Consider the following 57671-nt stretch of genomic DNA (forward strand, 5'->3'; position numbering starts at 1 on the left):
GGCCTGTTGATGTTTGTGGATGATCGAGATTTATTTGATTGATGTCACCGAGGCGATTAGGTTGATTGCAAGTTGGTTGTACGGGGTAGGAGCGGGGAGCGCTTCACGGGGACCACAAAAATGAACGACGACACGGAGATTAATAATGCGAGCTATTCTGTGCCACGAATACGGCCCTGCCGATAAACTCCAGATTGGGGAATTGGACGCACCGGAAGCCAAGGGCAGTGGGGTGAAGGTCCGGGTGAAGGCGGCGGGTCTGAACTTTCCGGATACTCTGATCATTGAGGGCCAGTACCAGCTCAAACCGCAGATGCCGTTTGCACCGGGTGGCGAGATGGCCGGTGAGGTGCTTGAGGTGGGTGAGAAGGTGAGCCGCTTCAAGCCCGGCGACCGGGTTATGGGTCTGACCGGCTACGGCGCTTTTGCCGAGGAGATTGTGGCACCGGAAGGCCAACTTATTCCGATTCCTGATGGCATGAGCGATGAGCAAGCGGCTTCCTTCTCGATGGTTTACGGCACGTCCTATCATGCGCTCAAGCAGCGCGCGACTATCCAGGAGGGTGAGAAGCTGCTGGTGCTTGGTGCCAGTGGTGGCGTGGGCCTGGCAACGGTAGAGTTGGGCAAGGCCATGGGCGCTCATGTGATTGCCGCCGCCAGCAGCCAGGCCAAGCTGGATGTGGCGAAGGAAGCCGGTGCTGACGAGCTGATCAACTACACCGAAGAGAATCTTAAGGACGCGGTGAAGAGCCGGGCGAGTGATGGTGTGGATGTGGTCTATGATCCCGTGGGCGGTGACTTCACGGAACAGGCCCTGCGTTGCATGGCCTGGAATGGCCGCCACCTGATCGTGGGCTTCGCCGCCGGCGACATCCCGCAGATTCCTGCCAACCTGGCGCTGCTCAAGGGCTGTTCCGTGGTCGGCGTGTTCTGGGGCAACTTCACCATGAAAGAGCCCAAGACCAATATGCAGAACATCATGGAGCTGCTTAAGCTCTACGGTGAGGGCAAGATCCGGCCGCGCGTGAGCGAAGTGCACCCGTTTGAGGATTACGTGGAGGCCCTGAACGGCCTCAGCGAGCGCCGGGCGACCGGGAAGATCGTGCTGAAGGTGGCGGATTAATCCGCCATCTCGAGCTCATACCCCAACTCCAGCAACAACCGCTCCTGTCCGTGGCCGGCGGCCAGATGGATGCCGATGGGCAGGCCGGCTTCGGTCCAGCCCATGGGCATGGACAGAGCCGGCCCGCCGGCGGTGTTGCAGAAGGGCGTGACGCTCACGTACGCGGAGAGACGCTCCATCAGGGTTTCGTAGGGCACGTCCGGGTGCAGCCACCCAAGCGTCGGCGTGGTGTGGCCGAGCACCGGTGAGAGCAGGATGTCGTAGTTCTGGAAGAAACGCGCGTACTGCTTCCGTGTGCGTTTGAGCCGCGTGATGATGGCTGGCAGGCGGTGCATGTTGCGCCGGAAGCGCTGGTAAAGCCCGCGGCTGAGACCATCCACCTGATCCGGATCAAAGCCCTTGCCAAAGGCGAAGCGTCCACCACTGGTCGCGAGGAATGAGAGCATGCCCCAGTAGTGCTTGAAATCCTCGGGAAACGATGGATCCACCGGCGGAGCCACAGGCTCAACGCGGTGGCCGTTGCGCTCCAGCTGACGGGCGCAAGCCTCCACCGCTTGCCGGGTGGCCTCGTCCGTGGGGGTCTCGTTGATGGAATCCGTCATCAGGCCCACCCGGCAGTGCCGGTTGCCAGGGCCCTGCACATGCCCGATGGGCGACAGTTTACGGTTGCGGTGGACGCGCTCCATCTCCGCATGGAAAAGCGCGGTGTCGCGAACGGTTCGAGTCACCACGCCTTCGCTCATGACGTTGATCGGCAGGGGGCGCGCGCTTTCCGCCACCGCATGGCGCCCGCGCGTGGGTTTGAGCCCGACCAGGCCGCAGCAGGCGGCGGGAATGCGGATGGAGCCGCCGCCGTCGTTGGCGTGGGCCATGGGCACGGCACCGGCCGCTACCATGGCCGCGGAGCCACCGGATGAGCCGCCGGTTGAGTACGCTGGGTTCCAGGGGTTGCGGGAAGGCCCGTCATGAGCTGGTTCGGTGGTAGCGTTGAAACCGAATTCCGGCAGGGCGGTCTTGCCGAGCAGGGTCAGGCCGGTGGTCATGAATTCACGTGCATAGGCGCCGTCATGCTTCGCCGGATGGGGCTGTATGGCAGCGGAGCCATGGCGGCTGGGGAGCCCCTTCAGGTCGGTGTTGTCCTTAAGCAGGGACGGAATGCCGGCCAGGCCCCGGTTGTTGCCCCGTGCATCCCCGCGGGGCTCATTGAAACACTCCACCACCAGGGCGTTGAGCTGGGGCGAAAGCTGGCGTAACCGTTCGATAGCGGCCCCTTGAAGGTCCTGTTCCGACACCTCCCCCCGATGGAGTCGTTCCCGGAGCGCGACGGCGTCGTCGTTGCCCAGAGCGTCGTCCTGGAAGGCATGGATCTGTGGCTTGTCGTCTGCCATGAGAAAGGGCTCCTTAGAATGAAATCTCCCCACGGTCGATGGCGGCCGCGGTGGCTTCGTCCAGCTCCTGGTAGCCGTCCCCGCGAGGGAACAGCGCGAAGACCCGGTCACTGCTTTCGCCGGGGTGCCAGGCCTGGTTCTGCAGGTCGGTCTTTTTGTACTTGAAAGTGCCGGTGGTTTCGATGGCCTCGGTCAGCCGCAGGAAAATCGGTACCGCGTAGGGCGGCAGGTTGTCTTTCAGGTAGCGGAGGAAAACGGTCAGGTCCGGATTCTGCTCGCGCGGCACCAGGGTCGCCATGCCGGCCTTGCCGTCGTGACCCGGGATGGCCACGCCATAGACGACGATGTCCTCAACGCCCCCGAAGCCGTCGATGATGTTCTCCACCTCGTTGGTCGAGACGTTCTCGCCCTTCCAGCGGAAACTGTCGCCCATGCGGTCGACGAACTGCAGATGGCGGCAGCCGATGTCGCGCATCATGTCGCCGGTATTGAACCAGGCATCGCCCTTTTTGAAAGCGTTCCGGACGATGGATTTCTCGGTATCCTCCTTGCGGGTATAACCCTCGAAGTGCCACTTTTGGTTGATCTCGCCGATCAGCAGGCCAGGCTCGCCTTTTGCGACCTCCTGCAGCTTGCCCTGGTTGTCCCGGATGGGTTCCTTGGTGCCTTCCTTCACCCTCACGAGCTTGTAGGGCGCCGTGGACATGCCCACTGTGCAGTCGAGGTTGAAGACATTGGTGAATCCGATGTTGCCTTCGCTGGAGGCGTAGAACTCGGCGACCTGCTCAATGCCGAAACGCTCCTTGAAGTCATTCCAGATGGAAGGCCTCAGGCCATTGCCGATCATCTTGCGCAATGGATGGTTGCGGTCCTGATTGGAGGCCGGCTGGTTGAGCAGGTAACGGCAGAGCTCACCGACATAACCGAAAGTGGTGGCCTCGTAATAGCGAATGTCCTCCCAGAAACGGCTGGCGCTGAAGCGGCGTTTTATGACCAGTGATGAGCCACCGGCGAGTACTGAGCCCCAGCACACCAGCAGCGCTGTGCCGTGGTAGAACGGCAGACTGCAGTAGAGCACATCGTCCGGCGTCATGTTCAGTGCCATGAACCCGAAACTGCCACTGGCCTTGAAAAACTTGCGGTGGCTGCTGGGGGCGGCCTTGGGCAGACCAGTGGTGCCGGAGGTATAGATGTAGACGGCGGTGTCCCCGAGCCGGGGTGGGTCCTTGGGCGTGGGGTCCAGTGGGTCGACGCTGCTGATTGCTGTTGCAAGATTGGTATAGCCTTGGGGCGCATCACCGGTGTCGCTTCGGGTATCCCGGTCCGCCAGGTATAGCAGCGTGTTGTCGCCCTCGGGGGTGACGCGCTCGCGCACCGCCTCGAAGGTGTCCAGAAGTTCCTCGCCCACCACAATCTTCTTCGGCTCGACCAGACCAATGCTGTGTACGAGGACGTCACCTTTCTGCGAGGTATTGAGCATGGCGCAGGCAATGCCCATCTTCCCGGCGCCGGTGACGATGGCCAGCAACTCGGGGCGGTTCTCCAACAGCACTGCGACGGTGTCGCCCCGCTTCAGGCCCTGGCTGCGGAACCAGTGGGCGTACTGGTTGGCCCATTGGTTGAACTGGTGCCAGGTGAGGGTGCGCTCGCCGTAGTGGATGGCAGCGTTTTCGCTGTGGCGGCGTGCGTTGCGTTCGACGAAGGTGCCGATGCTCTGGGCCTTTTCGTCGTCGCTCATTGAATAGTAGTAGAGGCCCCGGGCCATGTAGGGAGCCTTGCGGATGAGGCCGGGGACTTTGCGGATGACGTCAGTTGCTTTGATCTGATCCGTGGTCATGGTGATCCTATATCGAGGCGTTTGGAGGAGGGGGAGTGGGGAGTCCTTCACGGGAAGCTCTGGAGCCATGGATGGCGGAAGAGCAGCGTACAGGGATGTATTTACAGCGTTTCCCGTGAAGGACTCCCCGCTCCCCCTCTTAGTACGAAGTCTCAATCGTCGAGGAAAAAGTCCTTCATCAGCTCCGGCCCGTTCGGGTCATAGCGGTAGTGCTCCAGATCGCTCACACCCTCTTCCGCCAGCACATCGTCATCGATCAGGCACTGCCCCGTCGTGCGCGAGGGCGGACGCTGGAGGATGGCCGCTGCCGCATCGCCCATGATCTCGGGCTTACGGCCTTTCGCCATCAGGTCCGGCCCGCCCACCTCGAACTCGATCGCCGCGGTGGCGATCAGCGTCCGTGGCCAGAGCGCGTTCACTGCCACGGGCAGCTTCCCGAACTCTTCCGCCATGCCGATGGTGAGCATGGACATGCCGTACTTGCTCAGCGTGTAGGGCGCATTGTTCGCGAACCACTTCGGGTTCAGGCTGATGGGGGGCGACAGGTTCAGGATGTGGCCGTGGTCGGATTCGCGCAGCCAGGGCAGCGCGGCCTGGCTGCAGACGAAGACCGCGCGGGCGTTGATCGACTGCATCAGGTCGTAGCGCTTGACCGGCAGGTCTGCCACGCCCTGCAGGCGGATGGCGCCGGCGTTGTTGACCAGGCAGTCGATGCCGCCGAAGTGGTCCGCCGCTTTCTGCATGACCTCGGCGACCTGGTTCTCGTCCTGCACGTCCAGTTTCAGTGCCAGCGCGCGGCTGCCTTCGGCTTCAACTTCCTCGGCCACTGTGTGGATGGTGCCGGGCAGCTTCGGGTGCGGCTCGTCGGACTTCGCGGCCACCACGATGTTGGCGCCCTGCCGGGCGCAGGCGAGGGCAATGGCGCGGCCGATGCCGCGGCTGCCACCGGTGATGAAGACGGTTTTTCCGTAAAGCGTGCTCGTCATTGTAATTCTTCTCCTGGATTGGGCGACCCCTGGGCAGAGACAGACTTGAGAGCCTGTCGGTTACGGACAGTGTCTCCTTCAGCCTCGGTGACTTCAATGCCGAGATCGTCCATTCTGGAGCCGGTGTCTGAAGCTGTTCGCTCACAACATAAGTCTGATAAGCCAAGCTGATATTGGCCCCAGTGACACAACCCGGTGAGGGTGATGACCAATTCCCTCCCGTGCCGATCCCAGGTCCAGGCATATCGCAGAATTCGAGGGGATTCTGTCAGGTGACCTGGAACGGAGCCTCGCTGGAGGCGTTATCGCTTGGCTTCAATGGCAGCGTTACAATCACACGACACCCTGCGGTGTCTGCGTTGGGGGAGTTCAGAGAGAGCGTTCCCTGATGCAGTTCAGCGATCCGCTTGGCAATGGCAAGACCCAGCCCGGCGCCGGTTCCCTGTCGCTGATCCAGTCGCGTGAATCGGCTGACGGCTCTCTCGCGCTCCCCGGGAGGAATGCCCGGTCCCTGGTCGGTCACCATAACGGTCGCTTTATCAGTGCTGGCCTCAAGGGTCAGGATGACCTCGGTATTGGCTGGACTGTACTGGATGGCGTTGGCAAGCAGCGAGCGGAGCATCGTCGTGATCAGTGAGGGGTGGCAGTCGATGTTCAGGGACTCAGTGCTGGTTTCGAAGCTGAGGTCGATGGCATTGTCCAGGGCGATTGGCATGATCTCGGCGACTGTGTTGCGAATGAGAGAGGGAAGCTCAGTGGACTCCATGGTGCTGTGGCTTGTGGCGTCCGCATCAAGCCGACTCAGCAGCAGTATCTGGTCCACGAGATGACTCATCCGGTCGACGGACGACATCAGCCCGGCGCCTTCCCCGGGGTGACGGGATTCCAGCCGTTCAAGGTTCAGCCTCAGTGCGGCGAGCGGTGTCCGGAGTTCATGGGCGACATCGGAGGAGAACTGCCGCTCCCGCTCGAATGCCTTGTCGAGACGATTAAGAAGTGTGTTCACCGCCTCCACGAGCCCCTGCACTTCCCTGGGCGCATGGCTCTCATCCAGCACATGCAGGTGTTCAGGGGCCATATGGCGTATTGGACGCTCGATGTTGCGCAGTGGCCGGAAGCTCAGGTGGATGACGACGACCGATGTCAGGAGCAATAACGGCAGCGCCGCGATGATGGGGACAACGTTACCCCAGGCCAGTTCGCCGCTCAGTTCGGATCGCACATCCGCCCTCTGGGCCGTTCTGATCCAGTGGCCCGTTGCGGGGTCTTTCAGTGTGAAGGTTCGCCACTGGTAACCCCCGGAATCGACCCAGTCATAGCCGGCTTCCAGCTCCTCCTGGCGCTCGGCGTGCAGTGTGTCGAGCATGGGGTCGCCTTTGGCGTTCCAGACCTCGAAAGCAATCTTTTTCTCGTACTTGTGACCGAGTCCCCCCGGGAGTATCTCGTCATAATCCCCCTCCATTTCGATTCCCAGCATTGTTGAGGTGGGAAGTTGAAGGGTCTGTTCCAGGGTGTGAGAGAGCTGTTCGGGCGATTGGGTTTCAGAAAGATGACGCAGAAGGCCCTGGACGATGCGGGTGCTCTGGGCGAGTTCGGCGTCGAAGATCTCATTGAGCTCGTGGTTGCTTTCCAGGTAGGCCCAGAGCGTTGCGCTGGTGGCAAGCAACAGCACAACGGCGGAAATGGCCATTGTCAGCGTTCGGGTCAGTGACATCAGGAAGGGAGCTCCAGAGCCTCTGGATTGAGCAGGTAGCCAACGCCGCGAACTGTCTTTATTGCCTCTTTACCGATCCGCCGTCTCAGGTGGTAGATGTGAACCTCCAGTGTGTTGCTCTCCACCCCCTGGTCCCATCCGTACAGTTGTTCCTCCAGCCGCTGACGGGATGCGACGCGTCCGGGGTTCTTCATGAGATACAGCAGGATCTGGTATTCACTGCGAGGCAGACGGCTCTGGTGCGAGTCGGTACTCAGCGTGGCGTCCTCCGTATCCAGCACCAGGGCGCCTACCTGGAGGTTCCTGGAGGGCGCCGCACCCGAACCGCGCCGCTGAATGGCCCTGATACGGGCCTTCAGCTCAGCCATGGCGAAGGGTTTCGTCAGGTAGTCGTCGGCCCCGGTATCCAACCCCTGAAGCTTGTCATCCAGCTGGCTCCGGGCCGTCAGAATGATGATCGGGGTGTTGATACCACTGGAACGGACCTTCTGAACGATATCCAGCCCATCCATGCGCGGTAGCGTCAGGTCCAGTATTGTCAGGTCAAAATGCTCATCGAGCAGTGCCTGGCAGGCTTGGCGTCCATCGTCGAGCCAGTCAACGGTGTGCTGGTCTTCGCGCAGCATGTCGACCATCGTGGTGGCCAGTGGATGATCGTCTTCAACCAGAAGAATTCGCATAGGCGTCCTATAGGATCACAGGTCTGCGGGAATTGTTTTTGATTCTACCAAGCGCTTGGATCATGAACAGCTTGATTCTGACCATGACCTGCATCCCATGGGGTCGCCAGCCTGCCGGGTTTCGCCGCTGGCCCTACCCACCGGGAATACAATGTACTCTTTTGACTGTGTAACGGGTTCTGCCATTGATTCCAGCTTTTTGATCAATGCCTCGTCATCACGCTCAACAGAGACCAATTGGGGGGTGGGCTGCGCGACTGAATCCAGCCTGGAAAGAAGCGTGGAACGCGGCATACTGTGAACCCTGGCGCTGCTGTAAAACCGCGCAGAGAAAGGGATCTCGCCTGTATACACCAGATCCTCTAGTTCCCATTGGGGATGGTTTCGTATCTCGCGGACAAGCGTCTTTTCGGTTTCCAGATGCTCAGGGTTGGCTGTGGACCAGAGACCAAGACCGATGCCGAGCAATGGCACCATCAACGCGGGAGCGAGGCTTGCCCTTCTGTGATCAGATATCCGATTCAGTGGAATCAGTGCGGACAGTATGATGCCAAGAAAGGGGAGCCCCGGCAGCACATAGGTCCACAGAATGTTCCCGGAAAGGGAGAAGAATACGGCCGGCGTCAAAGAACTCATAAGTACCAGTCCGGTGATGCCCTTCTGTGTACCCTGCCAGTCGTGCAGCAACCGCGAACCGCAGCGATAACGGCGGATGCAGGCCACGGCCCCGATCAATCCCCACGGAAAGCTCGCCAGTATCAGGTGGATCCAGATGGTGCCGCGGGGGAACTCGTGAGCATTGCCGTAGAGGTCCCCATTCCAGTCACTGATCAGGAACCGCTTGAAGTGCTCGCCGACGATGAAATAATCAAGGAAACCGGGCGTCTTGATCTCGGCAAGCACGTACCAGGGAACCGCGAGCGCCAGCATCAGGCCGGTTCCGCGGATCCAGGGAAAATTCTGGCGCAGTGCCCGCCACTGTTGATGGACGATCACCCACGCGGCGACGGGCAGGCCGGTTAGCACCAGCGTCAGCGGACCTTTGGCAAGCAGCCCGATGGCGAGCCCCACAAAGAGGAGCCATCCCCAGGTCGCATTTCCACCCTGCAGCCGGATGAGCACACTGCTGAGAGCCAGTGTCGTGCCCAGCGCCAGAAATGAGTCTGTCATGACGGTGCCGGCACTGAGAAACCCAAGCAGCATGGTTGAGTAAATGAGGGCTGCCCACACCGTCTCGTGTGAAAACAGCGCAGATCCCGAGTCCGGCAGGAAGGCGGCGCGGGTTCTCATGACAAGAATCACAATGGCAAGATTTGCAAGCCAGGAGGGAAGCCGGCCGGCGAATTCACTGACACCCAGCCAGCGAAAGGACAGTGCCTGAGCCCAGAAGGAGAGCGGAGGCTTGCCCCAGAAAGGAACCCCTTCCCGAAACCAGGGTGTGATCCAATCCCCGGAAACGGCCATCAGGCGAGCGATTTCCGCATACCGTGGTTCCGTTGTATCCATGAATGGGACCAAGGCGGACAGGCCGAGCCGTGACAACAGAACCAGTCCGAGCAGCGACAGCAGGAACTTAAGATGAAACTGCATGATTAACTGTTCTCCTCGGCTGGCTTTCGGGCCGCGCACTGATGGCTTGGCCCTGGTCGGCTGAGTCATCGGCAACCAGGTACACAGGACGCTGTTTGGTTTCGATGTAGATTCGCCCTACATATTCGCCGAGCAGGCCAACGCATAGTAATTGGATGCCGGACAGGAAAGTGATGACAGTGATAATTGAGGCGTACCCCGGCGTGGCGACGCCGAACAGCAGGGCCTTCAGGACGACCCAGGCTCCGAAGGCGCCGCCCGTGGCGGCCGCCAACAAGCCGAGTATCAGCGCCAGTCGCAGCGGTTTTACAGAAAATGAAGTGATGCCTTCCATGGCGAGTTGCGCCAGCTTCAGGTAATTCCATTTGGTGTTACCAGCGGCGCGGGCCTCCCGGTTAAACGTCAGAGTGATGGTCGGCATCCCGACCCAGGCAATCATTCCCTTCAGGTAACGGTTGCGCTCGGGCAGGTCATTGAACGCATTGACCACCCGTCGGCTCATCAGTCGGAAATCGCCGGTATCGACGGGCAGTTCCGCATCACTGATGCGATTCAGTAACCGGTAGAAGCAGGAGGCGGACAGGCGTTTCAGCCAGCTTTCGCCGGCGCGCGAATCACGTTTCATCAGGACCATGTCATAACCGGCATGCCACTGCTCCACCATTCGAGGGATCAGCTCTGGCGGGTCCTGCAGATCGGCATCCATAAGGATGACCGCCTCGCCGAGTGCCCGGGCCAAACCCGCGGACGCAGCGGCTTCCTTCCCGAAATTTCGGGAGAGCTCGATCACACGGATCATTGGATAGGTTATGCGGGCGCTTCTTAACATGGATGACGAGTCGTCCTGGCTACCATCATCGATGAAGAGCCACTCCACGGGGTCCCCCAGTTTTCGGCAGGTCTCGGCCAGCCGTCCGAGCAGCTCCGGAATAACCTCGGATTCGTTATGGACTGGAATCACGATGCTCAACACGGGTCTGGTGATGTGCTTATATCGGTCCTGCATTGAAAACCATTCCCCTCGCAATGATGAAGTTAATAATGGTGGCAGCCGATGTCGCCATGAGCTGCGCGGCCGCCACCTGCCCCACCAGCTCGGCTGCGGCCATGAAGACCGTCAGGTTGACGATCCATCCAAGCACGGCGCTGGCCAGGTAGCGTGGGAAGGCAGTGCCATGACGAACGGTTGAACGGAACGCGAACCGGTGCTGGCCGATATAATTGATATGGAGGCCAATGGCTGCCCCCACCGCCGTCGACACTGTCGGGTTTCCCCCCTGGCTGACCATGACTGCCATAACCAGCCAGTGAGTTGCTGTCGCAATCGCTCCGACTGCGAGGAAGCGGGACAGATCTGTACTGAGCTTCCGTTTTGGACCGGCCTGACCCACTCAACTCTCCTTAACCGTTGATCAATGCTCTGCATGCTCCCATTGACGGATTAAGGGAGACTTAAGAGGCCTTTTGAGAAATCTTAAGTGGGTCTTAAGGTTTCCCTGTCCCCGCCTTAAGTTTCCTTTAAGCCCCGCCGCCTAATGTGGCAATCGTCCCAGCAGAGCGATGAGCCCATTAGCGGTAGGGGAGTGACCATGAAACGTCCTTTGATAATGCCTGTCAGCCTGAGCACTGAGCGGTCCAGCCTGACCTCGGTCGTGGCTGGTAATGGCTGGACACTGTGCAGTGTGGCCGCGGGGTCGGAGGCTGCGACCCGGACCATCGATTTCATCCGCCAGCGTTTCTGGCTGGCCTATCAGGCACAGCCGAAGTTGCGGGTTCCCGACCTGTTGGCACTGGTTTCAGGCCGGGGTGAGCTGATTGCCGCTGTGGGTATCCGGTGCGCAGAGGGCGAGCGACTCTTCCTTGAGGATTACCTGGACCAGCCGGTTGAACAGCTGATTCCCGGAACCCGGCCGGATCGTCGCCACCTGACGGAGATTGCCCATCTGGCGGGCGCCGAAGCCGGTGCCGGCCGCTATCTCTTTCCGGCACTGTCGAAATACCTGCTCGGCGTCGGCAGCGAATGGGTGGTCTGTACGGGCACGCCCCACCTGCGTAACGGCTTTGAGCGGTTGGGTATTGACGTGCACCCCATGGGAGCGGCCGAACCGTCGCGCCTGGCGGATGAGGGCCGGTGCTGGGGGCAGTACTACGATCACAATCCCGAGGTTATGGCCCTGAGCGTGGAGCAGGGCCATCAGGCCATGGAACGTGTTGGCCTGATGAGAACCATCAGGGATCCGGAAAGCGGCAATGGCGGAGGTCACTATGGCGTTATTGCCTGAGCTTCTGAGACAGCAGGCGGTGCGTCACCCCGAGCGGCTGGCACTGGTTGGGCCGGGAGAACGCTGGCGGTACGGCGAACTGCTCGAGGCCGCGACCGGACTTGCCGAGGAGTTGCTCGGCCTCGGCGTGCACCGGGTGGGGCTGTGCGGGGATAACACCGTTGCCTGGGTCCTTGGTGACCTGGCGTGTCTTCTGGCCGGTATCGCCTGCGTGCCCGTGCCCCCGTTCTTCTCCGAAAGCCAGACGGAACATCTGATGGCGCAGTCGGGTCTGGACGGACTTCTGGGTCAGGCGGGAACGCCCATCGGTCCTGGTGTCTTGTTCAAGTCACTGCTGCCCAGCGCCGAAGCCCACCCGATGCCGGAAGGCACAAGCAAGATCACCTACACCTCCGGTAGCACGGGCACTCCGAAGGGGGTCTGCCTGTCGCTGGAACAGATGACGGCGACGGCCGTTGCCCTTCGGGATCGTCTCGAGGGTGTTGGCCTTGAGCATCACCTCTGCGTGTTGCCGCTGGCAACATTGCTGGAGAACATCGCTGGCGTCTATGTGCCCCTGCTCCTGGGCGGCTGTGTCGAGGTCAGGCCGCTCACGGACCTGGGGCTGTCGGGCAGCAGCGGTCTGGATCTATCGACGCTGGTTGCGGCATTGCAGCAGAGCCGTCCCCATTCGCTGATCCTCGTTCCGGAGCTGGCCCAGGCCCTGGTGTCGGCGGTGGAAAGCGGGGATCTCCCGGCATCGTCATTCCGGTTCCTGGCGGTGGGTGGTGCGCGCGTGGCGCCGGATCTGCTCACGCGTGCGCATCGCGTCGGGCTCCCTCTTTACGAGGGCTACGGGCTTTCCGAGTGCAGCTCCGTCGTGGCCTTGAATTCCCCCGGACAGAACCGCGCGGGAAGCGTGGGGCTACCGCTGTCCCATGTGGCCGTGCGGATCGACGGCGATGGTCATATCCGGGTGCGGGGTAACGGGTTTCTCGGTTATCTCGGCAGCACGGAACCGCTCGATGAGTGGCTCGACACCGGTGATATTGGCGCACTGGATGCTGAGGGCTTTCTCCATGTCAGTGGCCGGGCCCGCAATCGTCTGATCACCAGCTTTGGCCGCAACGTCAGCCCGGAATGGATCGAGAGCGAGCTGATCCAGGGCGCCGGCATGGGCCAGGCGTTTGTCTTCGGTGACGGCGAGGCGCACCTCAGTGCCCTGTTGGTCGCGCCTGCGGACAGGACGGATGAACAGGTCCGATGCGCGGTCGCGAACCTGAACAGCACGCTGCCGGATTACGCGCGGATTGCCCGGGCTCATCGGCTGCCCCGGCCCCTGTCCGCCTCCGAGGGGTATCTCACAGCAAACGGGCGGCTGGTCCGTGACCGCATTGGGTCCGATCTGGCCCATCTGCTAGGAACGGCCCGTTCGTTCGAAATCGACATCGTTCACAACCCAAGCGAAACAGCAGGAGACAACACCATGGCATTTTTCGACCAACTCCAATCAGAGACAGAAGCGGCTCGCTCCCATGTACATCAGGCACCGGCACTGCAGGCAATCCGGGAGGGTCGTCTCGACCTGTCCGGCTACACCTGGTTCCTGACCCAGGCCTACCATCACGTCAAGCACACCGTGCCGCTGATGATGGCCTGTGGCGCGCGTCTGCCGGAGCGGCTCGAATTCGTCCGCGAAGCGCTCGTGGAATATATCGAGGAGGAATACGGTCACCAGGAGTGGATCCTCAACGACCTGGGCGCCTGTGGCGTGGACAAGGAAAAGGTGCGTAACGGCCACCCGGATACGCCGATTGAGCTGATGGTCGCCTACCTTTATGACCGGATTCAGCGTGGCAATCCCATGGCGTTCTTCGGCATGGTCCAGGTGCTGGAGGGCACGTCCATTGAACTGGCAACACCCATGGGTAAAGCCATCCAGCAACAACTGGACCTGCCGGACGAGGCATTCAGTTACCTGTATTCCCACGGCGATCTCGATCAGGATCACTTCGAGTTCTACCGCAACCTGATGGACCGGATCACCGACGAGGCCGACCAGCAGGCGATCATCGAATCCGCCCGGATGGTCTACCGGCTCTACGGCGATATGCTTCACAGCATCCCGGTGGTGTCCGGTCGCTCACAGGGAGGCTCCGGCCATGAAGCTGCATGATCGTGTCTTCCTGCTGCTTGGTGGCTCCGGGGGGATAGGTCGGGCACTGATCGAGCCCCTGAGGGCGGCCGGCGCGCAGGTCATTGTTGCCTCCCGTCGGCCGGGGCAGCTGTCATTGCCTGAAGGCGTGAAAACGGCCCAGCTGGATCTTGCAGCCGATGATCTCGACGCCCAGCTCGAGTCACTGAGCGAGGGCTGGCCGGATATTGATGGTGTGATCCATTGTGCGGGACAGAATCAGTTCGGCGCATTGGCTTCGCTGTCCGTCGAGGATCTGGATGCCCAGATCGCTGTCAATCTGCGGTCCGCGATGCTCGTGGGGCGCCATTTTGCTCAACGTTTCGCCTCGGCGGGCAAGGGGGATCTGGTTTTTGTCGGTTCCACCTTCGGCAGTATCGGATATCCCGGCTATACCGCCTACTGTGCCACCAAGTTCGGTCTGCGTGGCTTCACCGAGGCCCTGCGTCGGGAGCTGGCGGACACGCCGGTACAGGTCCTTCATGTGGCACCACGCGCGACGGCTACCTCAATGAACCCGGAAGCGGTCAATGAGATGAACCGGGCGTTGGGCAACACGATGGATGACCCCGCCGCCGTTGCCGGACAGATCCTCGCAGCCATGCGTCAGGATAGGCCCAGACGCCTGCTTGGCTGGCCGGAAAAACTGTTCGCGGTTATCAATGGCGTGTTGCCGAAAGTGGTGGACCGGGCGCTGAAAAAGCAGCTGCCGGTTATCCGGAAGTTTATGTAAACGGGGGTATCCCAATGAGAATCTGTTTGGCTGTTCTGATGGCACTTCTGGCCCTGCCGGCTTCAGCGGCATCCATGTCTGAGAGGCTGCTCGACATTCAGCATCGTTGGGCAGAGATTCAGTATCGTCTCGATGAAGACAAGCGTCTGGAGGCATTTGAAGAACTGGCGGCTGAGACCAAGACCTTTGTCGCTGACTATCCTGACCGCGCCGAGCCGCTGATCTGGCGCGGCATCGTGCTGAGTACCCGGGCGGGTGCCGAGGGTGGATTCAGCGCACTGAGCCTGGTGGGCACGGCAAGAGAGGCTCTGGAGAAAGCGCTGGAGATCGATCCTGAAGCCCTGGCCGGTTCCGCCCACACATCATTGGGGAGCCTCTACTATCAGGTGCCGTCCTGGCCACTCAGCTTCGGGGATGACGAGCAGGCCCGCAAGCACCTTCGCAAGGCACTGGCGATCAACCCGGATGGCATCGACCCCAACTATTTCTTTGGCGATTTCCTGGTCGAGCAGGGCGAGGAAAAGCGCGCCAGAACCTACCTGGAGCGCGCCCTGAATGCGCCGGAGCGGCCTGATCGCCCCGTGGCCGATAAAGGGCGTCGTCAGGAGATCAGGGCACTCCTGGAGACGCTTTGAACCGGAGCTGGTACGACTCTCACTCTGCGTTTTCTTTTGAATGGGGCGACTCCGCGACAAAGACGGTCATCAGCACCTGTCGGTTACGGACCTGGTCCCCAGCGCTGACGCGGATGTCTGAAATGGTCCCGTCGCGGTCCGCCTTCAGGGGGTGTTCCATCTTCATGGCTTCGAGCACCGCCAGGGTCTGGCCCGCCTGGACTGCATCCCCCTCGGCTACCCCGACCTCAATGACCGCGCCATCCATGGTGGCGCGGACTTCGCCGCTGCCCTGTTCGTCCGCTCGCCGGGCCGGTGCGTGAGTGGCGTCCTGCAGTGCCAGCGTGCGCCCCGATAGATGGCAGTACAGGGAGTGATCCACGAGCTGATACTGGCAGGCCCGGCGCACGCCATCCGCACTGAGGCTCAACACGCCATCCCGGTGATCTTCGGCGACCAGGCGGTGCTCCTGATCGCCCACCGTAATGCATGCTTCCGATCCATGGTCCCTGAGCCGGACCCAGGTTCCGGTGTGACCGTCATTAAGCAGCATCGGGCAGGCACTCGGCAGGCTGTTACTCCAGCCGCCCCGGTCCGCGTAGTCTGCTTTGATCTCATTCCGGTAAAGCACCAGCGCGGCAACGGCCAGCTCCGTGGCGGTTGCCTGTATCGGCTTCAGGCTGGGGTCGTCCCTGAACTCCGTATCCAGGAAGGCCGTGGTTGCCTCGCCGGCGGCGAAGGTTTCGTGGGCCAGAACCCGGGACAGGAACCAGGCGTTATGGGTGACCCCCAGAAGCACGGTGTCCTCCAGCGCCCGGATCAGCCTCCGCCGTGCCATGCCACGATCCGGACCACTGGCCACCACCTTGGCGATCATCGGGTCGTAATGGGGCGTCACCCGCATACCGGCCGAAATACCATGATCCACCCGAATGCCGTCGCCTTCGGGCGGAATCCAGCTGTGAACCGGTCCCGTCTGCGGCATGTAACTCTGCGCAGGGTCCTCAGCGTAAAGCCGCACCTCAATCGCATGCCCGCAAATCCGGACCTCGTCCTGAACCAGCGGCAACGGCTCCCCGGCCGCGATGCGAAGCTGCAGCGCCACCAGGTCCAACCCCGTCACCATCTCGGTCACCGGATGCTCCACCTGCAGGCGGGTGTTCATCTCCAGGAAGTAGAAGTTCCGCGCCTCGTCCACGATGAACTCCACCGTGCCGGCGCCCACATAACCACAGGCCTGGGCGGCCTTCACCGCCGCATCACCCATGGCCTGACGCATGGATTCATCGACGAACGGCGAGGGCGCTTCCTCGACCACTTTCTGGTGCCGGCGCTGGACGGAGCAGTCCCGTTCCCCCAGGTGGATGGCATGACCCTGCTGATCCGCGAAGACCTGAATCTCGATATGTCGCGGCCGGACGATCGCCTTCTCCAGTATCAGCTCCCCGTCGCCGAAGGCCGACTCCGCTTCCGAGCGCGCCCTGGCCAGCTCATCCGCCAGTTTGTCGGGCTCATGCACCAACCGCATGCCCCGTCCGCCACCACCGGCGGATGCCTTGATCATCACCGGGTACCCGATCCCATCGGCAGCCTTCTGCCAGGGCGACGGATCCGTCTCCGCGCTCTGGAAGCCCGGCACCGTTGGTACGCCCGCCTCGGCCATCGCCTCCTTGGATCGCCGTTTGCTGCCCATCAACTCCATGGCATGCGCTGGCGGCCCGATGAAGGTGATCCCGTGTTCCGCGCAGGCCGAAACGAACGCCGCGTTCTCCGAGAGAAATCCATACCCCGGGTGCACCGCATCCGCCCCGGTCAGGCGTGCCGCCTCCAGGATGGCTTCAATGTTCAGGTACGATTCCCCCGCCGGTGCCGGCCCCACGCGAACCGCTTCATCCGCCATCCGCACATGCGGCGCGTCCCGGTCCGCATCACTGAACACCGCGACCGTCCGATACCCCAGCGCCTGGGCCGTCCGGTTCACCCGCACCGCGATCTCGCTGCGGTTTGCTATCAATAATTTGTTGAACATCCGACCTGCACCCATAAAGGTGATCTAATTGTTGTTCTGTAGGAGCGAGCTTGCTCGCGATAGTCATCGGATCGCGAGCAAGCTCGCTCCTACAGTATTTCTCGTAGCGTTTTCCAATGGTTTTCGGGGTGTCGGTGCGGGGGAGGTCTTTCAGGGAGGCTCGATGACAGGATGTCATCGCGCCAGCGCCCATGGATGGGTTCACAGCGGTCCCTGAAAGACCTCCCCCGTGCCGACACCTGCAACCAACTCAACCATCTGGAGACGACGCTATTCCTCAGCCCACGAAGGCTTCCGCTTCTGCATAAACGCCATGGTCCCTTCCTGCCCCTCGTCCCCACGAACAGCCGCCGCAAAATCCTTCGCCGCCTTATCCAGAAGCCCATCAAGCGGCTCACTCTCCACCGACAGCAACAGCTCTTTCGTCATCCGCGAAGCCCCGGGCGCACAATGCCGGATCCGCTCCAGCACCTGCCCCAGCTTCTGATCCAGCTCCTCACCGGATTTGGCAAAGTCATGTACAACGCCAAGCCAGAACGCCTCGCTCCCATCAAACCGATGCCCCGTCAATGCCAGCCGCCGCGCCTGGGTCAGCCCGATCCGCCGCACCACAAAGGGCGCAATCTGCGCCGGCGTGATCCCCAGTGTTGTCTCCGGTAGCCCGAATTTCGCGCTCTCCAGGCACAGGGCGACATCCGACACACAGGCCAGCCCGAAACCGCCGCCCATGACGGCGCCCTCCAGTACCGCGACCGTCGTCTGCGGCGCCGACTCCGTTTCGCTTAACAGATGCCCAAAGGCCCGGTTCAGCTCAAAGATCGGATCACTGCCATCCTCCGCCTTCTGCCCACGCGCCGAGGCCATGTCCTTCACATCACCCCCGGCACAGAAGTGCCCGCCGGTGCCGCGCAGGACCACGGCCCGCACCCCTGTGTCGTCGCGAATGGCGGCAAACACCGAGCGCAGCTCGTGGACCATGGCCAGGCTCATGGCATTGCGGCTGTCCGGCCGGTTGAGGGTGAGATGCAGGATGCTGCCGGACCGTTCCAGTTTCAGCGTCTCGCACTCGGGGAGCGTGGCCATCACGAGTCTCCTTTCTGCTTGCCGGGCAGCGTGCCCATGAGTTTGCAGATGATGCCGAGCATGATCTCGTCGGCACCGCCGCCCACCGAGACCAGCCGCACGTCGCGATAGGCGCGCGAAACCGGGTTGTCCCACATGTAGCCGTTGCCGCCCCAGTATTGCAGGCAGGCATCGGTCACCTCGCGGCCGAGGCGACCTGCTTTCAGCTTGGCCATCGAGGCGAGCTGGGTGACGTCTTTCTGTGCCACGTGCAGCTCACAGGCCTGGTAGGTGAGGGCGCGCAGGGCCTCGATCTCGGTCTGGAGTTCGGCCATGCGGAAGTGGATGGCCTGATTGTTGATCAGCGGCTGGCCGAAGGTTTCGCGCTCGCGGCAGTAGTCGATGGTCCGGTCCACGCAGCCTTCCAGTGCCTTGATGACGTTGGCTGCGCCCCAGAGCCGTTCTTCCTGGAACTGCAGCATCTGCATCATGAAACCGGTGCCCTCGGCGCCGATGCGGTTGCGTTTGGGCACGCGCACGTCGTCGAAGAACACCTGGGCGGTTTCGGAGCAGCGCATGCCCAGCTTATCCAGGTGGGGGGTGACGCTGACCCCCGGGGCGTCCATGGGGACAATGATCAGGCTCTTGTTCTTGTGCGGTTTGTCGTCGCTGGTGTTGGCGAGCAGGCAGATGAAGTCGGCGCTTGGCGAGTTGGTGATCCACATCTTGTGGCCGTTGATGATGTAGTCGTCGCCATCGGACTTGGCGTTGGTCTTGAGGCCGGCGACGTCCGAGCCGGCACCGACTTCGCTGACGCCAATGCAACCGATTTTGTCGCCGGTGATGGCAGGTCGCAGGAATTCTTCCTTATGTTCGTGGGAGCCGAAGCGGGCCAACGCCGGAGTGCACATGTCGGTCTGGACGCCGATGGACAATGGCACGCCGCCGGCCGCTGCGATGCCGAATTCTTCGGCGGCGACGAGGTTGTAGCTGTAGTCGAGGCCCATGCCGCCGTATTCCTCCGGTTTCTGGATGCCGAGGAGGCCGAGGTCGCCGAGTTTTTTGAAGATCTCGTGGATGGGGTAGCGGCCGTCGCGTTCCCATTCGTCGCAGTTGGGGTTGATTTCGTTTTCGACGAAATCGCGGACGGTTTTTCTGAGAGCCTGGTGTTCTTCGGTGAATTGCATGATATCTGGCCTTTGTCTCTAGATTGTTGTTTCTTTGCCGGGCTCTGACGTGGGGGATTCTTTCCGGGACCGCTGTGAACCCATCCTTGGGCGCTGGCGCGATGACATCCCTGTCATCGAGCCTCCCGGAAAGAATCCCCCACTCCAGAGCCATCCAACCCCGTGCGTGACGCCACCATTCCTTCTACAGCCGCGCCACGCCAAAGCTGTTCGACTGCAATTTGCGTTCATCGCCTTCCTGGCATATTGCCAAGGCTTCGCCCACGACCCGGCGGGTATCCCGCGGATCAATCAGTCCGTCATCCCAGAGTCGGGCGGTACCGAATAGGGAGTGGGAGCCGTCGTTGAGCTTTTTCGCCGTGGACTGTTCGAGTACATCCAGTTGCTGTGGGTCGGGTTCGACGCCGTTCTTGCGCTGTTTTTCTTCGGCCACGATGCGCATGACCTTGCCGGCCTGGGCGCCGCCCATGACGGCGGTGCGGCTGTTGGGCCAGGCGAAGATGAAGCGCGGGGCGAGGCCGCGGCCGCACATGGCGTAGTTGCCGGCGCCGTAGGAGCCGCCGACGACCACGGCAATGCGCGGGACACGGGCGTTGGTGACGGCCTGGATCATCTTGGAGCCGTGTTTGATGATGCCGTTCTGCTCGGAGTCGGTGCCGACCATGAAGCCGGTGGTGTTGTGCAGGAACAGCAGTGGTGTCTGGGACTGGTCGCAGAGCTGGATGAACTGGGCGGCCTTGGCGGCGCCGTTGGGTGTGATGGGGCCGTTGTTGCCGATGATGCCTATACTGCGCCCGTAGAGCTCGATCCAGCCGCAGACGGTCTGACTGTCGAAGTCGTTCTTAAAGTCGAGAAAGCGTGAGCCGTCGGCGATGCGGGCGAGGATTTCGCGCACGTCGTAGGGCTTGCGGCTGTCGGCGGGGATGACGCCGGGGAGTTCGTCCGGGCTGTGCTGTGGCTCATCCCATGTACGGGGCCCGTGTTCGGGCAGCGTCTTGTTCCAGTCCAGGGAGGCCATGATGTCACGGGCCTGGCGGACGCCGTCGGCGTCGTTCTCGGCCAGGTATTCGGCGGTACCGGCGACTTCGCTGTGCATTTCGGCGCCGCCGAGCTCTTCGTCAGTGGCGATCTCGCCTGTGGCGGCCTTGAGCAGGGGCGGGCCGGCGAGGAACATCTTGGCCTGCTCGCGGACGACGATCACATAGTCTGAAAGGCCTGGCTGATAGGCGCCGCCGGCGGTGGCGTTGCCGTGGACCACGGTGATCTGCGGAATGCCGGCGGCCGACATCCGGGCCTGGTTGGCGAAGCCCCGGGCGCCGGGAACGAAGATGTCCGTGGCGTAGTTGAGGTTGGCGCCGCCGCTTTCGGACAGCGAAATCACCGGGAGGTTGTTCTCCATGGCGATTTCCTGCGCGCGCAGGGTCTTGTCCAGGCCCGCCGGGGTTATGGTGCCGCCCTTGATGGCGCTATTGCTGGCGGAGACCATCACTCGGGCGCCGCCCACGGTGCCGATGCCGCAGATCATGCCGCCGCCCGCCATGGAGCCGTCCTTGTCGTCATGCATTTTGTAGCCGGCAAGCGGACAGATCTCAAGGAAGGGGCTGCCGCGATCGAGGAGCATGTTGATGCGCTCCCGGGGCAAAAGCTTATTCTTCGCGTTGAATTTCTGCCGCGCTTCTTCTGCTTTGTCGTGCACGAGTCTTTCGACGCTGCGGAAGGTGTCGATCTCTGCCTGCATGGCCTCGGTGTTCTCAGCGAACTCCGGGCTGTTGGGGTCAATGGTGGATTCAATCACCTGCATGGGTTCCGTCCTCATCATCCTGGAGTACCCGGGGCGTGACCGCCCGGTGGAAGCCGCTGAAGGCCTCGTTGTTCCTGGCTTTCGGCAGCGGCCAGACGCTTCCGCCCTGGGAGGCACCACCGTCAATACGCAGCGTGTCGCCGGAAATGAAGCGGGAGCCGGGGGAGAGCAGGAAGCAGATGGCGCTGCTGACCTCGGCTTCGGTGCCAATGCGCTTGCAGGGCACGGCCTCGCGAAGGCCCCGGATCCAGGACTTCATGCTGTCCGGGTAGCTGTCCATGCCGCTGGAGGCGATCCAGCCGGGGGCCACGGCGTTGATGCGAACGCCGGAAGCGCCCCATTCAACGGCGGCAGTCTGGGTAAAGTTCACCATCCCGGCCCGCGCGGCGCCGGAGTGCCCCATGCCGGGCATGCCGCCCCACATGTCGGCAACGATGTTGACGATGGCGCCGCCGGTTTGGGTCATGCTCTGGTTATAAACCTCGCGGGAGATAAGGAAGCCGCCTGTCAGATTGGTGCGCACCACGGTTTCCCAGCCTTTCTGGTTGAGCCCCGCCAGCGGCGATGGGAACTGGCCGCCGGCGTTGTTGACCAGGCCATGGATGGCGCCGTGGTCGCCGATGATGCTCTGGATGGCAGGTTTGACGGCGTCTTCGTCGCGGATGTCGCAGCTGTAGGGATGGGCAGTGCCGCCGTCTTCATTGATCTCATCGGCGACCGCCTGGACCTTCTCGAGTTTGCGGCCGATGAGGATGACGTTGGCTCTGAGTGAGGCTAGTTCATGAGCTGTGCAGCGGCCGATGCCCGAACCGCCGCCAGTGACGATGATAGTCTGGCTCTGGAACAGGTCTTCTTTGAAGATTGATTGGTAGCTCATTGGGTGTTTATTCCTTGTCACCAGCATGTTGGTTCTGTTGTGGCACCGGTATGGGGATCTCTAACAACTGCTGGGCAAACGCCTTCCCCTGCGGGTCAATACGCAGACTGGCAACGCCGCCGCCACCAAGGCTGTGCTTCAGCAGAAAATTCAATCCATGGATGCCCGGCATATGCCACCGCAATACTTCGCCTTTGTCGGGATCCAATGTATGCCCCATCCACTCCGCCACGTGTTCCGGCGTCAGAGCCGCCGCAATCCAGGGCAGGTAGTCTTCGCGCCGGGCCACCACGCCGATGTTGCAGTGATCGCCTTTGTCACCACTTCGAGCCCAGGCCAGATCCACCAGACGAACGTCCGTATCCGGCTGCCCGTTTGCCTTGGGAATGGGCACCTCTGTTGGCTTCTCCGTCGTGGCGTACCCGCCCTCGGTTGCCACGGTTACATCGGTTTCATTACCGCCCAGATCTACGGAAACCGAGACCATGTCTTTCGGTACCAGGCACGAAAACAGCCGGATCTTGGGCCAGACCGTGGGGCGGCCGCCGACGATGCCGGTCAGGCCCGGGGCCATGCCGGTGGCGGCCTGGGCGATCTCGCGGGAGAAGATGACCAGGGCTTTTTTATCCGGGTGGGTGGCGCTGATTTTGATGACCACTTCCCGGGTGTCGCTATGGCAGCCATGTGGACCATAGGTGGTCTCAGTCCCGAGCAACTCGATGCTGGTGTCGCTGTAGCCGTCAAAGCCCTGATCCCGGATCAGGTGCTCGGACTTGCGCAGAATGGCGTTGGCGACAGTATCCGCCTTATAGGCGGCGTCGATGCCAGCCAGCAGAAAAGTGACGGTGCACTTGTGGCCGTCCGGCCAGGTTCCGGCGACCTTGTAGGTATCGGTCGGGGGCAGGCCAAGGGCGCCAGTGACGTGGACCTCCTCTGGGCCGGTTTGCTTGAGACAAACATGGCTGAAGTCGCAGGCGACGTCGGGTAGGTGGTAAGCGTGCGGGTCGTCGATCTCGTAGACGAGTTGTTCGGCCACCGTTCCAAAGCTGACCTGGCCGCCGGTTCCCGGCGGTTTGGTAATGATGAAATCGCCATCCGGCTGTACTTCGACGATGGGGAAACCCATGTTGTCGAAACCGTCCATGACGGTTTCCCAGTCGGTGAAATTGCCGCCGGTGGCGTGGGCGCCGCATTCAATCAAGTGGCCCGCGAGGCTGCCCTGGGCGAGGCGGTCGTAGTCGTTCGCAGCCCAGCCGAATTCGTGCATTAGTGGTGCCAGCACCACGGCGCTGTCCGCGACGCGGCCAGTGATGACAATATCAGCCCCCTGTTCCAGCGCACTGACAATGCCCGGCGCGCCCAGATAGGCGTTGAGGCTGACCATCATGCCGGGCAGGGAGGCGCCGCTATCGGTTTCCGTGATTCCAGCCTGGGAAAGCTGGTTTTTCTGTGGCATCAGGTCGTCACCAAGCACCATGCCAATCGTCAGATTCAGGCCCTGTTCATGCACCAGTGCCTGCAGGGCGTCCCGGCAGGCAACGGGGTTAACACCGCCGGCGTTGCTGATGACCTTGAGGCCCTGGTTGCTGATCTCGCCGAGCAGCGGTGCCATGACTGTATCGACGAAGTCGCGGGCATAACCCTGTCCGGGATCCTTCATTTTCTGACCAGCCATGATCGACATGGTGATCTCCGCCAGGTAATCGAAGACCAGGTAGTCGAGGTTGCCTTTTTCCACAAGTTGGCGCGCGGCGGTCTGGGTGTCGCCCCAGAAGGCGGCGGCGCAGCCGATGCGCAGGGGGTGGGAGGCGCTCATGGTGGTGATCCTTTCGCAATGTGGGTCATGGTTGAAATGAATATACCTAGCAAGCGCTTGGTTTGTAAACTGTGGTAGACTTAGAAACGATTTGTAGGTGCTTGCTAAACTAACCGCTATTACGCTCAAACAAAGAAGAGAGAACCCTTTGTCCCAGGACATGGCCATTGATGCCACCCCGCCAAGCTTCACCGACCCGCAATCCCCCCGTGGCCGTCTCCTCCGCGAGGCCGCCCATCTCTTCCGGGACAAGGGTTATGAGCGCACCACGGTGCGGGATCTTGCCGCGGCGGTGGGAATACAGTCGGGGAGTATCTTCCATCATTTCCGCACCAAGGAAGAAATCCTGAAAGCGGTGATGACGGAGGCGATTCTGGTGAATACCGGCCGGATGCGGTCGCGTCTTGAGGCCGTTGCCGATCCCCGTGAGGCGGTGCGTTGCCTGGTGCAGTGTGAGCTGGAGTCGATCAATGGTGAGACTGGCGAGGCTATGGCGGTGTTGGTGTATGAATGGCGCAGTCTTTCCGAAACCAGTCAAGCGGAGATTCTGGAACTTCGGGAGGTTTATGAGGGGATCTGGCTGCAGACGCTGGCCCAGGCCAGGGCGGAAGGGCTGGTGGAAGCCGATCCGTTTATTCTGAGGCGGTTCCTGACGGGTGCATTAAGTTGGACCATCACCTGGTATCGGCCCGAAGGTGATATGACCATCGAGGATCTGGCCGACCATGTCATGATGATGCTTAAGATCCCACTGCCAAGCTGACTTGCCTGAAACATTGGGTCGTTGCGGCTGGCGCGTTGCCTCGCGTGCTTACTCGCTTTAACGACGTCACAGTAGCGACATTTCGGCCAGCCCATGTGCTTGCATCCTTCTCCTGTCTGCCGTTTCATTGTCGACCTTGATGACAATCAAGCTATAGTGCCTTTCGCGCGTTATTAGCCGGGATTGTCGAGCCAAGGAGACATCCGCTTGCCGGCGGCTGAGGACAGATGGAGATTGATTATGCCGAACAAGACCAATAACGGCATCTCCGGGGCGCGCATCACAGGTGTGTTTATTGCCTTGACGATGCTGGTCGGGTGTTCCGTGAACCCCCTCCACAAGATAACCGGTGATGTGATGACCGGTTACGCCGAGGCGGAGAACACGCCGTACGTGCTCGCCATGACTGATGTGCAGAAAGCCTGTTCACTGGGTGAATCTGTTGATCCGCTGCTCTACTCCTTCTCCCGCGTGACCACCGAGCCCGCCAAGACCGGAACGCTGTTGTCTGTTCTGGCGGGCATCTGCATGGAACAGCAAGCCTTTGAACAAGAGCTGCGTTATCTGCGCGCGGACTATCAGGGCAATACCAAGGAGCTTCGGGATGCACGCGAGGCGATGCAGCGCCAATACGGTACGACTGCAGAGCGCCGCCAGCGTGCTTTCAACCGTATGCTGACCGGTTTCAGTTATGAGCCCAAACCGGATGCGCAATGCCCGGAGCTGGATTCCGATCAGGACGAGATCACCTTTCTTCTTGGGCTGATTTCTGGCGCCCAGGCGGTGCTGAATGATGGCAAGGCACAGGGTCGTGCTGGCGTGTCCCGGCGGCTGGCGGCCCAGGTGGAGCGTGCCAGCTATTGCGTTAGTAATCAGAAATGGGCCGGTATTCCGCAAGGTCTGCGGGCCACCATCTGGGTTTTGCTGCCGGATCTTAAGCCGGCTGAGATCAGTGCTGGTACCTGGGAGGTGCTCGCGCGCAACCGCAGACTCGGTGTTGAGAAAGGGCTGCGTGTTACCGCGGCCTTTGAACTGATGATGGCCGAGAACGTGGGGCGTGATGAGACCATCGCCAAGGTTCTCGCTTATCTGGATGAGACGTCTGACGAGTTCGACGTGTGGGAGCGTTATCAGCTGGCTGATCTCGCTGCGATGCGCATTGCCTTGGCAGTGTCCGACAGGCTCTGGACCCGTGAGCACGGCTATCGCACCCCGGAAAATCGTTTCGGGGAGACCGGCACTGGCAAGGATGAGGGCGACAGTATTGATACCGAGGGGCTGCTGTAACGGCTCCCGGCCTATGGATTGGTCAACAACAACAGTGAACAGGAGAGATCCATGCGACTCCGCAGTCTGACAGCCGCTTTATGCCTTGGCCTGGCGCCTTTTGCGCAGGCTCAGGACAAGGCAATTGATATGTGTGTGTTTGATCTGATCGGTTCCAGTGGTGACCAGTATGCGCTGGTGGAAAACTACGCGATCGACATGCGTGAAAAGGGCATCAAGTTCAATCTGGAGCCCTATACCGATGAAGGGGTTGCCATGTCCGCCTTTTCCGCGGGTGACTGTGACGCTCTGGCGGCCACTGACCTTCGAATCCGGCGTTATAACGGGTTTACGGGCACACTCAGTGCTGTGGGTGCCATTCCCTCCTATGAGCATCTCGAGACGGTGCTCGCTGCCATCAACAAGCCTTCCGCCAGTGATTATATGAAAGAAGGTGATTATGAAATCGCTGGGGTTTTTCCGTTGGGGGCTGCCTATCTGTTCGTGACGGACCGAAGAATGGATACGGTTGAGGATCTGGCTGGCAAGCGGATTGCAACGCTCGATCATCACCCGGATGCGGTTCACATGGTCAACTACGTGAATGCGAGTGTGGAGCCGTCCTCGATCACCGATTTCGGCGGCAAGTTCAACAACCGCTCAGTGGATGCCGCCTATGCGCCAGGCTGGGCCTATGAGGCGCTGGAACTGTACCGCGGGATCGGGGATCAGGGCGGTATTGTGGATTATCCGCTCGGTCAGCTGACCATGCAGATCGTAATGCGTGATGATGTGCTCACCGATAAGGAGGCCCAGACCTCCCGTGAGGTCGCATTCGACCACTTTGATATGGCGCTCGACAGGGTCAGGGAATATGAGAAGGCCATTCCGGATGATGCCTGGATTGAAATTCCGGGCAGTGATATTGCGGATTATCAGGAGATGTTCCGTCAGAACCGCATTGAGCTCCGGGATGGTGTTGATGCCAATGGTGATGAAGTCAAGCAGGTGTATCACGGCGAGATGCTGACATTGCTGCGCAAGGTGCGTTGCCGGATCAATCAGGATGCCTCTGAGTGCACGGCACCGGATCGTGAATAACCCCCGTCACTTCTGACGTATCGAGGTCGTCATGTCGGAATCGTCTTCCTCCTGGGGGAGCGCCCGCGCCCCCGGGCACGCGCGCCGTCTGCACGGCGCGCTCGTGCTGTTGCTGCTGATCGCTCTGCTTCTAATGGGGCTCGGTGGCTCCATGCATACCCGTATGCTGGCACTCGGTGAGCAGATCTGGCCGGGGTATTATTCCCTCGACCCGGGGGCTGAAGCGCCGAGCTGTGAAACCGATGTTGATATTGATAAACGGGTTCAGGAAGAGCTTTCTGCTGACGAGGAAGAGGACCCTTTCGGATTGGGCGGAGGCGGCCCGAGCGAGAAGCAGCTGCGGCGATCCATCGAGAGCAATGTTGAGCGATGCCGGGATCGTCACGAGCAGTATGAGGCCAACCAGGAGCGCATCACCCCTGTGCTTGTGGCGTATAAGACGGTTGAACGCGGTATGGCTGAGTGGCTTACTGACAACCGCTCGCTCTCCACGTACCTGTTCATCATGCTGCTCGGTTTCGGAGCCGCGACTGCGGCTTTTGCCAACCACCACATCAGTATCCGCCCGCCCATCAACCGGGTGGATTGGATGCTGGCGGAAGGCGGTCAGCTGGTGGTGAACCTGCTGATGGTCTATTCGCTCTACAATCACCTGGGGAATCTGATGGATACGCCGGATACAGGGCGTCTCCAGGCGCTTCAGAAAGCCTGGATAGCGATGTTCACGATCCTGGCCGGTATCAATCTCCTGCGGTTATTCAGCATGCCATCTGATCTGCCCCGAGGTAAGTTCAGGATCTCCTCGCCCCTGGCTATCCCGCTCTATTGCTGGATGGGCGTGATGGGCTATCTGTATTTCTCAAGTGGTGGTAACTGGGATACAGTCGGGCTCGGTGTCTACCTGAACCAGTTGACTAAGCATGCGTCGCTGTTCGTCAACATCGGGCTCTATGTGTTCGTGGGCATGATGCTCAAGCAGACTACGATCCCGCAACGCCTGCTCGCGGTGGTGCACCCCTGGCAGCTGCCGCCCGCCACGCTGGCTTCGTTGGTGATTTTTGCTACAGCCTTCCCAACAGCGTTCACCGGCGCGTCCGGCATCTTCATCCTGGCGGTGGGCGGTACCGTCTATGATGAACTGCGACGCGCCGGTGCCGGGCGCCAGCTGTCACTGGCCACAACTGCCATGTCCGGAAGTCTGGGCGTGGTCCTTAACCCCTGCCTGCTCATCGTGGTGGTGGCCGCACTGAACAAGGAGGTTACTACCGGCGAGCTCTTCGGTTGGGGATTCTGGGTTTTCATTCTCTCGGCCATTCTCTTCACCCTGATGGTGACCCGCAGCGAGAAGGAATGGCGCCCACGGGCCAGCGATTCGCGGGTTGCGGTGAGACAGTCACTACGGGCATTCAAGCCACTGATTCCCGACGTGATCCTGATCACTGTGATGGTATTCCTGTTCTGGCTGGCGCTGGGTATGAAGTTCAACGAATTCACGGCGCCAATCATCCTGCCAATCATCATGATGGCGCTGGTAGCCCTGGACTATGACGGTGGTGGTAGCCGCCTGATGGGAACCAGCCGACGCATTGCCCTTGGCGCCGGCGAGTCGGCTGTCCACGTGGGTGCGTTGTTGACGCTCATAGGCCTTTCAATGACGGTTGGCGGTGTCCTTGAGCGCTCTCACGTTATCGCTGGCTTGTTCCCGGCAGAGGCGGACTCGGTTGTGCTTGTGGTCATGGCGCTCATGGTGATGCTGACCATTATCGGCATGTTCATGGATCCATTTGCGGCAGTGGTGCTGGTTTCTGCCACCATCGCACAACCGGCCATAGGCCTGGGTGTGGATCCGCTCCATTTCTGGGTTATGACGATTGTGGCCTTCGAGCTGGGCTATCTGACACCGCCGGTAGCGCTCAATCATCTGCTGACGCGACAGGTGGTGGGTGTGAAAGAGGCGTTGGTTCCTGAGCCCGAGGCGCCCAACCTATACCGGCGCTTTCAGCGTTTGATTTTGCCACTGATGGTAATGGGGCTGACGCTGATTCTGGTTGCGCTGGTGCCATTGTTGTTTTACGGCTGACACATGTGAAACCTTGTGTATAAGCAGCCCTTCAGGGCCGCTTGGTCGTAAATGCATCATGGATGATGCAGACATGGTTTGATGGCACGAGGTTGAGCGCGATGTTGCTCCTACGCCCCTTGCAACGGCTTATCCTGAACGCAACCGCTGTTCTGCTTGTGACTGCCTGTGGTGGGGGTGGTGGCAGTGGCAGCAGCAGTGGCAGTGAAGCGCGCGGTGTGCTCAAAGGCACGATTGAGATCGCATCGGGTACGCGGGTGGATGCGGACACCGCTCTTAATCTGCAGAAGCAGGACCTTGAGGTATCACGAGGTTCACCGCTGAAAGAACCACAGAATGATGTCGATAATCCGTTCCCCGGGAATGTGATCGCTGGAGGCTACATCAGTGGGAGAAGCGGCACCTACGGTCAGGCTGGTAGCGGTCGCAGCTACCCCCGTGATCCTTCTGATGCATTCAGGATTGCCCTGAACGAGGGTCAGCAGGTCACGATCAATTTCTTTCCCGCGCCTCTTGGATCGGGAAAGCAGCTGCCTGAGACCGAACTCAGGCTCGGACTGGTTGATGAGCCGGCCACAAGCGCCGGTCCCGACAGCAGTGGCATCAAGTCTCTACGGGCGAATGCGGACGGTATTCATGAGCTGACGGCTGCATCGGAGGGGGGGCCGGTTCGGTATGTCGTCCGGGCCACATCCCTGCAACAGGGTGAGATCATCAGTCCAGCATCGGGCGGTTTTCTGCCGGGTGAGGCGATTGTAACCATGAGTCAGGGGAGTGGGTCGGGAGGCGGCGTTCGGGCCACCGCCCTGGGTGGCGTCAATGCCCGCGCTCAGCGGGCATTGGGCGGGGGCCAGTTCCGGATGCGGATGCCGCTGGAAAGGCAGGCGGTGCTGCCCGCGGACGCCTCAGAGACGACGTTGCGGCGGGAGACATTGGCCTGGATCAGAGAGCTGAGGAAGGACCCTGATGTGGCCGCGGCTTATCCCAATCATCGTGTGCGGGCTCAGGCCACCCCGTCACTGGATGATTACCCGTCTCAACGATGGCATTACAAGCAGATTCGGGCCGCTAGTGCCTGGGGCGCGAATGAGGGCAGCTCGGGGGCTGATATCTCCATTGCGGTTCTGGATACCGGGGTTCTGCGCACTGGGGACGACTGGCACCGGCAACTGGCCCCCAATATACGTTGCGGCCTGGAGTGTTTCGACGCGGTTAATGATGCGTCGTTTCCGGATGATCTGGCAGGCAACTATCACGGCACCCATGTGGCTGGTATTGCGGGCGCGGATTCGAAAAGGGTCGGCGTAATAGGTGTTGCGCACGCGGCCGATATACTTCCGGTGCGGGTGCTGGGCGGCTCTGAAGGCAGCATTGCCGATGTGATTGAAGGCGTGCGCTGGGTCATCAATGGCCGCAACGAACCCCGGGCGGATCTCATCAACCTCAGCCTTGGCAGTCAGAGCGCCAATCCGCAGCTGGCGGATGTGCTTCGGGATGCGGAAGCTGCCGGCATCACGGTTGTAGGCGCATCCGGTAACGCCGGCAGCGACCAACGCTTTTATCCGGCTGCCTACCCGACGGTAATCGCGGTGGGGGCAACCGACTGCAACGGGAAGCGAGCCGCATTTTCCAATTTCGGTAACTGGCTCGACCTTTTGGCTCCGGGCGGTGGTAATGTCAACGCCTGCTACAGCAACGATAATGACAACAGCAGGGTCTACAGCGCCTCGGCTAACGATCAGAGGCAGCCGGTGATCGGAGGGCTCAGCGGAACCTCAATGGCAGCCCCTCATGTGACCGGCGCGCTGGCCCTGCTTCTGGAGCAGGGTGATGTCGAGCCGGCTCTGGTGCGGGCCCTGATCAGGGAAGGAGAAGTCAGTCGTGGGGACGGTACCTTTGACGTTGAAACAGGGCGCGGTCTTCTGGATGCCGCGGCCGCCGCCGATGATTTCAGTGGACGCGCGGCGTTGGCGCCGGATCCCGCCCTCATCCGACTTTCGAGCGATGAACCTGTAATGGACCTGACTCTGGAACAGGTGGGGAGTCCGGATCAGAGTATTGCGCCGCCAAGCGTTGATGTGGCCGGCGGTGGCGACTGGTTTAAAGTAACCGGTCAGTTTCCGGACTATCAGGTCACGCTTGAAGATGAGGGCGTGCCGCCCGGTGTCGCCCGTAATGGCGTGATCAGAGTCAGCTACCAGCAAAGCCAACGCAGCTATGAGATTCCGGTAACCGCGACCATTGCTGATCCACTGGCGGAGCGCAACGCGGGAGCCCATTTTGTGCAGTTGACTCCCGTCGATGAGGGCAATGACCAGCTCAAGACGATCCAGAAGGTGGTGGAAGCTGAAAATGGCCGTTACCAGTTTGAGTTTGACACGTCGGATATTAAGCCCGGGGAGTATTACCTGATCGCGGGGACTGACATGGACAGTGATGGTGCTTTCTGTGGTCCGGGCGAAGCCTGTGCTGAGTACCCGGTTACTGGACAAGTCGAACCTATAGAGGTAACCCAGACAATGGATCTCGATGTGACACTGGAAACCGCCTTTACCCGCCCGGTTGATACCCAGGCGGATCCCGGCTACCGTCGAATCAATGATCAATAAGTTGCCGGGAAGGGTGCTGTGGTAATGGTGAGTCTTCGAGCGTTGGGTATCAGCCTGCTGGCGCCGTTACTGGTCGGGTGCCAGGCGGGGCAGGCGGAAATGGAGACCCTTTCCGGGCTTGATGTGGTCGCGGAGGCGGATCACTGCAACCACGAGACCCCTGGTCTCACCCTGGTGCAGTCAATGTCCGACTTCCCGGAGGTGGATGGATTGTTGCCGGCCGGGGAAGGGGCTCTGGAGGTCGGCCATGACGTCCTCGTGATTTATCTGGGCCAGCGCTCCACGCCGGGATACAGCGCCGATCTGGATCAGGCGCAAATGGTGGACGGGACGCTGGCGCTCGACCTGCAAGCCACCGAGCCGGAAAGCGGCGCCATGATGGCTCAGGTGATCACAACTCCCTGTCTGGCCCTGGCCATTCCCGGCGAGAGCTGGTCGAGCCTTTCCGTGCGTATGGATGCGGACGGATTCCCGCTGAGCCTTGAGGCGCCTTCCCGGCGCTGAAACCCTGTCCGTTCTCTGATACTGTTGCGTGCGTATCAAGGTCGGCGGCCGCACGGTCGCCGCCTCACTTCCGTTGAAGGACAGTCGAGCCCATGAGCCAGAGTAGCGATTACAACGCCGATTCCATTGAAGTCCTCAAAGGGCTGGATCCGGTACGCAAGCGCCCCGGCATGTACACCGATACCTCCCGCCCCAATCATCTTGCGCAGGAGGTCATCGACAACAGTGTGGACGAGGCACTGGGTGGCCACGCCAAGCGCATCGACGTGGTGCTGCATAAGGATGGTCGGCTGTCGGTGACCGATGATGGCCGAGGCATGCCCGTGGATGCCCACCAGGACGAAGGCGTTCCCGGGGTGGAGCTGATCATGACCCGGCTGCACGCCGGCGGCAAATTCAACAAGGCCAATTATCAGTATTCCGGCGGGCTTCATGGCGTCGGGGTTTCGGTGGTCAACGGGCTTTCCAGGGAGCTGGAGGTTTTGATCCGGCGCGATGGCAAACTGCACCGGATCCGCTTCGAGCATGGTTACAAGGTCGAGGATCTGAATGTCATCGATACGGTGGGCAAACGCAACACGGGTACCACTCTGAGTTTCCTGGCGGATCCGGAATACTTTGAGAGCCCGAAGTTTTCGATTCCTCGCCTGCGCCATATCCTGCGCGCCAAGGCCGTACTATGCCCTGGATTGACCGTAACACTGCTGCAGGAGGAAAGCGGTGAAAAAGATGAGTGGTACTACGAAGACGGGTTGACCGATTACCTGAAGAGCGCTCTGTCGGACCGGGAATGCCTGCCCCAGGAACCGTTCACCGGCGAGGTCAGTGGCAACACCGAGATGGTGAGCTGGGCCCTGCAGTGGTTGCCTGAAGACACCGAGGTGGTTGCCGAGAGCTATGTGAATCTGATCCCCACCACCCAGGGCGGTACCCATGTGAACGGCCTGCGGACGGGGCTGCTTGAGGCCCTGCGCGAGTTCTGCGAGCTGCATAACCTGCTGCCGCGTGGGGTCAAGCTTACGCCGGACGACATCTGGGAGCGTTGCAGTTATGTTCTGTCGTTCAAGATGCAGGAGCCGCAGTTCTCCGGCCAGACCAAGGAGCGCCTGTCTTCGCGCGAGGCGGCCAGCTTCATCTCGGGTGTGGTCAAGGACGCTTTCAGTCTCTGGCTGAACCAGCACACTGACATTGCCGAGGCGCTGGCCGAATTCGTGATTGGCAATGCCCAGCGCCGCCTGAAAGCGTCACGCAAGGTTCAGCGCAAGAAGGTGACCTCCGGGCCGGCGCTGCCCGGCAAGCTGGCGGACTGCACGGGTACTGACCCGGCTCAGTCGGAACTGTTTCTGGTGGAGGGCGACTCCGCTGGCGGTTCCGCCAAGCAGGCGCGGGATCGTGAGTACCAGGCGGTCATGCCGCTGCGGGGCAAGATCCTCAATACCTGGGAGGTGGAGTCGTCGGAGATTTTCAGTTCCCAGGAGGTGCACGACATCGCAGTGGCCATTGGCGTGGATCCGGGCTCGGGGGACCTGACCGGCCTGCGCTACAACCGGGTCTGCATTCTTGCGGACGCGGATTCGGACGGTATGCATATCGCGACTCTGTTGTGCGCGCTTTTCGTTAAGCACTTCCGGCCTCTGGTGGAAGCCGGACACGTGTTCATGGCCATGCCGCCGCTGTACCGCATCGATCTGGGTAAAGAAACTTTCTATGCCCTCGACGAGCATGAGAAGCAGGGTATCGTTGATCGTCTGGCGGCGGAAAATCGCAAGGGCAAGATCCAGACGCAGCGCTTCAAGGGGCTGGGCGAGATGAATCCGCTGCAGCTGCGCGAAACCACCATGGCACCGGACACACGCCGCCTGGTACAGCTGTCGCTGAGTCCGGATGACGGCACCGACGAACGCATGGATATGCTGTTAGGCAAGAAGCGCGCCGCAGACCGGCGCACCTGGCTGGAAGAGCACGGCAACGAGGCCGAGGTCGTGGGCTGACCCCGGCCCGCTGCCGGCGGGTCAGCCGTCGAAGCGGCGGAAAACCAGGGTGGCGTTGGTGCCGCCAAAGCCGAAGCTGTTGCTCATCACCAGCGGCAGGTCTGCGCTCTCTTTCATTTCACGCAGTACAGGGTAGCCCTCGGCGCCTTCATCCAGATTCTCGATGTTGGCGGACGGGGTGATAAAGCCCTCGCGTTGCATGATCAGTGTGTACACTGCCTCATGCACTCCCGCCGCACCCAGTGAATGCCCGGTCAGCGGCTTGGTGGAGCTCACCGGGGGCATGTTGTCGCCGGTCACCTTGTGGATTGCATCCAGTTCGACGACGTCGCCTGTGGGGGTGCTGGTGCCATGGGTGTTGATGTAGCTCAATGGCTCATCGATGCTCTTCATCGACTGCTGCATGCAGCGCACAGCGCCTTCGCCCGAGGGCGCGACCATATCGGCACCGTCGGAGGTGGCACCAAAGCCGACCAGTTCCCCAAGGATATTGGCGCCGCGCGCCTGGGCGTGCTCCAGCGATTCAAGCGCCATGACCCCGCCGCCACCAGCGATCACAAAACCGTCACGGTCCGCATCATAGGTGCGCGAGGCTTTGTCCGGCGTATCGTTATATTTGGTCGACAGCGCGCCCATCGCGTCAAACAGCAGCGTCAGGGTCCAGTGCAGGTCCTCGCCGCCACCGGCGAACATCACATCCTGGCGTCCCAGTGCGATCAGATCGGCAGCATGGCCGATGCAGTGGGCACTGGTCGCGCAGGCTGAGGTGATGCCGTAGTTTACACCTCGGATGCCGTAAGCGGTGGCCAGGTTGGCGTTGATGGCGCTACCCATAGTCCGTGGGACACGGTAGGGGCCAACCCGCCGGATGCCTTTCTCGCGATGCGTGTCGATGGAATCCATCAGCTCGACCGTGGAGGCACCACCAGTGCCCATGATCAGGCCCGTGGTATCCGCTTTGATCTGCTGTTCGGTCAGCCCCGACTGTTGTACGGCTTCCTGCATCGCCAAGTAGGCGTAGGCGGAGGCGGGGCACATGAATCGATAGAGCTTGCGGTCAATGTGCTCTTTCGGATCAATGTGGATACCGCCCCAGACATGACTTCGAAGCCCGTTGTCCCGCGCCTGTTCGCTGAGTTCGATGCCCGAACGGACCTGGCGCAGGGAATCGGTGACCTCCTGCTGGTTGTTGCCCAGGCTGGAGATGATCCCCATCCCGGTAATCACGACACGTCTCATTGCTTGTCTTTGCCTCAGAAGTTTTCCGTGGAAGTGAAGAGCCCGACACGCAGGTCCTTCGCATGGTAGATAGGGCGTCCATCCACTGAGACGACCCCATCGGCGATGCCCATGGTAATGCCCCGACGGACAATACGCTTGATGTCCAGCTGGTAGCGAACCACTTCATTGGAGGGTAGCACTTGGCCGGTGAATTTCACTTCACCGCAGCCCAGTGCTCGACCGCGCCCCTGGCCGCCAGTCCAGGCCAGGAAGAAACCGGTCAGCTGCCATAGTGCGTCCAGCCCTAGGCAGCCCGGCATGACAGGATCGCCCTTGAAGTGGCAGTGGAAGAACCAGAGATCCGGATCAATGTCCAGTTCCGCGATCAACTGGCCCTTACCGTACTCGCCGCCGTCATCACTGATGTGGGGTATCCGGTCCAGCATCAGCATCTGGTCGACCGGCAGCCGCATGTCGCCTTCGAAGAGTTCGCCTCTTCCGCAGCGTTCCAGATCAGCTTTGTCAAATTGAGCCACTGTCATGGCGATCTCCTGAGAATTACAGCTGTTACGGTAACAGACTCTGTTTCGGAATGCTTGATACTCTGTTCCCACACGTTGACTACGCGTGCAAAGCTTATAAAGCTAACACGTGTTCGCTCTCCGTGGGAATTGCACTGAGCCGGACGTATCGTACCTGTGTCGCTCAGTCTCCGGCTTGTTCGCCCGTAAGAATGTCGCAGCACAGTACCAGGCTCCGGTCACCATAGACGAAGGCGCGCGAAAGCGTGATGCACATGTGTGCGCCAGTTGCCGAAAGGTAAGGGCGGGTGATCTGGAGTTCGCCAGGGTGGCGAAGAGCGCGGCGCAGGTAATGCTGGCGGTACCAGTCGGCTTCGCTGGTATTCTCCAGTGGCCGGAAACGCGGGTCCAGCCGATGCGCGCTTTCCGGCGAGAGCATGCTGTCATGGACCTGAACGCCGTCATCACCGATGAGGTAGCAGCGGGAGACAGTGTGATGATTGACGAGCGGCTCGCAGGCCTTGCCAAAATCGCTGCCCGCTTGTAGAAAGCTGATGACCCGCTCAAAACGGTGACTGAAAAAGCTGGTGATCGTCTGGGTTGGGTCGGACTGTTGCTGTTTGTCCCGCTTGTACTGCTCGAGCAGCGTCTCGAAGTCGGCATTGCCCTGAACAGCACTGCCAAGCTCGGTTGTGGGTCGGTGAAAATAAAATCCCTGGACGAAATCAACCCCCGCATCTACGGCAATAAGCGCCTGGTCACGCGATTCCACACCCTCCATCAGAACCAGGCAGCCGGATTCGTGGAGTAGTGAGACGATGCCCTTCAGGATCTGGCGGGTGCGCTTCTCTTCTGTGGCCCGCGCCAGCATCTGGCGGTCAAGCTTGACGATGTCCGGGCGCAGATTCCAGATGCGTTCAAAGTTCGAGTGGCCGGCGCCGAAGTCGTCGATGGCCGTCAGACAGCCCAGTGAACGGTAATACTCCACTGTGCGACGCAGCAGGTTGGGATCGTCACTGGGCTTTTCGACAATCTCCACCACCACGCGATGCGCGGGGAATTGCAAATCCTGAAGCAGACTGCCGAAGAAGGCATCGGCCTGCATGCCGCTGGCCATGCATTGGGGGGACACGTTTAGAAAAAGCCAGTTTATTTCATCCGCCACGTTCTGGAAGTTGCGAACATGAAGGGTCCGACACAGGCGATCCAGTAGCAGGTTCGAAGGATGATCCTGAGCCAGCTCGAACAGATGGGGGGGAAGAACCGGTGACGCGTCGTTGTCGTAAGCGCGGATCAGGGCTTCGTAGCCGACAATTCGCTTATGGGAGATACTGAAGATTGGCTGGAGTGCTGTGCGCAGTGCCAAACCCTCGTAGCGCCCCATCCAGGCATCCCGGTCGTCTGTTGGGGAAAGCCGGGCGCTGATGCGCTCAAAGTCCGTCACTGTACTGCTCTGGTCGAATGGTGGCATGGGCCTCTGACTGCGCTTTGGACGACATCCGTTGAGTTGGCCTTCTCAGGGGCAGGTTCGTTGGATTGTGCCAATCTCATCAATGTAATGACATCCCCGATATCGAAACAAGGCAAGAAAAACACTGATAATGATCAGATATTCTGAAGATCCGTAACAAAACTTTTCGGTTTTACCGGGGTGGTGTCAGGGGCTACTCTAAAATGGCGTTAGTAAGCGAGGGAGGCAGGCAACGATGCAGTGGCGCAATTCAAGGATCCGCTGGGGCATTGTCAGCGTTGGCTTTCACTGGGTCATGGGGCTAGTCGTGGTGGCCTTGTTCGGAGTTGGGTTGTACATGGTGGATCTGGGGTATATGGATCCACTACGCAATGTGCTACCGGACTGGCATCGCAGTGTCGGACTGCTGCTGGGAGCGGCTCTTGTGCTGAGGCTGCTGTGGCGATTTACTTCGCCGCCTCCCAAACCGGTGCCGGGACACACGCGGGTGGAGCACTTTAGTGCCCATAGCGTGCACTGGCTGATGTACGCGCTGATGCTGGCCATGGTGGTCAGCGGCTATCTCATATCAACTGCTGACGGGCGCGGTGTGGCGGTTTTTGATTGGTTCAGCGTACCCGCAATCACGGGCAAGTTGCAGGGGATGGAAGATATGGCGGGGGACTGGCACCGTTGGATGGGCTGGATTCTGGTCATTCTCGCCGGCCTGCATGGCCTGGCCGCGTTCAAACATCATTTCTGGGATGGTGATGACACGCTGCGACGGATGCTGTGCATGAAGCTGCTCCAATCACAACCCCATGAGAAGCAGTAAACAACACACAGAAGGAGAACATCATGAATCTGAAAAACTTGACGCGCGGTATTGTGGCATCGGCAGCCACGGTGGCGATGGTCAGTGCCGGCCAGGCCCTGGCTGCTGATCCCAGTGGCCTTTACGAGTTTGACCGTGACGGTCAGCACCAGTTCATCCAGTTCCGCATCAGCCACCTTGGCTTCAGCACTCTCTATGGGCGCTTCAACGATTTTGACGGTAGCTTCGAGTATGACGCCGACAATCCGGAGCAGTCATCGGTCAGCGTTACCGTTGACACTAGCAGCGTGGATTCCAACCATTCCGAGCGCGACAAACATCTTCGCGAGGAAGACTTTCTTTACGTGAATGAGTACCCGAAGGCCACCTTTGAAAGTACCTCCGTTGAAATGACAGGTGACGACACCGCCACGGTAACCGGTGATCTCACCCTGCGTGGCGTCACCCGTGAGGTTGATCTGGAAATGGAAATGATCAAACACGGTGAGGATCCGTGGGGCAACTATCGCATGGGCTTTGAGGGCACGACGAAGCTGACCCTGGAAAACTTCGGTATTGATTACGATCTCGGGCCGCAGGCCGAGCAAGTAACGCTGATGCTGTCAGTGGAAGGGATCCGTCAGTGATGACGGCGTGAGCGCCCGGCGGCCTCATCACGGGGCCGGCGCTCGCCCCGGCTCAGGAACAGATTAAGGAATACGAGTAAGCTCACTCCCAGGCTGGTAAGCCCGTAAAGGCGGAGGTCGACGAGCTCGCCAGCCCACATGTATTCCACCACGATAATCAGAACGAAGGTGACAAGGCCCACCATGAGTCCGTGGCCCGCGGCCCGACGCGCAGCGCGTGTTCGACTCGATGCCATAAGGGGTTTCGGTTCCACCGTGATAGGGGGATGATCGCTGAAGCTATACCAACGTTAGCCCTGAGCGTTGCCCAGCCTCTATTCGGGAAATCCACTACCATAGGTTTGGAGTCCGGCGTAAGGCTCCCTATAATGGCGCTTTGCCCGAGACGGGCACCCACCCATGACGGAGCACCTAGAGCCTATGCCGGAATTCGAGACTACCGACGAGGGCTATGAGCGCGTTGCGCTGCGCGATTATACGGAGAAGGCGTATCTGGATTACTCCATGTACGTCATCCTCGACCGCGCGCTGCCGCATATCGGCGATGGCCTCAAGCCGGTCCAGCGCCGGATCGTCTATGCCATGTCCGAGCTGGGTCTTTCCGCCACTGCGAAGTACAAAAAGTCTGCCCGTACTGTGGGCGATGTGCTGGGCAAATTTCACCCGCATGGTGACTCGGCGTGTTATGAGGCCATGGTGCTCATGGCCCAGCCCTTCTCGTACCGCTACCCGCTGGTGGATGGTCAGGGCAACTGGGGGAGTCAGGACGATCCTAAGTCATTTGCGGCGATGCGCTACACCGAGGCACGGCTGGCGAAGTTCTCTGAGGTGCTGCTCAGTGAACTGGGCCAGGGCACCGTTGATTGGCAGCCGAATTTCGATGGAACCCTGAATGAGCCCGCCACACTGCCGGCCCGGGTGCCGCATGTGCTGCTCAATGGCACTACCGGTATCGCTGTGGGTATGGCCACGGACATTCCGCCGCACAACCTGCGCGAGGTGGCTGCTGCCTGCATTCACCTGCTGGATGAACCCGGGGCCGAGGTGGATACCCTCTGTGACCACGTTCAGGGCCCTGACTTTCCGGCAGGCGCGGCCATCGTCTCCTCCCGGCAGGACCTGCGTCAGCTTTATCGCACCGGGCGCGGTACGCTGCGCATGCGTGCCCGCTGGCAGCTGGAGGGCAGTGATATCGTGATCACGGCGATGCCGCATCAGGTCTCCGGCAACCGTATCATGGAGCAGATCGCGCATCAGATGCAGACCCGCAAGCTGCCCATGGTCAGCGATCTGCGCGATGAATCGGATCATGAGAATCCGGTGCGAATGGTCATCTCACCGCGCACCAACCGTGTGGATACCGACGGGCTCATGGAGCATCTTTTTGCCAGCACGGATCTGGAAAAGAACTATCGGATGAACCTCAACGTGATCGGGCTGGATGGGCGCCCCCGCGTGCGAGATCTGCGCGGGCTGCTGTCTGAATGGCTGGAATACCGGTACGAGACCGTGCGCCGCCGCCTGGAACACCGTCTGGGTAAGGTGAAGGCACGGCTGCACATACTTGAGGGGTTGCTGGTTGCCTATCTCAATATTGACGAAGTCATCCAAATCATCCGGGACGAGGATAAACCCAAGCCAGTGCTGATGGATCGCTTTGGCCTGTCGGATGAACAGGCTGAGGCCATACTGGAACTCAAGCTGCGCAACCTCGCCAAACTTGAGGAAATGAAGATCCGCGGCGAACAGGAGGAGCTGCAGCAGGAGCGTGACAGTCTCCAGGCGACCCTGGGCTCTGAGGATCGGATGCGTGAGCTGATCAAATCCGAGCTTGAGGCGGATGCCGAGACTTTCGGCGACGACCGGCGCAGCCCCATTGAGGCCAAAGGCGAAGCGAAAGCGTTCAGCGAGACCGATCTGGTCTCCGGTGACCCGGTGACCGTGGTTCTCTCAGAGAAAGGCTGGATCCGTGCTGCGAAAGGCCATGATATTGATCCGGCCGGGCTCAGCTACAAGGCCGGGGATCGCTTCGCTTTAGCCGCGCGAGGGCGTAATAACCAGCAGGCGCTGGTGCTCGACACCACCGGGCGCAGCTATGCACTGAATACCCACACGTTGCCATCGGCCCGGGGTCAGGGCGAGCCTCTGACTACGCGCATCAACCCGCCGACAGGCGCTGGTTTTTCAGGGCTTGTGATGGCTGGCGAAGGGCGGGTGCTTCTCAGCACAACAGCGGGTTACGGGTTCGTGACACCGCTGGCGTCACTGGTTAGCCGCAACCGCAATGGCAAGGCGGTGCTGAACGTGCCAGAGGAAGCGCGCATACTGGCGCCGCAGCTTGTGCGAGCGGGTGACAACGTCTGGTTGGCGGCTGTCTCTACCGAGGGGCGTATGCTGGTCTTTCCGCTCAGCGAGTTACCCGAACTGGCCAAGGGCAAAGGCAACAAGATGCTGGGGATCCCTCCAGCACAGGTGCGCAGCGGTGAGGAGTCCATGGTGGCGGTGACCACCTTTGGCGAGCGCGATAAGCTGGTGCTCCATGCGGGTAAACGCCACCTGACGCTGCGTTTCAGTGACCTTGAGCATTACCGGGGCGAGCGTGGGCGGCGTGGTCATAAGCTGCCGCGCGGGCTCCAGCGGGTTGACCGTATCGAAGTGATTGAACACGACAACGCTGGGGAGGCGTCTTCAACGGATGAGTGAACTGGTACTGATCAATGTTTCCGGGCGCGACAAGCCCGGACTGACCTCGGAGATTACCGGCATCATGGCGCGCTTCGATGTGCGCATTCTGGATGTGGGCCAGGCTGTGATCCACGACCACCTGACCTGGGGCATTCTTGCCGAGATCCCCGAGGAGAACAACGCGCCACAGGTGTTCAAGGAACTTCTTTTCCGCATCCATGAACTGGATCTGCAGGTGCGTTTCGAGCCCATTACGGAGGAAGCCTACGATGAGTGGGTCCAGGGTAAGGGCCGTGGGCGTTATGTGGTGACCCTCATGGCGCGGGACATCACTGCGGATCAGATCGCCCGGGTCTCAAGCATCACCGCGCAACACGGACTCAATATCGACAATATTGCGCGCCTGTCCGGACGCACCAGCCTTGAGCGCAGTGATCGCATCGCCTGTGTGGAGTTCTCGGTGCGCGGCACCCCCCAGGATCTGGAGGCGCTTCGCTCGGACTTTCTGCACATCGCCACCGACCTGAATGTGGACATCGCCTTCCAGGAGGATTCCATCTATCGGCGCAATCGCCGGCTGGTGGTTTTTGATATGGACTCAACCCTGATCGAGGCAGAGGTGATCGACGAGTTGGCCAGCGAGGCTGGCGTGGGCCACAAGGTGGCGGAGATTACTGAGCGTGCCATGCGCGGAGAGCTGGATTTCAGTCAGAGCTTCCGCGAGCGGGTTGCGTTGCTGGAAGGCATGCAGGAGTCAGTGCTTGAGCGCGTGGCGGAGCGCCTGAAGCTGACGGAAGGTGCTGAAAGGCTCATTACGACCCTGCGCAACCTTGGTTACCGGACGGCAATTCTGTCAGGCGGTTTCACCTACTTCGCGCGGCATCTGCAGCAGCGGCTCAATATAGACTATGTCTATGCGAACGACCTTGAGATCCGGGAGGGGCAGGTGACCGGCGAAGTGGCCGGACAGATCGTGGACGGTCAGCGCAAGGCCGAACTGCTGGAACAGATCGCGGATGACGAACGCATCCGGCTGGAACAGGTGATCGCGGTGGGTGATGGCGCCAATGACCTGCCCATGCTCAGCAAAGCCGGGCTGGGCGTGGCCTTCCGTGCCAAGCCGATGGTGAAAGAGTCCGCCCGCCATTCCATTTCAACGCTGGGGCTGGACGCCATCCTGTATCTGCTCGGTTACCGTGAGTCCGACAGGGCCCCGGATCTGGTCGCTATGAACCGGGATCAGTAGAGGCGGTTGCGGCGTTCAGTCGCCCTCGCCGAAATCGTAATCCATGGCTGCCGCCGGCGCCTGCAGGTAATAGCCCTGAATGTAGTTGACGCCGGCCTGCCAGATGGTGGCCAGTACTGAGGCACTTTCGACCAGGGGCATGACCGTAAGCTTGCCCTGTTGGTGCAGGCTCTGGATCATCTCTTTGACTGTCTGGCGCGACTGTTCGTTTTTCTGGATTTCGTCGGTATAGGAACCGTCCAGTTTGATGTAGTCCACCTCCAGGTGCTTGAGCGTGTTAAATGGGTTCAGTGCTCCCCCGAAGTGAGTGATGGACAGCGAGCAGTGCAGTTCGCGCAGCGCGTTGCAGAAATCCCGTGCCTGCTTGAGGTAAGTGGTGGCATCACGCTCCGAGATCTGGAAGATGAGAGAGTTCCCCGGTAGCCGGGCTGCCTTGAGCGCCACGCCCAACCAGGAGGGGAAGGTCTGGTCCTGGACCGTCTCGGCGGTCAGGTTGAGAAACAGCTTGGTTTCATGCCCCTTGGAGCGATGGCTAGCCAGCTGCTTGATGGTCTGAAGCACAACCCAGCGGTCGATTTTGGCCGCTGTGTTGACGGGGCCACCGGGCGGCAGGAAATCGTACGGTGACACTTCCCTGCCATTGTCATCCAGCATCCGGACGAAAGCCTCGTAGTGTTCCTCGCCCTCGCCACGAAGATTGATGATGGGCTGGAAAAGCAGTTTGAATTGGTCATTATCCAGTGCCTGTTGAATCGCATCGGCGGTACCGTCCGGGCTGCCCTGAGTCTGAAGCTGAGGTTCGTAGACGTTGATGCCGTTACCGGTTTCATGTCCCTCCTTCTGGCGAACCTCGTCTGCGGCGGTGTGCGCGCGCCCTACAAGATCTTCCGCTTGGGGCGCGTTTTCGGTAATCGCGGCGATCCCGATGCTCACTGTCAGCTGTAGTGTGCGGCCTGCAACCTCGAACAGGTGATCCTCCACCCGGCGGCGCAGTGTTTCGGCGACCGCCTTAATGCTCTCGACCGTGTCCTGTGGCCCGAGAATGCAGAAGGCATCATCACTGAGGCGGGCTACAACCTGGTTCTCTGTGGCGCATGCGGCCATCAGGCCGGCCATATCACCGATCACAAGGTCCGCTCCGGATATGCCGATCTGGGTTTTCTTGTGTACGAATTCGTCTAGGGCAATATAGGCCAGTGCCGCATCCGAGCCGTCCTTCTGGACCCGCGCTATGGTCTGGGAAACCGTATCCATCAGATGATGGCGGTTGTAGAGCCCGGTAAGCACGTCCTTGCTGCTGATCTCCCTGAGCTTTTCCGCCAGCTCTGCGTTGTCCTGCATGGGTCGCGCGACGATCTGGATGCAGGGTTCGCCATCATAGGTGGCGGCGGACAGTTCAGCAGTGATCTCGATGGTCTCGCCATCCGGGCGCTCGATGGTCACGCTCAGCGGCTCCTGAGGTGCCTCGCCTTCCCGGAACTGTTTCATGGCTTCCTTGAAGTTCTGCTGGCTGTCGCGCTTGAGTGTGTCCAGCACCGGCAGCGCCAGCAGGTCATCCGGATCCTCATAGCCAAGCAGCTCCAGGTAGGACTGGTTGGCATAGACGTGTAAGCCATCATTGATATAGGCGATGGCATCCTTGGAGCTTTCCAGAAGCAGATGGCAGCGCTGTTCCGCATCCCTGAGGTGGCCGGCCAGGGAACGGCGCTCGCGGCGCTCCCGCAGATTGCCCAGCTCACGATCAATGACCTGGCGCAGCAGGGTGGAGTTGTCAAAAGCAACCGCGTCCTGGGCTCCGCGCTCCATAATGGCGCTGCGGCGTTCGCCATCGTCGTTTCCGGTCATGAGGATGGTGGGAAGATCCCGGTCCTGGCGCCGGATCTGGTCCAGCGCCTCTTCCGGGGTGGGCTCCTGCTCCTGTTCAGCGTCCCGGATGAGCATTAGGTCCCAGGTTCCCGTACTCAGGGTTTCCTCAAAGTCCTGTGCCGAAGTGATCCTGTGGGCGCGGGTGGCGCGCCCGGCATTGCGCAACAGGCTTACTACCTGCTCCGCATCGTTCTGGGAGGGATCAAGAAGCAGCAGGTGAATGGTCTCAGTCTTCTGGGGCATGATGCCGTGCGAACTCCCCGGGTTAATTGGCTGACACAGTTTTACAGGGATTGCCAGAGTGAATCAAAGTCATCGTCGTCACCAGTACCGCGACGACGCTCGCCGGTGGGGTTGCGAAAGCGCAGCTCGAATTGGCTGATGCTGCTGGTCGCTGACACCCGGCGGCTGAGCTGGGCAGCCTCCTGCTCGCCGTCACGCAGCAACGTTATACGGTGTCCGGTCTGGAAGGGGAGTCGCGGTGTGAGCAGGGTTGCCGGCTGGCCAATGGCACTGATTTCCGGCAGCAGCAGTCCACGCAGGAATTCGCTGCCACTGCCGGTCTTGTTGTTCAGGCGCAGAGCGCAGGGCGTTGCGCCAGGGCCCATAAGCTCAATACCCAGCTGGGGGCTGCGTTGGCCACCCTGGCGTATCCACCGGATGAGCGCCATGCTCCATGGCTGGTCGTTGTTTTCGCGTACGCCTAGAATCTCACCAGTCTGCAGACTGGCTGGCATTTGCGCGTCCCAATTGATGCAATAGCCACCAGGACTGGTGTTTTCAATGCTGACATCGTAGAGCGGGTAGACAAGCTCATTATCGCCGGCGATATCGCCTCCGGCTCCGCGGAAGTTGATGGGGGTATCCGGAGAGGTCATGGCTTCGTGATGCCCGGCATCAATCGCATTGGCCCAGGGGTCATTGCGCCGCTGCGCTGCGCCCAGGAAGACGTTGTCATCCCGGGCGCTGTCCTGGCTGTTCACGAATCGGTTAAAGGTGATCTGGCCGGCACAGAAATAATGAGTCGCAGTCATCCCGACTGCCACTTTCAGGTGACCGCAACTGTCGATACGCTTGTAAGCGCGTTTGGTCAGAACACCCAGCGCCCGACCCAGGTGCATGAGAAGTGCTTCGGTGATTTTTGTTGGCAGCTCCGGCGCATCGGCTGGAGCGCGCCCATCTACGTTCTCCGCCAGGTTGACCAGTCGTTCCGCCAGCTCAGTGCTGTCAAAGCCCAGGTGATGACTGGTTAGTGGTGAACGCAGCAGGTTGCGGTAGGTCGGAGGGGCATCCTGATTGAGGTTGACCACGAAAAGCGCCTCAGCCATGCCTCTGTGTAGGAGTCGCGTATAGCCAGCCCAGCACTCAAACAGCCCATAAACGTCCTGCAGTTCCCTCTGGCGGAGCTGGTTGGGTCGGCAGCAGCCCAGCAGAAGCAGTCGCTTATAGGCATCCTCAATGGTCGTTTCACTGTAGTACTGGTTGACCGGATCTTCTATGGCGATACCTGTGATCTGCCTTGAAAGGGCCCAGCTGAAAATCTGGTGGATCTCATACCAGGTGCCGTCCGGGTTGGGCGCGTAGAGCTGGCTCGCTCTGAGCAGAGTGGTTCCGAGGCTGACAATGGCTCTGTGGCAGGCTCTGGCGTTTGCCATCTTCTGTCTGTCTGGATGCGCCGTGGCTGCCAACTGGCTCACAACGATCTTGTAGCCTGTGGCCAGGTGGCGCTGCAGCGCCTGGGCAAGGTTGGCCACCTTGCGTTGTTTGGCCGTCAGGGCAATGGAGTGGCCCAGAAAGTGTTGCGAGAGCTGCTCGCAGGTGAGGTTGAGCTGCGGCCGGAGTAAACCCAGCAGCTTCATGCGCAGTGCAGGCGTGGTATCCAATTGGTTTAGTTCAATAATGGCGTGATAAAGCTGACGTGCGGACTCTCCCACATTCGCGAGCGGCAGACTTTCCACCCAGTCTTTGAAGGCACGCGGCGATGCCTCACAGAAAGAGAGGCTGCTGAGCTTGCGTTCCGGAAGCGAGAGGTCCGGCCGTCCTGCTGTGTCCGCCATAGATTGGTACCGATGGATTTCGCATGCTGCGATTACAATACAAGTTCAGGAGCAGGAGAATAGCAAGCGTACTAGGCCTTTGGTGTTGATTTTGCAAAGCGTTTCAAAGGTTCAGAGGCTGCTTGGCCGGCGCTCCGGGGATTTCCCTCACAAGCCGTGGCACCAGAAAGCCGGGCAGGCGCTCAATGAGTTGCCTTGCCAGCTCACGGGCCTTTTCGTCACCGGTATCGTAATGAGCTGCACCGGCAATCGGATCAAACGCATGCAGGTAATAAGGTAGCACGCCACATTCGAAAAGCCGCTCGCTCAATCGTTCAAGCGTTTCTGCATTATCGTTGATCCGGCGCAGCAGAACAGCCTGATTAAGGAGCGTAGCACCGGTATCAGCCAGGGCTCGTAGCGCACGACGGACGTCGTCGTCGATTTCCGCTGGGTGATTGATATGCAGAACGAGGACTTTCTGCAACGGGGTTTGTGAGAGCCATTCCAGCAGGTCGGCATTCACGCGTTGGGGGATGACTACCGGCAGTCGCGTATGAATGCGCAGGCGCTGGACGGTGGGGATGGCCGCCACCGCCGCGGCGAGCCGGGCCAGCAGGCGGTCCGGGCTGGCCAGGGGGTCGCCGCCACTGAAGATCACCTCGTTGATTGCCGGGTCGGCCTGGATGCGCGCCAGCGCTTCGTCCCATCCGGAGCCGCCCAGCTGGTGTTCGTCATAGGGAAAATGACGGCGGAAGCAGTAGCGGCAGTTGATGGCACAGGCGCCGGTTACCATGAGAAGGGCGCGCGAGGCGTATTTATGGACGAGACCTGAGGCGGCACTGGCGTCGTCGCCACTGACCTCTTCAAGCGGGTCACTGACGTAGCCGGTATGATCCTCGCCTTCCTCAGGGAAGGGAAGAATCTGGCGCAAAAGCGGGTCATCCGGGTTACCGGGCTCAATGCGCTGCAGCCAGGGTTCCGGCGCCCGGATCGGAAACTGGCGGTGGCCGGCAGCCATCCCTGCAATCATGGATTCCGGCAGAGACAGGCGCTGGCACAGCGCTTCAGGCGTGGTGATGGCGCGCCCCAGCTCCTTCTGCCATCGAGGGCGGTCGCTGGCGATGGTTGTGGTTTCGACACGGGCGTGACCGGACTGTATCATTGGCATCCCAAGTTTACTGGCAATTCGAACGAGGCATCGATGGCGACCTATTCTACCAACGAATTCCGCGGCGGGCTGAAGGTCATGCTCGACGGCGACCCCTGCGTGATAGTTGAAAATGAGTTCGTCAAACCCGGGAAAGGGCAGGCATTCAGCCGGGTCAAGCTGCGTAACCTGATGACCAACCGGGTCTGGGAGCGTACCTTCAAGTCCGGTGAAAGCCTGGAGGCGGCTGACGTTCTTGAGCTCGACATGGAGTACGTCTACAGCGACGGTGAGTTCTGGCACTTCATGAAAACTGACGGCTCCTACGAGCAGTTCGCCGCGGATGAGCGCGCCGTGGGCGACGCCGCCAAGTGGCTCAAGGAGCAGGACGTCTACAGCGTGACACTGTACAACGGTTCACCGTTGAACGTCACACCGCCGGCCTTTGTGGATCTCGAGGTGGTTGATACGGATCCAGGTGTAAAGGGTGATACCGCTCAGGGCGGCTCCAAGCCCGCCACGCTATCGACCGGTGCGGTGGTGAACGTGCCACTGTTCATGGAGATCGGTGAGGTCATCCGGGTGGATACACGAAAGAATGAGTACGTCTCCCGCGTTCGTAAATGATGGCCTGGGAGCCGGGTGCCACTCCGGCAACGCTGCGCGCCCGGGCTGACCTTCTCCGGGCGCTGCGGGCGTTTTTTGATGAGCGTGGTGTGCTCGAAGTCCAGACACCGGTTCTGGGATGCCATACCGTCACTGAACCCGCCATTGAGAGCCTTCCCCTGACCGTGGATAGTCTAGAGGGCTGGCTGCAGACCTCCCCCGAGTATTTCATGAAGCGCTTGTTGGCCGCTGGATCCGGCTCCATCTACCAGATTGGGCCGGTGTTCCGGGCAGGTGAGCAGGGGCGACGCCACAACCCCGAGTTTACGCTGCTTGAGTGGTATCGGGTTGGCTTCAGCTTGGAGACACTGGCAGCGGAAGTCGGCGATCTGGTAGAGGAGGTGCTGGCGGGGGGGCGTCCTCAAGTGGCCGAATACCGCGAACTGATGCAAGCGCATGCGGGCATCGACCCCTGGACGGACAGTGCTGGCGTGCTGGCGGCACAAGCCTCGAAGCTGTCCGGTATTCCGGAGGAACAGCTGGAGCGCAGTGAGGCTCTGGATCTGCTGATGAGCGGGTGTGTGGAACCGGCTCTAGCCGGCAAGGGACCCGTTATAGTCCGGCATTATCCCCCGGATCAGTGCGCACTCGCCGCGGTTGTCGAGGTTGGTGGGGTTCCGGCAGCCCGTCGCTTCGAGCTCTATCTGGACGGGGTTGAGATTGGCAACGCCTACGAGGAGTTGTTGGACGCTGCCGAGCAGCGCCAGCGGTTCAACGCGGATGACCAGCGCCGACGCGCTGCCGGGCAGGTCATGCCCGAACCGGACGACCGGCTGCTGGAGGCGCTGGAAACAGGGTTACCCATGTGCAGTGGCATGGCCATGGGCGTGGATCGGCTGCTCATGCATCAGACCGGGGCGCAATCCCTGGATCAGGTCATGGCTTTTTCCCGGGAGCGGCTCTGAACTATCCGTTTTGGGTGGCGCGCAACAGCGGCTCGCCCATCCGTAGCGCCTGTTCCGGTTGCAGATTCTCCTCTGGCTCAAAAGCACCCCGGGGCAACATCAGTATAACGGTGCTACCAAGGTAGAAGCGGCCCATTTCTGCGCCGCCCGCAAGGTTAGGGCCATTGTGCATCTCATGCTTTACTGCCCGGCCTGCAGGAGGTACCCGGCCGCCCCAGGCCGTTTCAATACCCGCGACAATCATGGCGCCTACCATAACCACGGCCATGGGGCCGAACTCTGTCCGGAACCATGCAACCAGGCGCTCGTTGCGTGCAAACAGTCGTGGCACATTACGGGTGGTTACGGGGTTCACGGAGAACAGCCGCCCTGGAATGGCGGTGGTCTGCTCAAGAGTGCCGGCCAGCGGCATGTGCACGCGGTGATAGTCTTTCGGGGACAGGTAGATGGTGGCAAATCGCCCCTGCTCAAAGGCGGCCAGTTCGGACTCGGGCTGTGCCGTCAGTTCAGCCGCCGAAAAGCTCTGCCCCTTGGCCTGGAACAGCCGGCCCCGGTTGATGGTGCCGCTCTGGCTGAGAGTGCCGTCCGCCGGGCACACCAGTGTCTGGTCATCCCCGCCAATGGGGCGGGCGCCGTCACGCAGGGCGCGTGTAAAGAACGCGTTGAAGCTGGCGTAGGCCTCTGGATCCGGTTCCGCGGCTTCACTCATGTCCACGCCGTAGCGCCGGATAAAGCCATTGATCAGGCGCCGTTTCAGCGCCGGGCTCCGAGAGTCCGCCACCTGTCCCGCCAGGCGTGACAGGCCATGCTGGGGGGTCAGGTGCTGGGCGGTGATGAAGCCGCTGTTGAGCAGGGCGTGAATCATTCGACAGGTGTCTCCGTATGGTTGCCCCATTCCGCCCATGAGCCGGCGTAGGCGCGCACATCGTCAAAGCCGAGCGCGCGCGCCACGACGTAGGTCAGTCCGGAACGGTGATGGCTCTGGCAATGGGTGATCACCGGCTTTGAAGGCTCAATACCGAGCGACGTCAGGGTTGTCCGGAGCTTATTTTCCGGCAGCAGGCGGTAGTTGCGCTGCGGGTCCATGAGCTGCGTCCATTCCAGGTTGACGGCGCCGGGGATGTGGCCGGAGCGCGCGGCCGACTGGCGTTCACCACGGTATTCCGACGGGGCTCGGGCGTCCCAGATGGCGGCGTTACCAGCTTTTACCGCCGCAAGAACTTCACCCAGATCCGCCGTCGTAGTGGGGTCCAGGCTTATGACTGGCTGTGAGGGCTCGGGTGCGTCCGGAACATTGCTCGTGGTTGGGTAGCTCTCGGCCACCCAGGCGATACGTCCTCCGTTGAGCAGGCTCCAGTTACGGTGTCCTGCGGACTCTAGCAGCCAGATGAAGCGTCCGGCCCAGCCGCCGCCTTCGTCGTCGTAGGCGACAACGTGGTGGTCCGGCGTCAGACCGAGACGGCCGAGCAGCCGTTCCAGCTCCGCCTTTTCCGGCAGCAGGCCGGGAACCGGTGATGCGGCGCCACGGGTTTCCGCGGGATGCACATGAACGGCACCCGGTATATGGGCTTCGGCGTAATGCTCCGGGCCGGAGAGGTCCACGACCAGCAGGTTGCTGTCACTGAGATGCTGTTGCAGGGCATCCGGCTCGAGAATCATGGGCAGGGATGACATTGGGGCCTCTGTATTGTCCACCTTTGGCGGCAGCATACCAGAGGCCCTGAGTGCGGACGAGACTATTCGATCTCGATCAGCACCTCACCAGGGGTCACCCGGTCGCCCTTGCTGATATGCACAGCCGTCACTGAGCCGGCCACCGGCGCTTTGACTTCGGTCTCCATCTTCATAGCCTCGATGATCAGCACCGGGTCGCCGGCAGCGACGCTGTCACCCTCACTGACTACGACGTCCACGATGTTGCCCGGCATGCTGGTGGTCACGTGGCCCTCCCTGGTGGCTCGGGCCCTGTGACCACCGCCCGGGGCGGACTCACCGACGGCTTCCAGTTCGATCTCTTCGGGGACACCATCGACGGTCATGTAAAACCGACGCCGGTCATCGCCACCGGGGCTTACCCCGGTCACCTGGATGTCGTAGGTCTCGCCATGGACCTGGATGCGGAACTCGGTGGGGACGTGGCCGGAGGCGTTCTCCGAGGGTGCCGGCTCCAGGACTTCCGGCTGGAGAGTGCCGTCGCGGCGCTGTTCCAGGAAGGTCCGTGCCTGATCCGGGAACATGGCGTAGGTGAGCACGTCCTCCTCGGATTCGGCGATGTCCGCGATCTCACTTTTCAGCTTGTGGAACTCGTTGGCCAGCAGGTTGGCCGGGCGTTCCTCGACCGGCTCTTCCTTGCCCACGGCACGCTGCTGCAGATTCTGGTCCACGTCGCCCGGCGCCTTGCCGTACCAGCCCTGGAGGTACTTTTTCACTTCGTTGGTGATGGTGCCGTAACGGCTGTCCGATAGGACGTTGATCACCGCCTGGGTCCCCACAATCTGGGAGGTCGGTGTGACCAGCGGCGGATAGCCCAGCTCCTCCCGGACCTTCGGGATCTCGCGGAAGACATCCTGGATGCGGTCCAGCGCCCCCTGCTCCTTCAGCTGGTTGGCGAGGTTGGACATCATGCCGCCGGGGACCTGGGACATCAGAACGGTGGTGTCCACGTCGTTGTACTCGCTCTCGAACTGGTGGTATTTCTTGCGGACCTCCCGGAAGTGGCGCGCGATGCTGTCCAGCCTCTCCAGGTCCAGTCCGGTCTCATAGCCGGCATCATGGAGCGCGGCCACCACAGACTCAGTCGGCGGGTGGCTGGTGCCACCGGCAAAGGAGGAAATGGCCGTGTCCAGGTGGTCCACGCCGGCCTCCACGGCGGCCCACTGGCACATGCTGGCCATGCCGGAGGTGTAGTGGGAGTGCAGGAACACCGGCACGTTGAACCGCTGCTTCAGGCCACTGACCAGCTCGGAAGTGGCGGCGGGGGTGAGCAGTCCGGCCATGTCCTTGATGGCGATGCTGTCGACACCCAGATCGACCATGGTCTGGGCCTGCTCCAGAAACGCCTTGGTGCCATGGACCGGGCTGACGGTGTAACAGAGGGTGCCCTGGGCATGCTTGCCGGTCTTTTTCACCGCACGGATGCTGGTCTCCAGGTTGCGCACGTCGTTGAGGGCATCAAAGATACGGAAGACGTCGATGCCGTTGTCCGCCGCCTTCTGCACAAAGGCTTCCACCACGTCGTCCGCGTAATGCCGGTAACCCAGCAGGTTCTGCCCGCGCAGCAGCATCTGCAGCCGGGTATTGGGCAGGGCCTTTTTCAGCTGGCGCAGTCGTTCCCAGGGATCCTCCTTGAGGAAGCGTACGCAGGCGTCAAAAGTGGCGCCGCCCCAGCATTCCAGGGACCAGTAGCCGGCCTGGTCCAGCCATTCGCAGGCCGGAAGCATGTCCTCGGTCCGCATGCGGGTGGCGATCAGGGATTGGTGGGCATCGCGCAGGATGACGTCGGTGATGTGGATCTTGCGTTGGCTCATGATGGTTCTCCTGATTCGGGGCTCACAGGCCAGCCTGCGCGGCGATGGCCGCGGCGATGGCGGTGGCGACGGATTCGGGCCTGGACTTGGTGCTGTACTCAAGCAGTTCCGGGTGGTTCTCGACGAAGCTGGTATTGAAACCGCCGGCCCGGAATTCCGGGTTCTGAAGGATCTGCTGGTAGTAGGGGATGGTCGTGGTCACCCCGTAGATGCCCATGTCACTCAGGGCGCGCCGGCTACGTTCCAGCAGTTCCTCCCAGCTCAGGGCCCAGACAATGAGCTTGGCGCACATAGAGTCGTAATGGGGTGGAATCTCATACCCCGTGTACATGGCCGCGTCCGTGCGCACGCCCGGGCCGCCGGCCGAGTAATAACGGCTGATGCGTCCGAAGCTCGGCAGGAAGCCGTTCTGCGGGTCCTCGGCGTTGATCCGGAACTGGGCGGCGAAGCCCCGGTAGCTGATGTCGGACTGGCTGTACGCGAGGGGCTCGCCCGCGGCAATGCGAATCTGCGTCTTGACGATGTCCACGCCGGTGATTTGCTCGGTGATGGTGTGCTCCACCTGGACCCGGGTGTTCATCTCCATGAAGTAGAACTCACCACTGTCGTCCAGCAGGAATTCCACGGTACCGGCGTTCTCGTAGCCACAGCCCTTCGCCACCCGTACGGCCAGATCGCCAAGGTACTCGCGCTGCTGCTCGGTCAGCTGTGGCGATGGTGCCAGCTCGATCAGCTTCTGGTTGCGCCGCTGAACGGAACAGTCACGTTCGTACAGGTGAATGGCGTTTCCCTGGCGATCAACCAAGACCTGAACCTCGATATGGCGCGGGTTGACAATGCACTTCTCCAGGAAGACCTCGGCACTGCCGAAGGCCTTGGTGGCCTCGGAAATGACCCTTTCGTAGTTCTGGCGCATCTCGCTGTCATTGTCACAGCGCCGGATGCCACGACCACCCCCGCCGGAGGTGGCCTTGAGCATGACCGGGTAACCGATGCGCCTGGCCTGTGCCACGGCGTCTTCCACCTCCTCCAGGTTGCCCTCGGAGCCCGGTGTAACCGGAACGCCGGCACGGATGGCGGTGTTCCGGGCCTCGGTCTTGTCGCCCATGGAATGGATGACTTCCGAGGCCGGACCGATGAACTGGATGCCGCGGTCCCGACAGACGGCGGCGAGCGTTTCGTTCTCCGACAGGAAACCGTAGCCGGGGTGCAGGGCATCGCACCCGGTCTCCACGGCCATGTTCACGACCTGGTGGGGGTTGAGATACCCCGAGAGGGGGTCCTGGCTGATGCAATGGGCCTCATCGGCCTTTTTGACATGCAGTGAATACCGGTCCGCGTCCGAATAGATGGCAACAGCCGTGATCCCCAGCTCCTGGCAGGAGCGGGCAATGCGAACGGCTATCTCGCCTCGGTTGGCGATGAGCACCTTTTTGATCATCATGTCATAGTCTCCATTAGTCGGACTCCGATTAGAAGTAGCCTTCGCGCTTCTTTTTCTCCATGGAGCCGGTCTGGTCCCGGTCGAGCAGGCGCCCCTCGCGCTCGGTGGTCTTTGCCGCGAGCATTTCCTGGACGATTTCGGCAACCGTGGTGGCGGTGCTTTCCACCGCGCCGGTCTGCGGATAACAGCCGAGTGTGCGGAAACGGATGCTTCGTGGCTTGAGGCTGCCCCTTTCGGTTTCCGTGAGGTAGGGAAGCATCCGGTCGTCATCCATCATAAGGACCTGGCCGCTTTCATCATCGATCCAGCTCAGGCGTTCGTCCGCGAAGTAGAGCGGCACGATGGGCATTGCCTCGGTCATGATGTAGACCCAGATATCAAGCTCGGTCCAGTCGGAGAGCGGGAAAGCGCGAACTGACTCTCCGGGCCCGAGCCTGGCGTTGCACATGTTCCAGGGTTCCGGACGCTGGCCCCTCGGGTCCCACTGGTGGTTGCCATCGCGGAAGGAAAAGATGCGCTCCTTGGCCCGGGAGGGCTCCTCCTCGCGACGCGCGCCACCGATCGCCGCGTCGAAGCGGTGATGGTCAAGCGCCTGCTTGAGTGCCTGGGTTTTCATATGGTCGTTGTAAGCAACGGAACCGGACTCGATCGGGTGGATGCCCTGTTCAAGCGCGTCCTTATTGATGTGGGCGTGCGCATTCAGATTGTGCCTGTCGACCATCTGGTCCCGGAACGCACGCATTGCCGCGAACTCCCAGGTTGTATCGATATGCAGAAGTGGAAGGGGCACCGGCGCGGGCCAGAAGGCCTTGCGCGCCAGGTGCAGCAGGACAGTGGAGTCCTTGCCAGAGGAGAAGAAGATACAAGGGTTCTCAAAGCAGGCAACTACTTCCCGGATGACATGAATCGCTTCCGCCTCCAGCTTCCGTAGGTGGTTGGTTGTCTCGGCATCGGTCAAAGGTTTGCTCCTGTCGGATCCTGATTCGTCATGGGCCTGCGTGATTGGAATGCAGACCTTAATGAGTTATCGCCTTCGAAAAAATCGAAAAATAAGTTATTTCGATTCGAATAAGCCGAACTATTAATGCTCACCCCTGGGGAACGTATGCCAATCGGCCTGCCGAGTGCGCCGTTCAATGACCTGGGCTTCGTCATCGATTCGGAACAGGTGGAGCCATCCATTGGCAAGTAGGTTGCCCACGGATGGGTTCCTGTCGATCACTTGGTCGATTGCCTCGGCGGGCGCCTCAATGAAAACCGAGAGCCGCAGTGGCTGGTGGACCCAGGCTGAGCCGTCATGGAGCGACTGCAGGGGCAGCCCGGTGCGCAGGTCACCGCCGTTGCCCTCGAAGACGCCGATGTGGCCGCCCACGACGTTGTGGAGCACCTTGTTGCCCGCCCCGTAGTGCCGGTTGTCCACGGTCGAGGCGTAGTACTGGAAGTTGATCCAGTGGCTGACTACCATCGGGGCGGTCATGATTAGCTCCAGCACCTTCGCGTCGGCGTCCTGCTGCCAGTGGTAGTCATGCAGGAAGGTCCGGCCGGAGAGCTTCAGGTGGCCGGAGCGCTCGCGCGGGGCCACGATCAGGCTGGCGTTACCCGCCAGCCCCCACTCGGGACGCACCTGCGACCAGTCCGTGCGGCGGCGCCCCAGCGCATTCAGGAGCCGTCCGCCCCGGTGGCGCGAGAGACCGAAGCGTTCGGCGCGCTCGTCACGGGTGCGCTCCGAGGCTTCCGCCAGCCTGGCCTCGAGACGCGTAACCACCTCTTGATGCGACGCGGGGATATGGCCGGTATCAAGCAGGCTGACCTCATCCGTGACCGTATCGTGGACCGCCGGCAGGAAGAGGGTGCGGGCGGCGATATTGCAGCCCAGCGCCTCAAGCTGGTCGCGCACGTTCGGAGCGTTGAGCAGGCCGGCCAGTGCCCGGGCGTTGGACGAGCCGCTCTGGCCGCAGCAGGCACCGCAGTGCAGCGAGGTCGCGTGCGGATTGTTGGTGGTCGGGCTCTTGTGACCGACCAGTAGCACGATCCCCGCGTCGGTCCGGGTCATGCCCATGCCGCTGAGCGCGTTCAGCGCGACCTGCGCCTTGGCCTCGACGTCGAGCGGCTTACCCGTTTCAAGCGAGTGAAGGTCCGGCCTGCTGAATGGCTCGCCGTGGCCGTGGAAGCTGTTCAGGGCAGCCGGGGGATGGCTGATGCCGGGGCGGCCGGCGAACAGCTTGAGCCCGTACAGCCATCCCAACGATTCCACGTAGCCGAAGATGGCGGGCGGTGCCAGGCTGAAGGAATGCCAGCGCGCGGACTTCGTCAGTTGCAGCCGGTTTCCGGCGGCCGCTTCCCCGGACGCGTCAGGGTGGTGCATGCGCACCTGGGGGGAGAGCAGTCCGGGCAGGTGGCCCTGTTCATGGGCCAGACCGGGAATACCGCGCGTAGCGGGAACGCCAAAGAAACCCGCAAACCCGTGGGTGCGGATGGACTTTGAAACTGCTTCCAGGTGACGGCGAAGCACTTCCGAGCGCACATCGATGCAGAACACTGCCTCGACGCGCTCCAGGGACGTGGTCGCAACCTCCTGGTGGTGGCAGCCCCATGCAGGGAGGAAGCGCGCCAGCGGCCCCTGGTAGGCGAGTTCGCTGGCCCGTTGCCAAATCCAGTCCGGCCGTTGCGCTGCCCAGTTGTGGTCGTCGAGCATGGGCCAGCGGTCCTTCTCTTCGAGCCATTCCTGCTCAAGCGTCAGGCTCTCGTGGAGACGGTAGAGCACCAGCTCCCAGGCAAGCCGGATGGCGAGCAGGTCCCGCAGGCAGTCCTCGCTGCCCTCCAGGCCAAGGTCGCGCTGCCAGCTGTGCCAAGCGCAATGGCTGGCCCAGCCATGGATGGTGAGCAGCAGGTGGTGGAGGTAGGCTTCGGCCGAGGCGCGCGGAATGGCCTGCTCGGCCAGCGCCAGGGCGATGAGTGCCTCCGGTTGCGTGGGCAATGACGCAAAGGCCCGGTGCAGCCTGGGTTGCCCCGAGACAATGGCAATGCCACGTTCGTGCACGACTTGGGCCAGCCATTCCTTGTACAGCCCGCCGCGATCACCGATGGGCCACTGCGCCTGTCCCTGGTCGAACCAGGCGCCACAGAATTGGCTGATCTGGTGCACGATCATTTCATGCCAGAACTCGTTCTCACTGCTCGGGCCATAGCGATCCAGGATCATGGAGAATGAGTGCATGGGGAAAGGCTTCTGATCCTTCCGCACGGCCTGAAGAAGGGTCCGGGTGTCAAAGCCGCTGCCGTATTCA

At 61.1% G+C, this 57671-nt stretch carries 45 protein-coding genes (1 of these 45 cut by a window edge); 18 read left to right on the plus strand and 27 right to left on the minus strand.

The window, feature by feature from the left end:
* The first annotated feature begins 145 nt into the window (after positions 1 to 145).
* Entirely contained in the window at positions 146 to 1123 is a 978-nt protein-coding gene (locus AAF659_RS00520; protein ID WP_349749736.1) for an NADPH:quinone oxidoreductase family protein, read from the plus strand.
* Here the strand turns inward: AAF659_RS00520 and AAF659_RS00525 are convergent.
* The 8 genes from AAF659_RS00525 to AAF659_RS00560 all read right to left on the minus strand — a co-directional run bounded on the left by AAF659_RS00525 (position 1120) and on the right by AAF659_RS00560 (position 10709).
* Positions 1120 to 2511: an amidase gene (locus tag AAF659_RS00525; RefSeq protein WP_349749737.1), complete on the minus strand. Its 1392-nt coding sequence runs from the start codon at positions 2509 to 2511 to the stop codon at positions 1120 to 1122. The two genes, AAF659_RS00520 and AAF659_RS00525, sit on opposite strands and share 4 nt — an antisense overlap.
* A gap of 13 nt (positions 2512 to 2524) precedes the next feature.
* Positions 2525 to 4348 carry a long-chain-acyl-CoA synthetase gene (locus AAF659_RS00530; RefSeq protein WP_349749738.1) on the minus strand — a complete coding sequence of 608 codons (1824 nt, stop codon included), beginning with the start codon at positions 4346 to 4348 and terminating at the stop codon, positions 2525 to 2527.
* 152 nt (positions 4349 to 4500) lie between these two features.
* Positions 4501 to 5334 carry an SDR family oxidoreductase gene (locus AAF659_RS00535; protein WP_349749739.1) on the minus strand — a complete coding sequence of 278 codons (834 nt, stop codon included), beginning with the start codon at positions 5332 to 5334 and terminating at the stop codon, positions 4501 to 4503.
* A gap of 268 nt (positions 5335 to 5602) precedes the next feature.
* Complete coding sequence (locus AAF659_RS00540) at positions 5603 to 7048, minus strand: sensor histidine kinase (RefSeq protein ID WP_349749740.1); 1446 nt, start codon at positions 7046 to 7048, stop codon at positions 5603 to 5605.
* Positions 7048 to 7728 carry a response regulator transcription factor gene (locus AAF659_RS00545; protein ID WP_151441028.1) on the minus strand — a complete coding sequence of 227 codons (681 nt, stop codon included), beginning with the start codon at positions 7726 to 7728 and terminating at the stop codon, positions 7048 to 7050. The genes AAF659_RS00540 and AAF659_RS00545 overlap by 1 nt, the downstream gene beginning before the upstream one ends.
* Before the next feature lie 60 nt (positions 7729 to 7788).
* Positions 7789 to 9318, minus strand: a complete 1530-nt coding sequence (locus AAF659_RS00550; RefSeq protein ID WP_349749741.1) for an ArnT family glycosyltransferase — start codon at positions 9316 to 9318, stop codon at positions 7789 to 7791.
* On the minus strand, positions 9302 to 10324 hold the full coding sequence (locus tag AAF659_RS00555) for a glycosyltransferase family 2 protein (RefSeq protein ID WP_349749742.1): 1023 nt from the start codon (positions 10322 to 10324) through the stop codon (positions 9302 to 9304). Before AAF659_RS00555 ends, AAF659_RS00550 begins: the two co-directional genes overlap by 17 nt.
* Positions 10308 to 10709 carry a GtrA family protein gene (locus tag AAF659_RS00560; RefSeq protein WP_349749743.1) on the minus strand — a complete coding sequence of 134 codons (402 nt, stop codon included), beginning with the start codon at positions 10707 to 10709 and terminating at the stop codon, positions 10308 to 10310. The genes AAF659_RS00555 and AAF659_RS00560 overlap by 17 nt, the downstream gene beginning before the upstream one ends.
* A 198-nt stretch (positions 10710 to 10907) precedes the next feature.
* Here AAF659_RS00560 and AAF659_RS00565 point away from each other — a divergent pair, with 198 nt between their 5' ends.
* From AAF659_RS00565 to AAF659_RS00580, 4 genes are read left to right on the plus strand one after another with little or no spacing between them, the layout of a single operon-like run.
* Positions 10908 to 11600, plus strand: a complete 693-nt coding sequence (locus tag AAF659_RS00565; RefSeq protein ID WP_349749744.1) for a thermostable hemolysin — start codon at positions 10908 to 10910, stop codon at positions 11598 to 11600.
* Entirely contained in the window at positions 11569 to 13755 is a 2187-nt protein-coding gene (locus AAF659_RS00570; protein ID WP_349749745.1) for an AMP-binding protein, read from the plus strand. The genes AAF659_RS00565 and AAF659_RS00570 overlap by 32 nt, the downstream gene beginning before the upstream one ends.
* A complete protein-coding gene (locus AAF659_RS00575) occupies positions 13742 to 14506 on the plus strand; it encodes an SDR family oxidoreductase (RefSeq protein WP_349749746.1) in 765 nt (254 codons plus the stop codon). Before AAF659_RS00570 ends, AAF659_RS00575 begins: the two co-directional genes overlap by 14 nt.
* 14 nt (positions 14507 to 14520) lie before the next feature.
* Positions 14521 to 15141, plus strand: a complete 621-nt coding sequence (locus tag AAF659_RS00580) for a tetratricopeptide repeat protein (RefSeq protein WP_349749747.1) — start codon at positions 14521 to 14523, stop codon at positions 15139 to 15141.
* 19 nt (positions 15142 to 15160) lie between these two features.
* Here AAF659_RS00580 and AAF659_RS00585 read toward each other — a convergent pair whose 3' ends face one another.
* The 6 genes from AAF659_RS00585 to AAF659_RS00610 form a co-directional block, all read right to left on the minus strand.
* Positions 15161 to 17149 carry an acetyl/propionyl/methylcrotonyl-CoA carboxylase subunit alpha gene (locus AAF659_RS00585; protein WP_349749748.1) on the minus strand — a complete coding sequence of 663 codons (1989 nt, stop codon included), beginning with the start codon at positions 17147 to 17149 and terminating at the stop codon, positions 15161 to 15163.
* Between the two features lie 270 nt (positions 17150 to 17419).
* A complete protein-coding gene (locus AAF659_RS00590) occupies positions 17420 to 18232 on the minus strand; it encodes an enoyl-CoA hydratase-related protein (RefSeq protein WP_349749749.1) in 813 nt (270 codons plus the stop codon).
* Positions 18232 to 19398, minus strand: a complete 1167-nt coding sequence (locus AAF659_RS00595; RefSeq protein WP_349749750.1) for an acyl-CoA dehydrogenase family protein — start codon at positions 19396 to 19398, stop codon at positions 18232 to 18234. Before AAF659_RS00595 ends, AAF659_RS00590 begins: the two co-directional genes overlap by 1 nt.
* A 184-nt stretch (positions 19399 to 19582) precedes the next feature.
* On the minus strand, positions 19583 to 21199 hold the full coding sequence (locus tag AAF659_RS00600) for an acyl-CoA carboxylase subunit beta (RefSeq protein ID WP_349749751.1): 1617 nt from the start codon (positions 21197 to 21199) through the stop codon (positions 19583 to 19585).
* A complete protein-coding gene (locus tag AAF659_RS00605) occupies positions 21186 to 22076 on the minus strand; it encodes an SDR family oxidoreductase (RefSeq protein ID WP_349749752.1) in 891 nt (296 codons plus the stop codon). Before AAF659_RS00605 ends, AAF659_RS00600 begins: the two co-directional genes overlap by 14 nt.
* A gap of 7 nt (positions 22077 to 22083) precedes the next feature.
* Complete coding sequence (locus tag AAF659_RS00610; RefSeq protein WP_349749753.1) at positions 22084 to 23892, minus strand: acyclic terpene utilization AtuA family protein; 1809 nt, start codon at positions 23890 to 23892, stop codon at positions 22084 to 22086.
* Between the two features lie 148 nt (positions 23893 to 24040).
* Here AAF659_RS00610 and AAF659_RS00615 point away from each other — a divergent pair, with 148 nt between their 5' ends.
* The 7 genes from AAF659_RS00615 to parE all read left to right on the plus strand — a co-directional run bounded on the left by AAF659_RS00615 (position 24041) and on the right by parE (position 34206).
* Positions 24041 to 24655: a TetR/AcrR family transcriptional regulator gene (locus tag AAF659_RS00615; protein WP_349749754.1), complete on the plus strand. Its 615-nt coding sequence runs from the start codon at positions 24041 to 24043 to the stop codon at positions 24653 to 24655.
* Between the two features lie 240 nt (positions 24656 to 24895).
* Entirely contained in the window at positions 24896 to 25942 is a 1047-nt protein-coding gene (locus tag AAF659_RS00620) for a hypothetical protein (protein WP_349749755.1), read from the plus strand.
* A 51-nt stretch (positions 25943 to 25993) separates the two neighbouring features.
* Positions 25994 to 27022, plus strand: coding sequence for a putative solute-binding protein (locus tag AAF659_RS00625; RefSeq protein ID WP_349749756.1), 1029 nt, complete (start codon positions 25994 to 25996; stop codon positions 27020 to 27022).
* Between the two features lie 31 nt (positions 27023 to 27053).
* The gene (locus AAF659_RS00630) at positions 27054 to 29102 is read left to right on the plus strand and encodes a TRAP transporter large permease subunit (RefSeq protein WP_349749757.1); all 2049 of its coding nucleotides are present in this window, start codon (positions 27054 to 27056) and stop codon (positions 29100 to 29102) included.
* Positions 29103 to 29203: 101 nt separating this feature from the next.
* Complete coding sequence (locus AAF659_RS00635; protein ID WP_349749758.1) at positions 29204 to 31711, plus strand: S8 family peptidase; 2508 nt, start codon at positions 29204 to 29206, stop codon at positions 31709 to 31711.
* Between the two features lie 24 nt (positions 31712 to 31735).
* A complete protein-coding gene (locus AAF659_RS00640; RefSeq protein ID WP_349749759.1) occupies positions 31736 to 32215 on the plus strand; it encodes a protease complex subunit PrcB family protein in 480 nt (159 codons plus the stop codon).
* Positions 32216 to 32307: 92 nt separating this feature from the next.
* Positions 32308 to 34206, plus strand: a complete 1899-nt coding sequence (parE, locus tag AAF659_RS00645) for a DNA topoisomerase IV subunit B (protein ID WP_349749760.1) — start codon at positions 32308 to 32310, stop codon at positions 34204 to 34206.
* Between the two features lie 21 nt (positions 34207 to 34227).
* On the opposite strand, the gene fabB is transcribed toward parE, so the two are convergent.
* From fabB to AAF659_RS00660, 3 genes are all read right to left on the minus strand, one after another.
* Positions 34228 to 35445 carry a beta-ketoacyl-ACP synthase I gene (gene fabB, locus AAF659_RS00650; protein ID WP_349749761.1) on the minus strand — a complete coding sequence of 406 codons (1218 nt, stop codon included), beginning with the start codon at positions 35443 to 35445 and terminating at the stop codon, positions 34228 to 34230.
* A 14-nt stretch (positions 35446 to 35459) separates the two neighbouring features.
* Positions 35460 to 35969, minus strand: a complete 510-nt coding sequence (fabA, locus tag AAF659_RS00655) for a bifunctional 3-hydroxydecanoyl-ACP dehydratase/trans-2-decenoyl-ACP isomerase (protein WP_349749762.1) — start codon at positions 35967 to 35969, stop codon at positions 35460 to 35462.
* A 163-nt stretch (positions 35970 to 36132) separates the two neighbouring features.
* Positions 36133 to 37419: an EAL domain-containing protein gene (locus AAF659_RS00660; protein WP_349749763.1), complete on the minus strand. Its 1287-nt coding sequence runs from the start codon at positions 37417 to 37419 to the stop codon at positions 36133 to 36135.
* A gap of 235 nt (positions 37420 to 37654) precedes the next feature.
* On the opposite strand from AAF659_RS00660, the gene AAF659_RS00665 reads away from it, so the two are divergent.
* Positions 37655 to 38233, plus strand: a complete 579-nt coding sequence (locus AAF659_RS00665) for a cytochrome b (RefSeq protein ID WP_349749764.1) — start codon at positions 37655 to 37657, stop codon at positions 38231 to 38233.
* Positions 38234 to 38256: 23 nt separating this feature from the next.
* Positions 38257 to 38859 carry a YceI family protein gene (locus AAF659_RS00670; protein WP_349749765.1) on the plus strand — a complete coding sequence of 201 codons (603 nt, stop codon included), beginning with the start codon at positions 38257 to 38259 and terminating at the stop codon, positions 38857 to 38859.
* On the opposite strand, the gene AAF659_RS00675 is transcribed toward AAF659_RS00670, so the two are convergent.
* Complete coding sequence (locus AAF659_RS00675) at positions 38853 to 39095, minus strand: hypothetical protein (RefSeq protein WP_349749766.1); 243 nt, start codon at positions 39093 to 39095, stop codon at positions 38853 to 38855. The two genes, AAF659_RS00670 and AAF659_RS00675, sit on opposite strands and share 7 nt — an antisense overlap.
* Positions 39096 to 39258: 163 nt before the next feature.
* Between AAF659_RS00675 and parC the strand changes: the two genes are divergently transcribed.
* The gene (gene parC, locus AAF659_RS00680) at positions 39259 to 41562 is read left to right on the plus strand and encodes a DNA topoisomerase IV subunit A (protein ID WP_349749767.1); all 2304 of its coding nucleotides are present in this window, start codon (positions 39259 to 39261) and stop codon (positions 41560 to 41562) included.
* Complete coding sequence (gene serB / locus AAF659_RS00685; RefSeq protein WP_349749768.1) at positions 41555 to 42790, plus strand: phosphoserine phosphatase SerB; 1236 nt, start codon at positions 41555 to 41557, stop codon at positions 42788 to 42790. Before parC ends, serB begins: the two co-directional genes overlap by 8 nt.
* Positions 42791 to 42805: 15 nt before the next feature.
* Here the strand turns inward: serB and AAF659_RS00690 are convergent, their stop codons facing one another.
* The 3 genes from AAF659_RS00690 to epmB form a co-directional block, all read right to left on the minus strand.
* Positions 42806 to 44899, minus strand: a complete 2094-nt coding sequence (locus tag AAF659_RS00690; RefSeq protein ID WP_349749769.1) for an EAL domain-containing response regulator — start codon at positions 44897 to 44899, stop codon at positions 42806 to 42808.
* 41 nt (positions 44900 to 44940) lie between these two features.
* Entirely contained in the window at positions 44941 to 46713 is a 1773-nt protein-coding gene (locus AAF659_RS00695; RefSeq protein ID WP_349749770.1) for a cyclic-di-GMP receptor FimW-related protein, read from the minus strand.
* Positions 46714 to 46816: 103 nt separating this feature from the next.
* A complete protein-coding gene (gene epmB, locus AAF659_RS00700) occupies positions 46817 to 47857 on the minus strand; it encodes an EF-P beta-lysylation protein EpmB (protein WP_349749771.1) in 1041 nt (346 codons plus the stop codon).
* 39 nt (positions 47858 to 47896) lie between these two features.
* Here epmB and efp point away from each other — a divergent pair, with 39 nt between their 5' ends.
* Together efp and epmA are read left to right on the plus strand one after the other, a co-directional pair.
* A complete protein-coding gene (gene efp / locus AAF659_RS00705) occupies positions 47897 to 48469 on the plus strand; it encodes an elongation factor P (protein ID WP_349749772.1) in 573 nt (190 codons plus the stop codon).
* Complete coding sequence (epmA, locus tag AAF659_RS00710) at positions 48466 to 49413, plus strand: EF-P lysine aminoacylase EpmA (RefSeq protein WP_349749773.1); 948 nt, start codon at positions 48466 to 48468, stop codon at positions 49411 to 49413. Before efp ends, epmA begins: the two co-directional genes overlap by 4 nt.
* Before the next feature lies 1 nt (position 49414).
* Here the strand turns inward: epmA and asd are convergent, their stop codons facing one another.
* From asd to AAF659_RS00740, 6 genes are all read right to left on the minus strand, one after another.
* Positions 49415 to 50278 carry an archaetidylserine decarboxylase gene (gene asd, locus AAF659_RS00715; RefSeq protein ID WP_349749775.1) on the minus strand — a complete coding sequence of 288 codons (864 nt, stop codon included), beginning with the start codon at positions 50276 to 50278 and terminating at the stop codon, positions 49415 to 49417.
* Positions 50275 to 51087 (minus strand): sulfurtransferase, encoded by an 813-nt coding sequence (locus tag AAF659_RS00720; protein WP_349749776.1) that lies wholly within the window; start codon positions 51085 to 51087, stop codon positions 50275 to 50277. Before AAF659_RS00720 ends, asd begins: the two co-directional genes overlap by 4 nt.
* 62 nt (positions 51088 to 51149) lie before the next feature.
* Entirely contained in the window at positions 51150 to 52940 is a 1791-nt protein-coding gene (gene oadA / locus AAF659_RS00725) for a sodium-extruding oxaloacetate decarboxylase subunit alpha (RefSeq protein WP_349749777.1), read from the minus strand.
* A 22-nt stretch (positions 52941 to 52962) separates the two neighbouring features.
* Positions 52963 to 54381 (minus strand): acetyl-CoA carboxylase biotin carboxylase subunit, encoded by a 1419-nt coding sequence (locus tag AAF659_RS00730; RefSeq protein WP_349750731.1) that lies wholly within the window; start codon positions 54379 to 54381, stop codon positions 52963 to 52965.
* Positions 54382 to 54412: 31 nt separating this feature from the next.
* Positions 54413 to 55387: a sulfate adenylyltransferase subunit CysD gene (cysD, locus tag AAF659_RS00735; protein ID WP_349750733.1), complete on the minus strand. Its 975-nt coding sequence runs from the start codon at positions 55385 to 55387 to the stop codon at positions 54413 to 54415.
* A gap of 78 nt (positions 55388 to 55465) precedes the next feature.
* On the minus strand, positions 55466 to 57671 hold the 3' portion of the coding sequence (locus AAF659_RS00740) for a YbcC family protein (protein WP_349749778.1). Its footprint extends 284 nt past the window's final position; 2206 of the gene's 2490 nt are visible here — the last part of the coding sequence; its start codon lies off the right edge, out of view; its stop codon occupies positions 55466 to 55468.

Origin of the sequence: Salicola sp. Rm-C-2C1-2 (genome assembly GCF_040196175.1) — a bacterium.
In the GTDB taxonomy this organism is placed as follows: domain Bacteria; phylum Pseudomonadota; class Gammaproteobacteria; order Pseudomonadales; family Oleiphilaceae; genus Halospina.

Coding starts and splice junctions, on each gene's coding strand:
- AAF659_RS00520 (WP_349749736.1), top strand. CDS start 146: ATGCGAGCTATTCTGTGCCACGAATACGGCCCTGCCGATAAACTCCAG.
- AAF659_RS00525 (WP_349749737.1), bottom strand. CDS start 2,511: ATGGCAGACGACAAGCCACAGATCCATGCCTTCCAGGACGACGCTCTG.
- AAF659_RS00530 (WP_349749738.1), bottom strand. CDS start 4,348: ATGACCACGGATCAGATCAAAGCAACTGACGTCATCCGCAAAGTCCCC.
- AAF659_RS00535 (WP_349749739.1), bottom strand. CDS start 5,334: ATGACGAGCACGCTTTACGGAAAAACCGTCTTCATCACCGGTGGCAGC.
- AAF659_RS00540 (WP_349749740.1), bottom strand. CDS start 7,048: ATGTCACTGACCCGAACGCTGACAATGGCCATTTCCGCCGTTGTGCTG.
- AAF659_RS00545 (WP_151441028.1), bottom strand. CDS start 7,728: ATGCGAATTCTTCTGGTTGAAGACGATCATCCACTGGCCACCACGATG.
- AAF659_RS00550 (WP_349749741.1), bottom strand. CDS start 9,318: ATGCAGTTTCATCTTAAGTTCCTGCTGTCGCTGCTCGGACTGGTTCTG.
- AAF659_RS00555 (WP_349749742.1), bottom strand. CDS start 10,324: ATGCAGGACCGATATAAGCACATCACCAGACCCGTGTTGAGCATCGTG.
- AAF659_RS00565 (WP_349749744.1), top strand. CDS start 10,908: ATGAAACGTCCTTTGATAATGCCTGTCAGCCTGAGCACTGAGCGGTCC.
- AAF659_RS00570 (WP_349749745.1), top strand. CDS start 11,569: ATGGCGGAGGTCACTATGGCGTTATTGCCTGAGCTTCTGAGACAGCAG.
- AAF659_RS00575 (WP_349749746.1), top strand. CDS start 13,742: ATGAAGCTGCATGATCGTGTCTTCCTGCTGCTTGGTGGCTCCGGGGGG.
- AAF659_RS00580 (WP_349749747.1), top strand. CDS start 14,521: ATGAGAATCTGTTTGGCTGTTCTGATGGCACTTCTGGCCCTGCCGGCT.
- AAF659_RS00585 (WP_349749748.1), bottom strand. CDS start 17,149: ATGTTCAACAAATTATTGATAGCAAACCGCAGCGAGATCGCGGTGCGG.
- AAF659_RS00590 (WP_349749749.1), bottom strand. CDS start 18,232: ATGGCCACGCTCCCCGAGTGCGAGACGCTGAAACTGGAACGGTCCGGC.
- AAF659_RS00595 (WP_349749750.1), bottom strand. CDS start 19,398: ATGCAATTCACCGAAGAACACCAGGCTCTCAGAAAAACCGTCCGCGAT.
- AAF659_RS00600 (WP_349749751.1), bottom strand. CDS start 21,199: ATGCAGGTGATTGAATCCACCATTGACCCCAACAGCCCGGAGTTCGCT.
- AAF659_RS00605 (WP_349749752.1), bottom strand. CDS start 22,076: ATGAGCTACCAATCAATCTTCAAAGAAGACCTGTTCCAGAGCCAGACT.
- AAF659_RS00610 (WP_349749753.1), bottom strand. CDS start 23,892: ATGAGCGCCTCCCACCCCCTGCGCATCGGCTGCGCCGCCGCCTTCTGG.
- AAF659_RS00620 (WP_349749755.1), top strand. CDS start 24,896: ATGCCGAACAAGACCAATAACGGCATCTCCGGGGCGCGCATCACAGGT.
- AAF659_RS00625 (WP_349749756.1), top strand. CDS start 25,994: ATGCGACTCCGCAGTCTGACAGCCGCTTTATGCCTTGGCCTGGCGCCT.
- AAF659_RS00630 (WP_349749757.1), top strand. CDS start 27,054: ATGTCGGAATCGTCTTCCTCCTGGGGGAGCGCCCGCGCCCCCGGGCAC.
- AAF659_RS00635 (WP_349749758.1), top strand. CDS start 29,204: ATGTTGCTCCTACGCCCCTTGCAACGGCTTATCCTGAACGCAACCGCT.
- AAF659_RS00640 (WP_349749759.1), top strand. CDS start 31,736: ATGGTGAGTCTTCGAGCGTTGGGTATCAGCCTGCTGGCGCCGTTACTG.
- parE (WP_349749760.1), top strand. CDS start 32,308: ATGAGCCAGAGTAGCGATTACAACGCCGATTCCATTGAAGTCCTCAAA.
- fabB (WP_349749761.1), bottom strand. CDS start 35,445: ATGAGACGTGTCGTGATTACCGGGATGGGGATCATCTCCAGCCTGGGC.
- fabA (WP_349749762.1), bottom strand. CDS start 35,969: ATGACAGTGGCTCAATTTGACAAAGCTGATCTGGAACGCTGCGGAAGA.
- AAF659_RS00660 (WP_349749763.1), bottom strand. CDS start 37,419: ATGCCACCATTCGACCAGAGCAGTACAGTGACGGACTTTGAGCGCATC.
- AAF659_RS00665 (WP_349749764.1), top strand. CDS start 37,655: ATGCAGTGGCGCAATTCAAGGATCCGCTGGGGCATTGTCAGCGTTGGC.
- AAF659_RS00670 (WP_349749765.1), top strand. CDS start 38,257: ATGAATCTGAAAAACTTGACGCGCGGTATTGTGGCATCGGCAGCCACG.
- AAF659_RS00675 (WP_349749766.1), bottom strand. CDS start 39,095: ATGGCATCGAGTCGAACACGCGCTGCGCGTCGGGCCGCGGGCCACGGA.
- parC (WP_349749767.1), top strand. CDS start 39,259: ATGACGGAGCACCTAGAGCCTATGCCGGAATTCGAGACTACCGACGAG.
- serB (WP_349749768.1), top strand. CDS start 41,555: ATGAGTGAACTGGTACTGATCAATGTTTCCGGGCGCGACAAGCCCGGA.
- AAF659_RS00690 (WP_349749769.1), bottom strand. CDS start 44,899: ATGCCCCAGAAGACTGAGACCATTCACCTGCTGCTTCTTGATCCCTCC.
- AAF659_RS00695 (WP_349749770.1), bottom strand. CDS start 46,713: ATGGCGGACACAGCAGGACGGCCGGACCTCTCGCTTCCGGAACGCAAG.
- epmB (WP_349749771.1), bottom strand. CDS start 47,857: ATGATACAGTCCGGTCACGCCCGTGTCGAAACCACAACCATCGCCAGC.
- efp (WP_349749772.1), top strand. CDS start 47,897: ATGGCGACCTATTCTACCAACGAATTCCGCGGCGGGCTGAAGGTCATG.
- epmA (WP_349749773.1), top strand. CDS start 48,466: ATGATGGCCTGGGAGCCGGGTGCCACTCCGGCAACGCTGCGCGCCCGG.
- asd (WP_349749775.1), bottom strand. CDS start 50,278: ATGATTCACGCCCTGCTCAACAGCGGCTTCATCACCGCCCAGCACCTG.
- AAF659_RS00720 (WP_349749776.1), bottom strand. CDS start 51,087: ATGTCATCCCTGCCCATGATTCTCGAGCCGGATGCCCTGCAACAGCAT.
- oadA (WP_349749777.1), bottom strand. CDS start 52,940: ATGAGCCAACGCAAGATCCACATCACCGACGTCATCCTGCGCGATGCC.
- AAF659_RS00730 (WP_349750731.1), bottom strand. CDS start 54,381: ATGATCAAAAAGGTGCTCATCGCCAACCGAGGCGAGATAGCCGTTCGC.